Source organism: Bacteroidota bacterium (genome assembly GCA_016722565.1).
Classification (GTDB): Bacteria; Bacteroidota; Bacteroidia; order 2-12-FULL-35-15; family 2-12-FULL-35-15; genus 2-12-FULL-35-15.
Genome location: JADKIU010000002.1, coordinates 980,415 through 1,038,085 on the forward strand (window position 1 = coordinate 980,415; position 57,671 = coordinate 1,038,085).

Sequence of the window (57,671 nt, forward strand, 5' to 3'; positions counted from 1 at the left end):
CATTTAAAGACTTTAACTCACAAAAAGCCGCGGACATTGTTTCATCGATGACAGAAGAGTACACCAACTTTGATTTGGAAAGAAAAGGAGAAAGTTCAAAAAGTGTTATCCGATTTATTGATGTGCAGTTGGATGCGGTATACGAACAATTAAAAAGCTCTGAAAATTCCATACAAGATTTCAAGAAAGTAAACAACGTAACGGAAGACATAGATGTAAAAAACACCAATACTACTCGACTAAACGGATTAGAAGATCAGATTATTAATCTTGAGTTGGAAGAAAACGTACTAAATAAAATTGGAGTTGAAATTAACAATTCGAAAGCCATTGACTCCTACAGCTTATTGGCAATGTTGGCGGGCACAGAAACTGAAGCTAACATTAGCAAGTCCGTATCAGAATTACACCGACTATTAATTCAAAAGAAGAAATGCTTTATGAAGTTACGCCAGGTAGCGAAGCCATTAAAGCAATCGATTTTCAGATTGATATTCAGAAAAAATTATTAAAAGAAAGTATTAAATCCGTTCGTGCGAATATTGCATTGCGAAAAAACGAACTTCAGAAAAAAGCCGATTTATTTGCAGGTACATTTAAACTTCCTGTGAATGAAGTTGAGTATGCACGCCTTCAGCGATTATTTAACATCAACGAAAAGTATTACACCCTTTTGTTGGAAAAAAGAACAGAGTTCTCCATCTCAAAAGCAGGTTTTGTTTCACAAAATGTGATTCTCGAAAAAGCAGAAGTTCCTACCAGCCCGGTTTCACCCAATTCAAAAATTACATACATCGCCTATTTACTTGTAGCCGGACTTTTAGGTCTGTTTTTAATTTTATTCCGCTACTTATCACACAACCAGATTAATTCTTTAAATGAAATTAGTAAATACACCAATTCATCCATCAGCATTTTAGGTATCGTACCAAAATGTAAACAAGACATTCCTGTTTCTCAATTGCTAGTTGATAAAAGCCCTAAATCATTGATAGCAGAAGCGTTTCGTTCAATCAGAACCAACTTGCAATTTATTTCAAATGAACCGGGACCTAAAACCATTGCTTTAACATCTACCATTTCAGGTGAAGGAAAAACATTTGTTGCAATCAACCTTGCCGGAATCATTGCCTTTTCAGGAAAAAAAGTGGTCATCATCGATTTGGATATGCGGAAACCGAAAATTCATATTGGATTTAATGCACAAAACACAAAAGGGATGAGCACCTTGCTAATAGGGAAAGGTGAAATTGAAGAAGCAATTCAAAAAAGTAGTTTAGAAAATCTGGATTTTATTACAGCCGGACCTATTCCTCCTAACCCATCTGAATTAATCATCAGCGACAAAATGGATGAAATTCTCAGCCATCTTAAAACAATTTATGACGTAATCATTATAGACAATCCGCCTGTTGGTTTAGTAAGTGATGGTATCTCCATGATTCAAAAAGCGGATTACCCTATTTATATCTTCAGAGCAGAATATTCTAAGAGAAATTTCATTCAAAATGTTGATCGTTTGTTTAACGAAGCAAATATCAAACGCTTATCTGTTATATTAAATGGTGTGGACATTGAACGAAAAAGCTATGGATATAACTATGGATATGGTTATGGATATGGATACGGATATGGTTATGGATATTACGATGAAGGAACTAAGTCCAGTGTAAAAAAGTCGTTTTTTAAAAAATAATCCGAACGCGAATTTATGGAAGTAATAGCTACCCCTATTAAAGATTTATTTATTATTCAGCCAAAAGTTTTTGAAGATCCTAGAGGCTACTTTTATGAGTCGTATAATAAAAGTGCTTTCGAAAAAGCCGGTATCACAGTCGAATTTGTTCAAGACAATCAATCTCTTTCTCAAAAAGGTGTTTTACGCGGACTACATTTTCAGAATCCACCTTATGCTCAGGGTAAATTGGTGCGTACTATTAAAGGTAGTGTTTTAGATGTGGCAGTAGATATCCGAAAAAACTCTGAAACGTATGGTCAGCATTTTGATATTATTTTAAATGAAACAAATAAAACAATGTTATGGATTCCACCTGGCTTTGCGCATGGTTTTTTGACATTAGAAAACGACACCATTTTTTCCTATAAATGCACCAACTTATTTAATAAACCTTCTGAAGACTGTATCCTTTGGAATGACGCAGATATAGCAATACAATGGGGAATAAAAAAACCACTTTTATCGGACAAAGACAAAGAAGGAAAGCAATTTAAAGACTTTAAGAGTCAATTTTAATACAACAGTCCACAAATTACATTATGGAACACAGTACATACCTATTGATTATTTACTCCGGCTTTTTTATAGGTGCCGCTGTATTGTCGTTTTTGATTAATGGTCTGTTTTTGAAATTTGCGTCAAACTTAGGTATTCGAAATACTTCAGAAACGGTTATAAGATGGAGCCCTGCGGCAAAACCTTCATTAGGTGGGATTTCATTTTATTTACTTTTTTTACTTTCTATTGCCAGCTATTCAATCTTTTTTGAGCACACCCAAGTACTTGTAAACAAACAAATACTCGGCTTATTAGCAGCAGGGACACTCGCATTCTTATTAGGACTTTCTGATGATGCTTACAATACAAAACCTTTGCTTAAACTCATCATCCAAATATGTTGTGCATTGATTTTGGTTTCAACAGGCACATACATCACATTATTTAATCAACATTATGTAAATATTGCATTGTCTATGTTTTGGATTGTAGCACTCATGAATTCAATCAATATGCTTGATAATATGGATGCCATAACAACGATTGTTTCAATAACAGTTATTATCAGTGCATTATTCGTTATTTACTTAAACAAAGGCGGACACACCATACATACCATTATCCTTATTGGTGTATTGTCAGCTTTGATTGGCTTTTTATTTTACAATTGGCATCCTGCAAAAATATTTATGGGAGATACCGGCAGTCAGTTTTTAGGAGTATTTCTTGCTGCTATCGGAATAAAATATTTTTGGACACCACTCGACACCACCATCATTCATGAAAACATCAACGACACCAAACAATTTTTTATATCCATTTTAACGTTTGCTATTCCCATTATTGACACAACCACCGTTGTGATTAATCGACTAAGAAAAGGCAAATCTCCTTTTGTCGGAGGCAAAGATCATACAACGCACAACTTCTTTTTTATGGGCTTGACAGAAAAACGAATTGCATTGATGTATGCAGGCATTTGTTTTCTAAATATGTTTTTATGTTATCTCATTATCAATCACATTAAAGAATGGGGATACATTCACATAATTTTGTTTTCTGTATATTTTATTCTTCTATTCTTTTTCTTTTATGCACCCACTCGAAAGTTTTCTAAATAATGCAACGAAAAGAGAAAGTCATTATCATTTTAAAGTCAGCAAAAAAGTACATTATCGCTTTTGCACTTGTTGTTGTATTGATTAGTATCGTAAAACTATTTTCTTACTCAATAAACGACAACTTATCAGATAATGAATATCAAGACTATTTTAATGCCAGTTATAAAACCTTCAGCATTCGCGTACCCAAAAATTTAAATTTTGCCGGTGAAAAAACACCCATTACTGATTTTAGTGTTCGAGAAGCTGCAGAGCGGGAACTGGTTGTAAATACGTATTGGCAATCACAATCACTTTTGCTGCACAAAAGAGCCAATCGGTGGTTTCCAATTATAGAACCCATCCTTGAAAAAAATGGAATTCCTGAAGATTTTAAATACATCGCTTTAATTGAAAGTCAACTTACAAATGCGGTTTCACCTCAAGGAGCAACCGGATTTTGGCAAATCATAGAATCAACAGGAACAAGCTACGGGATGGAAATAACAGAAGAAGTAGATGAACGATACCATGTTGCTAAATCCACTGAAGTTGCTTGTAAATATTTTAAAGAAGCATATAAAATTTTCAACAATTGGACATTGGTTGCTGCCTCCTATAATTTAGGAATGGGTGGAGTTCAAGGACAAATTGAAAAACAAAAAGTCAATAGTTATTATGATTTAGCATTAACTGAAGAAACAGCCAGATATGTTTATCGAATTTTAGCAATGAAGGAAATCATTTCACGACCTAAAGTTTATGGATATATGTTGCGTAAAAAAGATTTATATCCACCTGTAGCAACAAAAAAAATAACTGTGGATACAACCATACATAATCTGGCCGACTTTTCTATCAGTCAAGGAGTAAATTATAAAATATTAAAATTATTTAATCCTTGGTTGCGGACAAATTCACTTACAAATACCAACCGTAAAAAATACATTATAGAAATCCCAAAAGGCACTATGAATATTTATGATTTGGATGGCAATTATGATGGAAGTAATCAATTAACACCGACTGATTCGGTGAATTTAATTACAGTATCACCTTTGCAAAACGACACACTAAAAACAATCGAAAAACCCAAAGAGTAAGCGCATGTTTTACAAAACAATTTGTTTATTCATCGCCCTTTCAATCGCACACGCCTCCCCTTTTTCAATACCAATAAATACCTCAAACAGAAAAGATATTTCTAGTATTCAGCTCACAGAAATTGGGGAATTTGGACTCATCCGCAAAGCAAGAAAAACGGTTCCGGCACATTTTCATACAGGAATAGATATTAAGCGTCCGAATATGAATTACAACAATGAACCCATTTTTTCTATTGCGCAAGGAAAAATCATTAGTAAACGAACAGATGGCCCCTATGCTCAATTAATCATTGAGCATCATGTTGGCAACACTGTTTTCTGGACCGTATATGAGCACATAGCAGGTATAACAGTTAATTTGCATCAAACCGTTACGCCAGACAAACCTATTGCTCGATTTATGAATAAAATAGAGCTCAATAAATACGGTTGGCAATTTGACCATGTCCATCTTGAAATTTTAAAAACAAAACCCATTTCCATTGAGCCGAGTAAAAATACTCCTGAACGATTATACAACTCCTACTCCTTAATTTGTTTCAAAAAAGACGAGTTAGAAAAACACTTCTACAACCCCTTGCTGTTTTTATCTAAAAACCTTGATTAAATTAGGGCAAAGACCTTGTTCATAATTGTTTGTTCCGTACCTTTGCAAAAAAGAAAAACACTTACCTTTTAAAGGATTTTATCCAATAACAAATAAGAAAATGGCAAATGAAAACATCAGTGAAATAGATTTTCTGGAAGTTGTTGGTGCACGTGCTCACAATCTTAAAAACATTGATGTAACAATTCCAAGAAATAAGCTCGTTGTAATAACCGGTTTAAGCGGAAGTGGAAAGTCGTCACTCGCCTTTGATACCATTTATGCTGAAGGTCAAAGACGTTACATTGAAAGTTTTTCTGCTTATGCGCGCCAATTTCTTGGTAACATGGAGCGTCCCGATGTAGATAAAATAACCGGTTTAAGTCCAGTTATCTCTATCGAACAAAAAACCGTTAACAAAAATCCGCGTTCTACAGTTGGTACCATCACTGAAATCTATGATTTTTTAAGATTACTTTATGCCAGAGCATCTGATGCATACTCCTATGTAACTGGTGAAAAGATGGTTCGCTATTCTGACGATCAAATCATTCAACTTATCCTGGAAAAATTTCAAGATCAGAAAATATTAATTCTTGCTCCCGTTGTAAAAGGCAGAAAAGGGCATTACCGCGAACTGTTCGAACAAATTAAAAAATGGGGGTATCTGCGCGTTCGCATTGATGGAGAAGTTGTTGAATTAACCAAACGAATTCAACTTGACAGATACAAAGTACACGACATTGAAATTGTAATTGACCGATTGGAAGTAAACAACGAAGCGCGTCCACGTATTTCCGAATCGATGCAGCTGGCTATGAAACAAGGCAAGGGCATCATCATGGTTCAGCCCTTCAAAACCGGAAAAATTGAAGAAGAATACGGGAAAGTTGAGTTTTACAGTCGACACCTCATGTGCCCCACATCCGGCATTTCTTACGATGAGCCACAGCCAAATTTATTTTCATTCAACTCACCCTATGGAGCCTGCCCTCAATGTAACGGCTTAGGAATGATTTCCGAAGTTGATATCGACAAAATCATTCCCAATAAGAAATTGTCTATCCGAAAGGGAGCAATTGCACCCATTGGTCCGCACAAAGGCACTTGGATTTTCAAACAACTGGAAGCGATTGGCGACAAATACGGGTTTACACTAGACACACCAGTTGAAGACATTTCAGATGAAGCCATCAACACCATTTTATTTGGTTCGGATGAAGTATTTAAAATAAAGCAATTTACTGATAGTGCCGCAACAAGTTATAGCATTGCATTTGAAGGAATCGCCAATTTCATCATCAAGCAAAATGACGAACAAAGCTCACCTACTATTGAAAAATGGATCCAAGGCTTCATGAATAAAGTACCTTGCGCCAAATGTGATGGAACAAAGTTGAAGAAAGAATCATTGCATTTTAAAATCGACAAAAAAAATATTGCAGAACTTTCCGAGATGGGAATTCTCGAATTGAATGAATGGTTTAAAGATATTGAAAAACGATTAAGCTCAAAACAGAATACAATTGCCAAAGAGGTTTTAAAAGAAATCCGAACACGTATTTCATTTTTATTGGATGTCGGATTGGATTATCTTTCACTGAACAGAAGCTCCAGAACACTATCTGGTGGGGAAGCTCAACGTATTCGATTAGCAACACAAATTGGCTCACAGCTTGTTGGGGTATTGTACATTTTGGATGAACCGAGTATTGGTTTGCATCAACGAGACAATGTTCGCTTGATAAATGCACTCAAAAATTTGCGTGACATCGGCAACTCGGTTATTGTTGTTGAACACGACAAAGAAATGATACTCGCTGCTGATCATGTGATTGATATAGGACCGGCTGCAGGAATACATGGAGGCAAAATTATTGCACAAGGAACTCCAAAAGAAATTTTAAAATTTCACACACTTACCTCCGATTATATTAACGGGGTAAAAGAAATTGCAATCCCAAAAGAAACCAGAAAAGGAAGCGGAAAATCTTTGGTGTTAAAAGGTGCAAAAGGGAATAACTTAAAAGATGTTTCTGTAGAATTTCCGTTAGGAAAACTCATCTGTGTAACGGGTGTTTCCGGAAGCGGAAAATCAACCCTCATCAACGAAACCCTTTATCCCATTCTGAATAAACATTTTTATCGTGCTGAAAAAAAACCGATGCCTTTTAAATCCATCACTGGTTTAGAACACATCGATAAGGTAATTGATATTGACCAATCTCCGATTGGTAGAACACCCAGAAGTAATCCGGCAACATATACCAATGTTTTTTCCGACATCAGAACACTGTTTGCTGAAATTCCTGAAGCAAAAATCAGAGGTTATAAACCTGGAAGATTTTCTTTTAATGTAAAAGGTGGAAGATGCGAAACGTGCCAGGGTGCAGGATTAAGAACTATTGAAATGAATTTTTTACCGGATGTGTACGTCAACTGTGAAACATGCAATGGCAAACGATATAACAAAGAAACACTGGAAATTCGATTTAAAGGAAAATCAATCAGCGATGTCTTAAACATGACGATCGATAATGCAGTTGAGTTTTTCTCCAGCATTCCTTCTATTATTCAAAAAATTAAAACATTACAAAATGTAGGGTTAGGATACATCACATTAGGACAACAAAGCACAACACTCTCCGGTGGTGAAGCGCAACGAGTAAAATTGGCTACAGAATTATCCAAACGAGATACAGGAAGCACATTTTATATTTTGGATGAACCGACTACCGGATTGCATTTTGAAGACATTCGAATTTTACTGGAAGTACTGAACAAATTGGTAGATAGTGGCAACACGGTTCTTGTCATCGAGCACAATATGGATATTATAAAAGTAGCCGATCATATTATTGATCTAGGAATTGAAGGCGGAAATGCCGGTGGTCAAATCTTATGCACGGGAACTCCAAAAGAGATTATAAAAAATAAAATTAGCTATACGGCACAATTTCTGAAGGAAGAAATGAAATAGTTTGACTGAAATTCCGTTTCATGTTAGATTCGTATATTCGTAACACACTAAAAAGCAAACATGACCAATCAAGACGAAGACAAAATCAGAAAAGCATTTGCAGCCAAAGACTGGAATGATATAAAAGCAGCAGACTCCTGGCAGATTTTCAAAATCATGAGTGAATTTGTAGAAGGCTTCGAAAAAATGAGCCGAATTGGCCCCTGCGTTTCTATTTTTGGGTCAGCACGAACAAAAACAACCAATCCATACTATAAACTCGCAGAAGAAATTGCTTTCAAATTGACACGTGAAGGTTATGGAGTTATCAGCGGTGGTGGTCCCGGAATTATGGAAGCAGCCAATAAAGGTGCGAAAGCCGGTGGCGGGAAATCTGTTGGACTGAACATTGTTTTGCCATTTGAGCAAACATCCAATACATTTATAGACAATGACAAAAGCATCAACTTTGATTATTTCTTTGTAAGAAAAACCATCTTCCTAAAATATTCACAAGGATTTATAGCAATGCCGGGAGGATTTGGAACATTGGATGAATTGTTCGAAGCCATCACACTCATCCAAACAAATAAAGTGGCTCACTTCCCAATCGTTTTAGTTGGTAAAAAATATTGGGAAGGCTTATTAAGCTGGGTAAAAGAAACGATGTTGAATGAAGAACACAACATTAGTGAAAAAGATTTAGAGCTGTTTAAGATTGTAGACACCGCGGATGATGCGGTTGTTATCATCAATGAATTTTACTCTAAATATTTATTAAAACCAAATTTCTAGTAAATGAAGTACTGGATTTCATTCTTTTTTGTTTCAATTTCATTTTGGCTTTCGCTCAAAATGGACAAGGTTATTACCATGATTACACAAATGCATTTCATGTATTCGATAAAGGAATAGAAAGACAAGCAGAAGTAAACAAAGTAACCGGAATTTATTCCGGGAATGATTATGTAGCTTATACAGATTCAAAATTAAGTTTTGTATATTATTATAATGGCTACAATCAATTACTTGAAGAAAACTTTCCAAACAAAATTGTTGCTACGCCTACCTCATTGGTATATATGATGCAAGAACGACTGATGATTTGTGAAAAAGGCGACAACAAACAACTTGCTCGTAGAGCTAGCTCCTTTTATGCCAGCGATTCAATTGTCATCTGGCAAGCATTGCCAAGCTTAGATTATATGGCTTATGAAAACGGAAAAATCAGTACAATTATAAAGGCAACCAACTCAAGTGTTATAAATGATTACAAAATCAATAACAACATTATGGCCTTTAATGATTTGAACTATGACTTAAAAATATATTATAAAGGAAAAGTGTATGAAACAGAAAACAATCGCGTTACAAATTATGCTTGTGGCCACAATATTGTTGCATACATGGATGAGTATAAAAATACGTTCAATGTTTTTTACGATGGTACATTTAAAATCGTGAGTAAAGAAATTATAAAAGAATACATTGTTATTAATGATATGGTGGCATACATTGATGCAAACGATAATTTTTACATTTTTTATGACGGAGCAATTACGAAAGTGGATTCACGAAGACCTGACTACTTTTCAGGAAAAGGTAACATACTTTACTATTCCTACAACTCTGAATTAAAAATCGTGTATCAAGGTGAGATTTTTTCCGAACCATTGGTAAATCAACAAAGTATCTTAGTTGGAGAGAACTCAATGCTCTTTTATAATAACATTAACCGACCTAAATATTTTTTTAAAGGAAAAATCTATGAAGATTTTTATGTTCAGAAACCCTATACAATGGAATTAAAAAATGATTTACCCGTTTTTAAATACAATAACACTATTGGATTTTGGTACAACAACAAAATTCATGAATTTCCTACCCGTTCAAATTAGCGACAGCTAAAAGAAAGCAACTTCTTTTATTAAAAATCAATTGTTAATAACTACACTCCATTTCTCTATCTAATCAAACAGTTATCCTCCAAAACACTTGATTTTAAAGAAACAAAAGCCCAAACATTCATCAGAAACACCTTCAAATAAATTATCTCCAAAATTTCGGTTATTAACAAACTCATGTTTGTAATTACAACCACCACTCCTTAAAAGGCGAATCAAACTACAATAGTTTTGTTCAAATTCAATATCTAATACATTCTTTTACAACGCTTATAAACTACAATTTCATTAGAAAACGTTTTGGTATGCATTACTAAACACACTAATATGAAAAACAAAAAATTACTACTAGGCATTTTTTTACTATCAATGTACAGTAGTATTAGCGCTCAAAAAACTGCAAAAGCAAAGCAACTACCTTCGGTAGCTGTTGGTGCTGGGATATTATCATTTAATGGTGATGTAGGAAATGGAGCCAGCTTAAGTTCTTTTAGCAGAATAAGAGCCGGATATAATCTAACCATTGAGCAACGTTTCGGAAAATATGTAGGTGTTTCATTAAATGGTATCTATGGCAAGTTATCAGATAGCGAAAGAAGTAAAGAAAGAAATCTGAATTTCGAATCTAAAATTATGCAAGGGGATTTGAACCTTGTTCTGCATTTTGATAATGATTTAATTTTTAAAAGAAATAGTGTTTTTGCTCCTTATGTCTTTGTTGGTATAGGATATTTAAAGTTTGACGCCTATGGCGATTTAAAAGACAAAAATGATTCATCCTACAACTATTGGAGTGATGGGACCATTCGAAACATTGCAGAAACGGATCCATTAGCACCTTCATCAATGATTATTCAACGTGATTATACTTACGAGACACAATTAACTGATTCTGCTAACAATTACCCTCGAAACACACTTGCTTTGCCAATTGGAGGAGGATTTAACTTAAAAGTACTTCGTAATCTTTCTGTGAATGTGGGTGCAACTTATTATTTAACGTTCTCCGACTGGATTGATAATTTCAAAGATGGAGCGAATGATAAATACATCTTCGCAAATGTTTCTCTTCAATACACCTTTGGAAAAGAAAGTGACGATAGTGATCCAATTTATAACAGTGTCGATTTTTCTGCTTTGGATAAATTAGACTCCGATGAAGATGGCGTAAATGATGGAGATGACCGCTGCCCGGCTACCCCAAAAGGCGTTAAAGTAAATGGCAAAGGTTGCCCTGATGATAATGATGAAGATGGTGTTCCTGATTACAAAGACAAAGAGTTAATGACAAAAAAAGATGCTGTTGTTGACGTAAACGGGATTACACTTACCGACAAAATGTTGGCCGAGCAACAAAGTAAATTCGACTCATTGGCGACAGAAAGAAGTCAGTTATTTAATGAAAACCCTAGCCTTTCCTACTTGAAGGATGTGGAAGCAAAATCAACTGAAGCCAGAAAAGCTAACCCAAATGCAACAAATAACATTCCGTATGCTTTAAAACCTGCGGATAAAAATAATGATGGATTTATATCCGCGGATGAAATTGCAAGTGCTATTGATATGTTTTTTGAAGGGGATAGCGATTTTACAGTTGAAAAACTGAACAACTTAATTGACTTTTTCTTTGAACAGTAACAAACTAATTAAAACCTAATACAATCTATATGTTAAAATACGCAGCTCTCTTATTCAACACAATCGCCTTGTTGATATATCAGTTTTTCTTTGCTGAAGGTATTACTGTTACTCAAAACCTTCCTTCCTCTGCAAAACCGGATAGTGAATTCACTGTAGAACTAGTCATTAACAAAGGTAGCGTTGGAGGTTTCGCAAAACTTCAACAAGATCTTCCTGAAGGATTTACTGCTGTTCAAGACGATAACAATGGTGCTTCTTTTACATTTACCAATCAGGCTGTTAAATTCATTTGGATGTCATTACCATCTGATAAAGAATTTAAAGTAAAATATAAAATAAAAGTAGCTGCCGGAATCAGTGGTGATAAAATAGTGGCAGGTAAATTTTCTTATGTTTCAGACAATGTTAAACAATCGATTGATATAGCGCCTGCTACAATCACAATTGGTGATAAATCATCGCAACCCATCGCAGCAACAACAACCAGCACACCGGAACCAACTACAACTCCTGAACCTGTAAAAACAGTTACAGAGCCAACAACAACAACAACTACTACTACTACTACTACACAACCTGTAGCAACCAATAATACTCCACCGGTAACAACAGAACCTGTAAAAACGATGGAGCCTGTTACAACTCCTGTAACTACAACTCCAGATCCGGTTGTAACAACAACAACAACATCTAATCCAAGCTCTGATCCTACATCTGTTGTTTGTAAAAGAACTGTTCCTGCTAGTGCAACAGAGAGTTTTACTGTAGAAATAGCTGTTAATAAAGGAAACGTAACGGGTTTTGCAAAACTAATGGAAACCTTACCTGCAGGGTTTACTGCCACAGCAGGAGATTTACAGGGAGCATCATTCAGTTTTGATGCACAAACACAAAAAGTAAAATTTGTTTGGGTTTCAATGCCAACACAAACTGAATTCAGAATTTCATACAAAGTAGCTGTCCCTTCCGGAATGAGTGGAAGTCAAAATATTGATGGCGTATTTTCTTACATTGAAAATGATGAAACTAAAAAATATGTCTTACCTACTAGCGCTGTAGCTATTGGTAGTGGTGGTGCAGTTGTAAATAATACAACAAACACGACAAGCACAAACACCACTTCTGATCCGGTGAATACAACAAATACAACAACTTCAAATACCAATACAAATAATACAGCTACTAATAATACAACAGCGAATACAAATACAACAAACACAGCAACAACTAACAATACAACAGCGAGCAACACAACAGCGAACAATACGACCACTTCTAATACTTCAAATTCTTTGGCTGTAACGAATACAATTCCTGCACCACAGGGAAATGTAAATTACCGTGTTCAAATTGCAGCTTTACGAAATGCCGTATCAGCAAGTACATTAGGTGGACGATACAATATTAACTCAACTGTTAATACAGAGATGGCAGACGGACTTACAAAATACACTGTAGGGTCTCATTCTGACTATAAAGATGCAAGAGATGCAAGAGAAACAATTAGAAACAAAGGTGTTGTAGGGCCATTTGTTACAGCCTATAACAGTGGGAAACGCATTACTGTTCAAGAAGCATTGATGATTACCAGCCAAAAATGGTATAGATAATTTATTCAATTTCCTTAAAAACTCAATCAAACCGCGGTTTGATTGAGTTTTTTATATTATATTTGTGATTATGATTAAAGGAATAAAAACTACCCTATTATTCTTGTTTTTAACATCTGTTTTGTTTTCCCAAACAGATGAAAATACGCTTTCTGACTCCTCTGCAACCAATTCAGCTAAAAAAACTGACAAAGAATTTATTTTCAAACCTTCTATTGGGTTAGGTACTGGAATGTTTTCCTTTTATGGTGATCTATATGAAAAGAATTTTCAGGCACCAATGGTGAGTAGAATCGGCTATGATTTAAATGTTTCTCAGCGATTTAACGACTACCTCCAATTTAACTTTTATGTTTTATTTGGAAAGCTAGGCGCCAATGAAAGAAGAGCTCCCAACAACAGAAACCTGAACTTTGAGTCACAAATACGTGCCGGTGGCCTTAATTTGACCTATAATTTTGATCACTTTCTCCCTAAAAATCGGGATGCAAGCCCATATATTTCTCTTGGTATTGAATCATTGGAATTTCTTTCAAAAACGGATTTATATGACCAATACGGTAATAAATATTATTACTGGTCTGATGGTTCCACACGTAACATTGATGAAAATGCGCCTAACGCCTTTATGGCCGTTGAAATCAAAAAGAGATTATACCTATGAGTCGGATATTCGTGAATTAAACCTGGATGGTTTTGGGAAATATGCAGAACGTACTTGGGCACTTCCTGTTGGTGCCGGAGTGATGTTTAAAATTAATGATTTCTGGACTTTCAAAGTAGGTGCTACCATGCACTTCACGTTAACCGATTACATCGATGGTGTGTCAAACGAAAGCACTGGTAACCGTGTAGGCAAAAAAAGTAATGATAAATTTATGATGAGCTCCTTTTCGCTTCATTACAATTTTGGTATGAAAGAGAAAAAAGAAGGGGAAATGGATGAAGACACATTTAAGGATGTTGATTTCTTCGCTTTAGATTTATCGGATTTAGATAAAGATGGTGTCAGTGACGCCAAAGATTCTTGTCAAGGCACCCCTGAGGGTGTACCCGTTGATGCAAAAGGATGCCCACTGGATGATGATAATGATAATGTTCCAAATTATAAAGATGATGAAATCGAATCGCCTAAAGATGCCTTCGTTGATATCAAAGGAGTTCAATTAAACGATTCTATTATTGATTATCAATATCGTTTTTACATGGATTCGACCGGTGCATTTGCACAAGTTGTAAGACATGATCATAATGGGAAAGAACTTTATAATAGCCTTTACCAAAAAGAATATACAGTCGAATTAGGAACATTTAAAAAAGGACTTCCACCAGAACTCATGACAAAATTCTTGAGTATTGGAGATATATCCAGTACCAACATTGATGATTCTACAACGGTGTATACAGCAGGTAAATTCAACAGTTTATTAGATGCCGAATTGCGTAAAAAACAACTTATTGCCGAAGGATTAACGGATGCAAAAGTGGTGTATAAGCAGAATGGGAAGTTTTTTAATGCTCCGGCTTACACTTCAACTAACAACAATACAGTAGCCAATACCAATTCAGGTAACACATCCTCTAATACCAATTCAACCAATACGAACAATACAACCAACAACGGTAATACAAACAATAACACTACTGCTACAAATTCAACAACCAACAATAATACAACAAACACCAATTCAGGAAATAATACGAATAATACAAACACCAATGGAAATACGAACAGTAATTCCACGAATAATACAGCGAACAATAACACCTCAAACACAAATACTACAGCAAACAATACAACATCGTCCACTTCATCTAGTGGTAGCAAAGCTGTAATCCGTGTTCAGTTAGGTGCTTATAAAAATCGCCTATCTAAAAATGTATTTAAAGATGTTCCGGATTTGATTGAAATAAAAACGGATGATGGATTATACAAATACATGAGTGGTTCCTTCTCCACAGTTGAAGATGCTGCTAAACACAAAGTAAATCTATTAATGAAAGGCTATCAAGGTGCATTTATTACGGCTTATAAAGACGGAAAACGAGTATCGTTAAAAGATGCCGGAGCGACTCCTCAAAAACAAGAAGACCTTGAAGAAGCTGGTTCTGATAATACAGAAGTAAATACTGTAAATAAAAAATTAGTAACCTTCAAAGTGCAAGTGGGGGTATTTAAAGCAGAACCGCCTGCAGACAAACTTGCTAAATATGAAAAAGTAAAAGGGGTTTCAAAGGAAACAACTCCAACGGGTTTAAATCGATATACGGTTGGTCCATTTACTGATTATGCATCCGCACAAGCTGCAAAAGATAATTTAATCAAGAATATTGGTATTGAAGATGCTTTTATCCTTGCTTTCTTTAATGGTGAATACATCACGATACAAGAAGCATTGGAATTATTAAAAAACTAACGAATAAATAAAATGGCATTATAATTGCCTATCTCTATTATCTAAACGAAAAAAAATGAAAACACTACTAAAAATCAGCCTTTTAGCTACAGGAATTACTTTCGGAACGTCTTTGTTTGCTCAAGAAGATATCAAAAAAGAAGCAGCGACTACCGCAGATAAATTAGAATCACCAAAGCCTGCTGAAACAAAAACGGGAAAACAAGAGCCTGTTAAATCTGACAAACAAGAACCTGTAAAAGCAACTCCGGCACCAGCAGGAACATCAAAATCTGAATCAAAAGCGGATTCCTCAAAAGGAGGCGGCACGAGAATGGCCATCACTGAACAAGGTATGCCTAAAAAGAATAAGAAGAAAGCGGCTTCCAAAGCAGCTCCACCTGCTGAAGCACCAAAAAAATAAACTAAAACAAAAAAAGAGGTTTTCAAAAACCTCTTTTTTTGTTTTTACGTATCTGATTATATGAACAAACAAATCTTATTCTTGTTATTAGGTTGTCTACTTTTTTCTTGTAAACAAGATGTAAAAGCTGAAAAACAACTTATTATTACTAACCAATCAAACTCAGGTATGGACACAGCAACTTTCGGTGCAGGATGCTTTTGGTGCGTTGAAGCACAATTTCAAATGTTAGATGGAGTGATTTCCGTTTCATCCGGATTCTCTGGCGGAACAGTTAAAAATCCGGCATACCGTGAAGTATGTAATGGAACAACAGGACATGCTGAAGTGTGTCAAATCGTGTATGATCCAAAAAAAATCACCTATGACGAATTATTGGCTGCCTTCTGGCAATCACATGACCCTACGCAATTAAACCGACAAGGCAATGATATTGGCACGCAATATCGTTCAGTAATCTATTACCATAACGATCAGCAAAAACAATTAGCTGAAGACTATAAAAAGCAATTAAATGCATCCGGAGCATGGACAAAACCCATTGTTACTGAAATTAGTCCGATTGGACCTTTTTATAAGGCAGAAGACTATCACCAGAACTACTTCAACCAAAATGGATCCGAATCTTATTGCCAATTTGTGATTCAACCCAAAGTGGAAAAATTCAAAAAAGTATTTAAGGATAAACTGAAAAAGTAATTACTCCTCTTCCATCGCCATTGAAACGGAATAGTTTCTCCATTTATTTATGGCATTTTGCATGTCATCGGGAAGTTCCGAATCGAAATGAATGTATTTTCCGGTAACCGGATGGTTGAATCCTAATGATTTTGCGTGAAGTGCATGACGTGGTAATATCGCAAAACAATTATCTACAAATTGCTTGTACTTTGCAAAAGTGGTTCCTTTCAATATTCTATCTCCGCCATAGGTTTCGTCATTAAACAATGAATGACCAATGTGTTGCATGTGAGCGCGAATTTGATGCGTACGTCCAGTTTCCAATTTACATTCAATCAAGGTAACATAACCGAATCGCTCCAATACTTTGTAATGCGTAACAGCGTGCTTTCCTTCCCCACTATCCGGAGGAAAAACAGCCATCTTTTTTCGATCCCGAAGATGTCGTCCTATATTTCCAACAATCGTTCCTTCATCTTCTTTAAAATCACCCCAAACCAATGCTTGATAAATGCGATCCAAATTTCGATCGTAAAAATCTTTTGCCAGTTTTACCATCGCCAACTCACTTTTGGCAACCACCATAATTCCACTGGTATTTTTATCTAATCGGTGAACAAGTCCTGGACGAAGCACTGCTTGTTCCTTTGAACGAACCGTTGCTTTGGTTGTAGCGGCATAATTACTTACCGGCAATTGCTGAAAGTGATAAACCAAGGCATTCACCAATGTTCCTTTGTAGTTGCCATACCCCGGATGCACTACCATACCCGGATCCTTATTAATAATAATCAAATCATGGTCTTCATAAACAATCTTAATCGGAATATTCTGAGGAATGAGTTCAATCTCACGCGGAGGATGCGCAAAAACAACGGTAATCACATCAAATGGTTTTACCTTGTAATTCGACTTTACTGGTTTTTCATTAACCAGTACATTTCCATTTTCAGCAGCTTGTTGAATTTTTGAACGCGTTGCATTTTCAACACGATTCATGATAAATTTATCGATTCGGAGTAATCCTTGCCCTTTATCTACAACAATACGGAGGTGTTCGTACAATTCCTGATCTTCACTATCTTCAATCGCATCTATTTCTTCATCAACCATCAGGCAATATATTATTGTTTTATTTTTATAAACTTAGCGGTTGAGATTGTAATCCCATTATTCAACTGAATAAAATAAACGCCATTTTCAAGCATTGAAATATCAATATAATCTGTCTCTACTCTACTCGTAACTATGGATTTACCCAATAAGTCAGTAATGGTGCAAGTCAGATCACGCGTATCATTATTTTGATTAAAAAATAAACGATCGTTTGCCGGATTCGGATAAACTAGCAAGTTGTTTTTTACGACTGTTCCTCCATCAGCTACTCCAGAAAATTCAGCAGATGAACCAAAAACAGGATGCAACATCAAGGAACCAACAAATGGGGAAGTATTCCAGCTACCTGTAACGTTGTAAAAAATATTGGTTTGTGTATTCGTGTTTTTATCCACACCAATATTTAAAAATTGATTTGTATTTTGTTTGAATCCGACATAAAAAACTCCAGGATTCAAATATATTGGTGCATCCAATTGATAACGAATAAACTGATTGTGCATCACGTTACTATAAGCCGGGCTTACAGCAGCACCGGAATAAACAATTGCTCCGGGAACACCAGCCAAATCCGACCAAATTTGAATATTAAACGTATAAATAGAGGCATTCGTTAAAAACGGGTTAAAATAAATATCGACATACTGCATGGAATCAGCAACATTCAATATGAATTTTTCAGCTAATTGTGCAGACAATGTACTTAGTCCAAATGAATTCTCTGCAGTACCATCATCGTAGGCAAAATAATTGGTTACATCTTGCACATGACGCACCGTATCATTGCCACGAGCTTTATCCGGAGCGGAGTTCACAATGCTTTCAATTGTAAAACGTTCCACATTCGTTAATGCAGGTATTGTATAATTTAAAGCAGGGTTTGTAAATGGCGCATAATTCAAATAACCGGTTGTAGCATATGGGTCAATATTGATACTTCCACCCGAATAGGTCGTGTTTACTTGTACACCTAAATCATCATACACCTTATAAATAAAACTGCCGTTTTTTGTTGTTGTATGATTATTTCGAATGGTTGTTGAATAAATCGTTTTCATTTCGCTTGCACTATATTGTTTCCAAGGCATGGCAGAATAATTTAACAACAAAGATGGTGTATTGTAAACAAAAGAAACATCTTCAAACGTAGTATCCACGTAATTCCGAATACGATTTAAATACACATAATCAATGTGCCAATGATCTGTATTTCCGCTGAGTGTAGCCCTATTAAAAAAGCGAAACTGAAAATCATCTTTTAAATAGGCCGTATCGATAACAGGAATCATCACCAATTCCCAACTGCTGTCATTCACCGCCAAGGTGGTACCTTTTTTAGCCCAAACATTTCGCCAACCTAATGACGAATGCTTAAACTGAAGCACCAATGAATCCAATGATTCAGGAGCATTTCCAATTCCTTGTGGTTGATAATAAAAACTGAAATAGATTGAATCCGTTGCAGGATAATTTAAATTGATGGGTTTCGATGTTAAGTAATCTGCCACAGCGGATGTAGTTGAGCCGGCAGTAAAATCATAGGGATAGCCATTCGAATTTAAACCATCAAACGTGGCTACACCAAGAGTAATTGGTGATTTTGGAAAAGTACGATTGATAAATACCTTATCATCTATCCAAAGGTTTGTATCGGGATAAACTCCATCTTTTGAAAAATCTTCCAAAAAACCGGTAGTTCCCAAGCTTAATGTATCAATGATGACTGGTGTGCGAAGGGCACCTTTCAGTTCATTAAATTTACTAATTATTGCAGGATTAGTGCTCAGCTCATTTTCTACCAGTCCTTGAGAAAAACCAAGTTTGGCAACGAACAAAAAAACAAGAATAATGTATTGTTTATAAATCGAAATCTTCATCATCATTTTTTACACTCGATGTATCTGGCATCGTAGCGAGTTTATTTTTATCACTTGTAAAATACAAATCAATGGTTCCTCCCATATTAATCATGGACTCTTTCCCGCAGGAAGGAATTTGTCGGTAAACTCTTCCGCTGGAGGAATCTTTTGGAATATCAAAACTAACAGCACCAATACTCAAAGAGGATTCGGCTAATTTTGCCAATGCTTCCTTACGCGACAAACCATATAAACACGGAACACCAACTTCTTCATCGCTTAAACCTTTTCCAACAATTAAATCGACAATCGTACCTTTTTCAATATTCGCACCGGGAGCAATCTTTTTTCCTTTTACCATTTGTTCCAATACACAGTTGGCACATTGGTCGGGAACAAACTTGGTTTTACCCAATCGCAATCCAAAGGTCGTAATCATTGCAGCTGCTTGTCGCAAAGAGCGGTCAATCAACTTAGGCATTTGAATGGTAGGTGGCATAACAGATGTCACATACAAATAAATTGTACGCCCTTCTTTTACTTCTGCATTCGCTTCAGGCTCTTGTCTAACGACCACCCCTTTCTTAGCTTTAATATCGTAAATCGAGTCGATGACGAGGTAACGCAGATTTTTATCGGATACAAATTTATCGAGTTCTTTCAGTCCTAATCCCGAAAAATCGGGCACCACCACTACTTCACCATGGTTGGTGGTGGCTTTTAACCACGAAAACACCAACCAAAAAATCAATGAAATGGACACGATATAAATGGCCAGATGCTTGAGAAATGTCTTACTCTTTAAAAATTGTAATAAACCTTTGAACATAAATGGTGTAAACGAAATTTAGACTACGAATGTACGAATTTTAGGGAAACGAATGGATGTTGATTTAATTGTATTTAAACTACAAAAATCAAAACTAATTTTTTCGAGGGCAACCTTTTAAGATGTTGTACGTCTTAGGATTTCACTAACATTTTCTGTTTTTGAAATGCAAAGTCCAAAATGCGGTCAATAAAATCATACGGTTTATAACCATTGATGGCAGTTTGATGGAAAATGCAGGTAGCAGGAGTCATACCCGGTAAGGAGTTTACTTCCACAAAAACGACTTCTACCCTATTCACATCATAAATACGAACAAACGCATCGATACGTGTATATCCGTTTATATTTAGCAGCTTCGCAGCTGCACCTAATGTAGTTTTCACCTGGTCGGAGATTTTCTGACGTTCAATCGCATCTTTTGCATATCGAGCAGGAGTAATGTTTTGCCCTTGTCCCGCTAAAAATTTTTCTTCTAGCGATAATACTTCTCCTTCACTTAAAGCTTCCGATGCTTCAAACACTTCATAATTCACATTCCCTTGTGCATCGTATTTGGTGAGCATTCCACCCGTTACTTCCAAGAAATGATTGGCATCACGTTTCGATATAAGTTCTTCCACCAGAATCACAGGTTTTTGAGGAAACTCTTCTTTATCTTTTATATGCAATACTTTTGCTGCTGTTTCATCCAACGCCTCGTTTTTGCGGAAAATTAACTTCGCAAATGCTTCAAACTCTTCCGGTGTTTTAATTTTTTTAACAGCAGAAGAACAACCATCATCAACTGGTTTCGCAATAAATGGGTAGTGAATTTTATCTTTTATGGTATTTAAAACCATCGAATGATCTGCGTTCCAATCGTTTTCGCTTACTAACAAATGTTCAGCAACAAGAAATCCATTTTGTTTTAACAATTCATTTGTTCGGTATTTATCAATTGTAATTTGTGAACTTTCTACACCCGATCCATTGTAAGGCAAACCAACCCGTTCCAAATTTGCTTGGACAGCTCCATCTTCACCCGGACGACCATGCAAAGCAATGAACACACAATCAACCATCTTGCTTAAATCCTCATAAGTAATGCGTGTAGGCTTTGCTAAATTATCTTTACTCACATACTTTTTAGTAATGCCTTCACTTTCATTTATTATTTGCTGTACTAATTCATGAATTTTATAATGATCGATTTTATCTTTGATATCATCTGCATTGTCTTTTAACAAGACATTTACAGGAATCTGATACATGATGTGTTCCTCGTTACTGCCTGTAAGAAAAACCGGAATTGGTTCGTATTTAGAGGATGAAGCCAATTTCTCATAAATATTTCTTCCACTTTCAACAGAGATATGTCGCTCGGAAGAATAACCGCCAAGAATCACGGCTACTTTTATTTTTTTTGTGGTTGCATTCTGATCTTCGTGAATGGAAGCATCCAAGCTATCTAACAACCGGTCATAAATTCCGCTATTTTTAGTTGCAACAATTCGTTGCGCCAAAGATGTACGGATGATGTACGTCAAAAACTGTGAAGGATTTAAACCAATCTCTGCCGCCTGATGAAAGAAAAAAGAAGAAGGCATCATTCCCGAGGTTGTATTCGGGTCATTCAAAAATATTTTTCCTTCTTTCGAAATAAATCCATCGATGCGCGCATACACATCAAACTTTAATTCATAAAATAGTCGTTCGCATTCTTTTCGGATGGCTTGAATTTGTTCGTTAGGAATATCAATAGGTGTTATTTTACGGGATAAACCCGGCAAATATTTAGAACGATAATCAAACAATTCTTTTCCTTTTCTGATTTCGGTTGGAGGCAATGCAATTGCTTTTCCTTGCTCATCTTGAGCAACGATGCATGAAAATTCTTTCCCTTCAATAAATCCTTCCACCAGCACCGTGCTTTCACCATCCAACGCAGCGAGAATAACTCCATCTTTTTCTGTTTCAAAAATTTCATCCAAATAAAGAATTAAATCTTGAGGATGGTAAATATTCCGAACTCCTGACTTTGAACCGGTAACGGTTAAAGGCATTCCAATTCCTTCACGAATATCTGCAAGTGTACGAATAAAACTATTTTTCTCTTCCGCGGTTAATTTTTTCCAAGTTGCAGCATCTTGCCATTTGGTAAACAATGCCTTTTCAACCGCTTCCATAAATTTTAAATTGTCATCCTCATGCAAAATGGTGATTCCAATGGACGATCCTTGATTAGCTGGCTTAATCACAAGTGGTAAACCGATTTCCTTTTTAGCTTTTTCAAAGGGTGTTTTTAGTTTTCCCTGTATCCAATCATTTCTATCGATGGTGTAAAATTTCGGACTATTAAATCCGGCATTAACCATTAAACGTTTTTGTACACTTTTATCAATACCAATAGCAGAAGGTAAAATTCCCGAGCCGGAATATGGAATATTCAAATATTCAAACAAGCCTTGTATTTTACCATCTTCTCCAAAAGGGCCGTGCAAGCATAAAAAAGCAAAATCAAAATGTTCTTTTAATTCGTTTGGGTTTAATTTTTTTCCAATCTTATCAATCATTGCTAATTGCTGATCAGCAGACAAAGCACCAATCTGTTCAGCATATATTTGAAAATCGCCTTCTTTGTTAGGAATAAACTCTGCAGGAGGATAAAAATCGCGAATGCTCCCTTTGTAAACGAACTCCCAATTGAGTAAAACAAAATTGCCAAAGCTGTCGACAAAGACCGGAACAGCGTCAAACAATGATTTATTCAAATTATCGTAAACGGTTCTGCCTCCGGCAAATGAAATTTCGCGTTCTTTAGAAAAACCGCCAAAAATGATTCCTATTTTGATTTTCATACCCACAAATTTAACTTTAAGACACGGCTATTTTAAGCAAGCGTCTTCAAGTATTCAACAAGTTTATTAACCGCCAACGCCCGATGTGAAATTTTGTTTTTTTCTGACAAATCCATTTCGGCAAACGACTTGTCACAACCATCCGGTAAAAAAATGGGATCATAACCAAATCCTTGTCCACCTCTTTTTTCATTCAGAATTGTTCCATTTACAACACCTTCAAACTGAACCTCTTTTCCATTGATAACCAATGAGATAACAGTTTTAAAACGTGCCCTTCGGTTCTGGGAACCTGCCATTTCTGCCAGTATTTTATCCATATTCTCATTTGCATTTTTAGCCGGTCCGGCATATCTGGCAGAGAGCACTCCCGGTCGACCATCCAAACTTTCAATTTCCAAACCGGTATCATCTGCAAAACAATTGTGATGATACGTTTCAAATACATAAAATGCTTTTTGAGAAGCATTTCCTTCAATGGTGGCCTGAGTTTCAGGAATATCTTCAGAACAATGTATGTCATTCAGACTAAGAATTTCAATTCGTTCAGGGATTAACGATTGGATTTCCTTGGCTTTATTTTGATTAGCGGTGGCGAATACGAGTTTCATAGCTTGTTATATCTTACAAAAGTAGCTTTAATACGCTTAATTTAATTATTTTTGTGTGAATATAGATGCAAAACATCTTACGATATATAGAAGCACCAAAATGGCCAGGAATAGTTTTTTTTTGTTAGATACTTATAAAAAGATTAAAAACAATTTACCTGATTATGTTTTAAAATCAATTTTCAAATTATTTCCTGCTTACCTTATTGCATCCTTATTTGAAATCTTCGGATTATTTGTACTTTTTCCTGTTATTAAAGTGATTATTGAACCATCCATAATTCAGGAAAACAAATACATCCATTTTCTTTACACCAAATTGCATTTTACATCTAGCATAAGTTTTGTATTGTTCTTATTCAGTTCTGTTACTCTATTATTTGTTTTAAAAAATGTTGTGATTTACCTTATCTCAAAACGACAAATCAATGTATCGTTCAATATGGCGAGTCGTTTATCTTTAGAAAAATACAATTCTTACCTGAATAAGCAATATAGTTTTCATTCCAATAATAATACTGCCGTGCTGTTGCGAAACTTCACACACATGCCATTTGATTTCATACAATATCTTATTTTGCCATTCATAGCAATTATCAATGAAACGTTTATTTTAGTGCTCATTATTACTGCCATTACGATATTTGACCCACTTTTATTTTGGTCGTTAGTTATTTTTATTGCACCTTTTTTGTTGATTTACAGTAAAATTTACAAAAAGAAATTAAAAGAAATCTCAAAAATTCGAGATAAAGAAAGTGCCTACTTATATAAACTCGGGCTTCAGTCGATGGAAGCATTCAGAGAAATTGTTGTTTTCAACAAATTAGAATATTTTAAACCCATTTATAAAAAAACAGTCAATCGTTTTACAAAATCAATCTCCGAAGCGTATACCATTAACTCATTTTCTCCAAAATTTGTGGAAACAGTAGCTGTCTTGGCGATTTTCTCCATATTTATTTCAGGCTATTTTTTCAACAACAACTTGGGCGAGTTAGCACAATTTTTAATCATTTTTGCCATTGCTGCGTTCAGAATAATTCCATCCTTAAATAAAATCATTCTCTATTCCAATTATATCAAATCCAGTTTTTTCATTTTTGACCATTTCAACATTGCAGATGATCATGAACAAAATGGTACAAAAGGCCAAAATAATGAATCAACAGAAGATTTTCAATTTAACCATGAACTGGAATTAAAGAATATCTCTTTTGCATTTGAGAACAAAAATGAAAGGGTTTTAAAAGATTTAAATTTAACGATAAAAAAAGGGGAAACGATTGGCATTATTGGAACCTCTGGCTCCGGTAAAAGTACCTTGCTAAATATTCTGTTGCGCCTTTACGAAGAACAAAGCGGTGGCATATACATCGATGGTAAAAAAATTAAAAAATCCTCATTAGCTGCCTGGTATAAACTGGTAAGCTATGTTCCCCAAAACATTACATTGCTTGACGCATCAATTACTGAGAATATTGCCTTTGGAATTCCCGGAAATGAAATCGACAGCACGCTTCTGAATAAAGTTATTCAGCAAGCCCAGTTAGAAAATTTTATTCATCAATTACCTGAAGGTGCGCTTACACAAATTGGTGAGAAAGGAATTAAAATTTCCGGAGGACAAAGACAACGAATTGGTATTGCACGTGCTTTATACCATGGAGGAAAAATTTTAATTTTTGATGAAGCAACCAGCTCACTCGATACAGAAACGGAAGAAATGCTCACAGAATCCATCAACAACATTTCGCACCAAGAACTTACAATCATCATTGTTGCACATAGAATCCAAACTCTAAAATATTGTGACGTTATTTACAAATTAGAAAAAGGACAAATATGTTCAGATTTTAATACCATCGCATTCAACTAAAGGGAAACGAATGTCAGCAACTAACATATTGTATTCAGAATTTAAAACAATAAGAGACAGATGTCTTGAAGAACATAAGTCAAAAGAGTTATGGCCACATTATTATGAAAGAAGGTTTCAAGAATTTTTAACTTTTTACGATTTTCTACCACACAAGAAAAATTTAAAAGTACTCGAATTAGGCTGTGGAATTGGATATTGCACTGCATTTTTATCAAAAATTTCAGATGAGGTAATTGCAACTGATTTAGAAACAATCGACCCTACAACACATTCTCCCGGACTGGAAATTACACGCAATTTTTTAAAATCATTAGACATTTCAAATGTAACCGTCATGCACGCATCCGCAGAGGATCTACCATTTGAAAACAATACATTTGATTTGGTTTTTTCTTCACATGTTATCGAACATGTTCCAGATATGGAAAAAGCAATTAAGGAAATAAACCGTGTACTCAAACCGGGAGGCATTAATTTTTGTGTTGTACCAACAACAATGGATAGAATCTATGCATTTTTCATTCTGTATATATACCTCTTTCAACGAACGACAGTAAAAATTTACAGGAAAATATTCAAAAAAAATACGATAACGAATTCAGCTCACATTCTTCCCGTGAATGATACCCAAAGTAATGTAAATTATTATCTCAAACACTTACCCTTTCCACCACCTCATGGTGTTTTACCAAGCTATTTGAAAGAAGTAAAAAATTGGACCTTAGGGAATTGGAGAAGTAAAATAACCCAAAACAATCAAATCGAATTACAAGCGCAATATGGTCTGCAATCAAATGCCTTGTTACCGCTTTTGGGAAATACCTTCCCTGCAGTGGGAATAAAAATACATTCAATAACAAGAAAGCTGGAAAACAAAATTGGGAAGATTATCATTTTGAAGCATTTTGGAATAAGCACGCTTCTTATCACTAAAAAAAATAAGATGCATTCAATATATAAAAATACTTTATTTTTAGAGTCACGATCATTTACATTAGCAAGACTATGGCATCAGTAAATTCTCCTATTCGTTCATTACTCAAACCACTCTTTTTTAAACTGATTGGTAAAAAAGGATATTTTTTGATGCAATATTTTGCAAAAAAGAAAGACATTGAACAAAAACTTTTAGAGGAACCGGAGATGAAAATCCTTCATCATTTTGTTTCAAAAAAGAGCAATACAATTGATATTGGTGCTAATTTCGCCTATTACTCACATCGCCTTTCCACTCTAGCACCGCAAGGCATTGTTTATGCATTTGAACCCATTCCCTTTACCTATCAAGTCGCAAAAAAGATTGTCGAAAAATGCAATTTAAAGAACGTGCAATTGTATCAATTAGGAGTTGGCAATGAAAACAAAGAAATTGTATTTGAAGTTCCATTACAAAGTTTTGGTGCCTACAGTGCCGGTCAAGCTCACATGACGGGTAGAAACAATGAATTGGAAGGCAAAAAACAACATTACCAATTTCAATCTCATGAAAAAATAAAGTGCACAACAATTCGAATTGATGATTTTAAAGAAATTAACCGCTCTATCGATTTTATCAAAATTGATATTGAAGGAGCTGAACTATATGCATTAATGGGAATGACAGCTTTAATAAAGAAAGATCTGCCTGTAATTTTGCTCGAAATTAATCCGTTTTTTTTAGAGGGATTTAAAATTCAAGAAAAAGAGTTAACAGATTTTATTCAACAAATCAATTACTCAACCTATGTTTACGATATTAAATTGAGGAAATTGATTCCATATCCATCTAATTTTATTGAAAGTAATTATATCATCCTACCAAATTCAAAACTTGAAATGTATACTACTTTAATATCAAACTAATGGCCGTTCTAAAAGATTATATACAACGCATTAACGATATTTTCAACAAAGAAGGCAGTCGTTATACTGCCCATGAAATGTGTAAGCCCATTCTACTGGAAATGGCAAAAGATCAATCCATACTCTTTGAAATAATAAAAAAAAACATCGAGAAGCCTGATTTTTTTCTTCAAAAAAGAATTAATCCTGTAATTGCCTTTGAAATAGAAACGAATGAAACAGTTTCTTTTGTAGCCCACTGCTGGATGCCATTGCCAACAAAACGAAATGACATCACACATCAAAGCATTCACCATCATGGGAAATTACTTTTAACTTCTATTGCAGCATTTGGTCCTGGATATGAATCTATCCTTTTCAAAAAAGGATATACGATTGATAAAAAATCTGGTGAAACACATATGGAAATTGAAAAAGTATATACAAATCCGCTTTACAATATTGAATTTATTGATGTAAACACACCACATGTAGTTTTTTATCCGTCTCAATTCTCAATTACCTATGCTCTTTGGACCAATCAGGAAGCATCAAATGCCGAGAATCTGAAAAAATATGGATTGGTCAACAAATACAAAAAGCAACTTCGAAAAATGATTGATTTTTTTGGAGCGGCTAATTTATTGGGGTTAAACACGAATGAATACCTTGATTTTTACCCTAAAAACGGTAAAATAATTGCAATGAAATCGCGAGTGATGTACAAACCGGGAAGCAATGGCAGCTTTACTCGAGGATTCTTTTCTCTATTACAAACAATTAACTATACCGATACTAATTCCATTAAAAAGGCATTGAAAATTAATTCCAAATCCAATACTACTGAGTTAGAAAAGTTGGCGAATGACTATTTTTCTAATGTCTTAATAGAAGATGATTTTGAAAAAATCCACTTAAATGTCGAAAAAGTAAATTTTGAAAAAAGTGAACTAAAAAAGGCTTTTTCTTCAATTATTTAATATGAAAAAGAAAATTGTTTATATCATTTCGGATATTGACAGAGCGGTAGGTTTTGAAGACATATATACCTTTCTAAAAGACAAATTCGACTTCACATTTATACTTTTAAATAAAGGTGATTCTTATTTTGAACGCTACTGCCTTTCCAACAAAATTCCTTGTTTCAGAATTAACTATTTAGGCAAAAAAAGCATTCCGAGTGCAATCTTTAAAACATTTTCCTTACTTAAAAAAATCAAGCCTGACATTGTGCACACTCATTTAGTGGATGCATCTATTATTGGTCTAACTGCTGCAAAATTAGCACGCATAAATAATCGAATTCATACCCGTCACCATTCTGATTTTCATCATGTATATTTTCCACACGCCATAAAATATGACAAATACATTAATCGAATGTCATGTAAAATTATTGCAGTTTCATACAGTGTTAAAAAAATATTAACAGAACATGAAAATGTACCTGCCGAAAAAGTAACAACCATTCATCATGGCTTTAAAATAGATGAATTCAGCAACATTCCGCAAGAAAGAATTATCGCATTAAATGAAAAATACAATCCAAAAAAACATTTTCCGGTAGTGGGTGTTATCTCCAGATATACCGAATGGAAAGGGATACAAAACATCATCCCCGCTTTTAAAGAAGTATTAAAAATTCATCCAAATGCATTATTAATTTTAGCAAATGCAAAAGGAACATACAAACCGCAAATTGATAAGTTATTACAGGATTTACCAAAAGAAAACTATCTGGAAATTTCTTTTGAGCACGATTTACATGCCCTCTACAAACTATTTAACGTTTTTGTACATGTGCCCATCACAACAACAGCAGAGGCATTCGGGCAAGTATACATCGAAGCCTTTTTATCAAAAGTGCCAAGCATTTATACCAAATCAGGCATTGCAAACGAATTTGGTAACACAGATAAAATTTGTGCGTTTGTAGAAAACGAGAATAATGTTTCCCTAATCAATAGTGCTATTCTGGAAATTCTTAAAAATGCAAACGAAAGAAGCCACAACAATGAGCAAAAACGCATATCAGTATGCTTGTCAAAATTTCTCATTGGAACTTCAAATGGCAGATTTTGAAAAACTTTATTCTTCTATGTAGCTCAATCGCAAGACCATTTTGATTAAGTGTAAAACATCAAAATTTAATTCTTTATTGCATAAATAAAAGTACATTTGGACCTTATAATTTAGCATTTTTATTAAAGATAAATGTCAGTTGATAAATACAAGGTTAGTATCTGTGTTACAACCTACAACCATGAAAAATTCATACAAAGGGCACTTGATAGTATCTTATCTCAAGAGGTAAATTTCAACTATCAAATTGTTATTTCTGATGATTGCTCAACTGATCGTACAAGAGAAATTATTCTTGAATATAAAAAACTGTACCCTGACAAGATAAAGGCTATTCTAAATGATCCCAATCTTGGAGTTGTTGCTAATTTCTTTTCTGCAATCACTCAATGCGATGGAGAATATATTGCCATTTTAGATGGTGATGACGCTATGTTACCTCAAAAACTTCAAAAACAGGTTGATTATCTAAATCAGAATCTTGATTGCGCCATCGTTTCTCATCAAGTGAGAGTATTTGATTCCGAAACCAATAAAACATTGGATTTCTTTAAGAGTCCAAACAAAAACCAGACAAAATTTACTGTTGAAGATTTAATCAATTATGGAAATTTTATTTCGTCACCTTCCAAAATGTTCAGAAAATCATCCATGCCTAAGAATGGCATTGACCCAAACATTCAATTTGTTGCAGATTGGTATCTAAGTATCGAAAATGCATTAAATGGCAATATTGGATTTATAGATGAATGCCTTGCAGAATATAGGTCACACAATAAAAGTTTTATGAAATCAATTAATGGAAAAAATCATTTTGAAGTGATTTCTTACATTATCAATTCACTTGAAACACGCTTTCCCGGAAGATTTTCAAATTTATTTAATCGAAATTGGGCTTATGCCTATTTGATCTATACCACCTTTCATATTAAAAACAACAATTTTAAAGAAGCCCGAACAACGATCTTTAAAAGTATAAAAAACAAACCATTTTATAGTCTCAGTCAGTACTTCTATCTCACTTGGGCCTACATACCCTTTCTAGGATTTATCTTTAAAAAAATCAGATAGCTGATCGCACATTATATGAATAAAAAAACAGATCTAAAATCGGATCAAAACTCATCCATTATTCTGCGGTCGATTGACAAAAAAGATTTGGAAGACTTGCGTACCTGGAAGAATGCAAATAAAAACAGCTTTTTTCACACATCGGAAATCACTTCTGAGCAGCAAAATAATTGGTATCAAGGCTATCTAAAAAGACCAGAGGATTTTATGTTTATGGTATATGTAAACAATATGAAAATAGGTTGTATGGGGTTTAGAGAACTCTCTACTGAGAATCAGATTGATGTTTATAATATCATTTTAGGAAACGAGGAATATGGCAAAAAAGGATATATGGGAATAGCATTAAAAACAATGTGTAATTTCGCCCATAGTATATATAAAAACGACATAACTGTAAAGGTGCTCAAAACCAACCCTGCATCCAATTGGTATAAAAAAATCAACTTCATTGAATTATCGCCCCAAATTGATTATTTTTACTTCAAATTAAACAAAGAACATTTCGAAAAATATACTTTCGAAACGACTACTTAAAGAAATATTATGGCAAAGATGATTAATGTATTTGGTTCAAAAGTTGGAAAAGAAGAAATAGAAAATGTAGCCGGATGTATGGAAAGCCAATGGATGGGCTTTGGTGGTAAAGTGAAAGAATTTGAAGAAAAATTTGCTGCCTACACAAAACTTAATAATTTTTTGATGGTGGATAGCGGTTCCAATGCACTTTTTATGGCGATCGCACTCTTAAATCTTCCAAAAGGATCTGAAATCATTTTACCTTCATTTACATGGGTATCCTGCGCACAAGCCATTTTAATGAATGGACACATCCCTGTTTTCTGTGATGTAGAAATTGATTCAATGAATGTTTCTCGAGCAACAATCGAACCTCATATTACAAAAAATACAAAAGCAATCATGGTTGTCCACTATGCAGGAAAACCTGTTGCGATGGACGAAATTTTAGAATTAGGATTGCCGGTGATTGAAGATGCCGCTCACGCGGTTGACTCTTATTACAAAGGGAAAATTTGCGGCAGCATTGGTGATGTTGGTATCTATAGCTTTGATGCGGTAAAAAATTTAACTGTTGGTGAAGGTGGTGGTATAACCGCAAAAAAAAACGAACACATTGAAAGAGCAAAGCTTTTACGCTATTGTGGTATTGGGTTTTCAGGATTTGATTCGGCTGCTTCCAACTCAAACGGAAGATGGTGGGAATATAAAATCAATGAACCATTTATAAAAATGCTTCCTACTAACATTGCTGCAAATATTGGCCTGGGACAATTAAATAAATTTAAAGACTTACAAGCCTTTAGAAAAGATGTTTGGGATCTTTATCAAAAAGAATTTTCATCCATAAATTGGATTACCACACCAATTGAAGCAGCAAAGGATGAACAACACTCTTATTTCACATATGCATTGAGAGTACCCGATAGAGATAAATTTGCAAAATATTTATTTGACAAAAACATCTATACAACACTTAGATACCACCCACTTCATTTGAATGCTATTTATAAAAGCAACAAAAAACTTTTAAATACGGAGCAGTTAAATGAAGACTGCTTAAGCATCCCTCTTCATCCGAATCTTTCAGAAAACGATATTGATTATATTATAACAACCATTAAAGCCTTTAAATCATAATTTTTCATCTCTCGACTCTTTTAGTTTCTCTCCTAAATTAAATGTATTTATGTGTGGCATAGCCGGCTATTACTCCTTCACAAATAAATTCTCACAAAAGGATCTTGAAGAGATGACTGCCGCTATTGCACATCGCGGTCCGGATGCTGAAGGATTTTACAAAGATACTGTCTGCGGTTTAGGTCATAGAAGATTAAGCATTATCGATTTATCATCGAATGCGAATCAACCGATGCATTCTGCCGACAACAGATATGTAATGGTTTATAATGGTGAGGTTTATAACTATCGTGAAATTGCAGCAGAACTGAGGCAGAAATTCAAATCTGAATTCATTACCTCATCTGATAGTGAAGTTATTCTGGAAGCATATGTACAATACGGGCCCGAGTTTGTACAAAAACTAAATGGCATGTTTGCCTTTGCCATTTACGACAAACATAAAAATGAACTTTTTGTTTGTCGCGACCGAATTGGAATTAAACCACTTTATTACTTCTGGGATGGAGAAAATTTTGCATTCGCATCTGAACTAAAAGCCTTGACAAAAGTATCCGTTATTCCGCTTGAGCTCAATCGAAATGCCATCTACAAATTTTTACATTTAGGATTTATTCCTGCGCCACAATCGATTTATCAATCTATCAAAAAACTAGACTCCGGCACATGGATCAAGATTTCGAAAAACAATTTTGAATCCGATAAATATTGGTCAATTAACAAACAAGTAACAGAAAAAGTCATTACAAAGGAAAAAGAAGCGATTGTAAAGCTAAGCGATCTTTTAATGAGTTCTGTTCAATATCAAATAAAAAGCGATGTACCCTTTGGTGTTTTTTTAAGCGGTGGTATTGATTCCAGCTTAGTAACTGCAAATGCGGTAAATCTATCGGGAGTAAAGGTTAATACCTTTTCGATTGGTTTTGAAGAAAATAAATACAATGAATCTGTTTATGCAAAAGCAGTAGCCAATCATCTTGGGACAAACCATCACGAATTTATTGTATCTTATAAAGATGCGATTGATTTGATTGATACCATTTTTGATGTATATAGCGAACCTTTTGCCGACTCATCATCCATTCCAACATTACTTGTTTCTAAATTAGCAAAAGGTGAAGTGACTGTCACATTATCGGGTGAAGGTGGCGATGAATTATTCTTGGGTTATGGCGCTTATCAATGGGCTAAAAGATTGAACAACCCTTTCATAAAAACATTTAGAAAACAAATTGGAAAAGTAATAGCGACCAATAAAAATTATACACGACACGAAGCCTATTTTAATTATCCAAGCGAACAATTGCAGTATAGTCATACGCTTTCTCAAGAACTATATTATTTTTCGTTGGATGAGATAAACAATAATACTACCACAGCTTTTAAAAACTACCCAGGAGCAACAAATAAAGATTCACTGAATAGTTTTGGAGTTGAAATAGACCATCTCAAACGCAAGTTAAATCCAATGGAAAAGCAAGCCATTTTTGACCTTCATTTCTACCTTCAAGGGGATTTGCTTACAAAGGTGGACAGAGCCAGCATGTATTATTCATTAGAGACTAGAGTCCCCTACCTTGACCATCGTATTATCGAGTTTTCGTTGAACCTTTCGCATGAATTAAAATACAAAAACAATACATCAAAATATCTTCTGAAAGAAATTTTATATCAGTACGTACCTGAAAAAATATTCAATCGCCCGAAACAAGGATTTGCTATTCCTTTAGAAGGTTGGTTAAAAAAAGAATTGAAATTTTTAATTGATGAATATCTTTCAGAGTCTGTTATAAAAAAATACAATATCCTGGATTATAAAAAAGTAGAAGAGTTAAAACAAAATTTTCTAGTGTATAACCAAAGCTACTTATACAATCGTTTGTGGATTTTAATTGTGTTACACAAATGGCTTGTTAAAAACGTAGCTTAACATTTGCTTTCTTTTCGTAGAAATATTTCAACACAAATAAGCTGGAAACAAAAAATGGGATACAAGGTATTTTTAAACGCACCAATGATCCAAAATTAGAGGTTGCTAAACCTACCGAGAAAGCAAAAAATAAAGCAAAAAGGACCGAAAACAACAAAAGAGGGTTCTCTCCAATCAGCGTAAAAAAGCCAAAAAATTTCAGTCTAATCAGCAAAAACAGCGTTAACAATAAAATATATGTATTCTCTAATGCTGAAATAAACATTACGGGATTGCGCGCATCCCATAAATAAGGTCGAAATAACGTTGCAGCAATTGCCAAATGAGCCTTACTCATTGCCCCCGAAAGAGTTGCATCAAAATCACCAATATCAAAGCTATTCCCCTCATAATATGCTTGTTTTTGATCCATATTAGATTCAACAGCTTTGTCTAATACGTTGTCAATGGAATAAACACCTAAAACATCTCCCATTTGAGACAACACAAAAAAGCCCAACCCAATTCCAATGGATATAAAAAAAGGAGCAGCTAACGACCGCAAAACCTTACTTTGAATTCGTTTTAACCGTTGATTGGAAAGCCAAATTATTGAACCTGGTAACAAGGCAAACAAAATGTATGGTTTAATTGCAATTAATAAATAAGCACTCAAAAATATTGAACATCCACTTAAAAAACTATATTTTTTTCGGATAAAGAAATAATAAAAATGATAGGTATACCACCCTACCGCGGAGAGGGTAATTGTGTCCTTCAGCAAGCCTGACCCCCAAAAAACTACTGATGGTATAAACAAAATAGAAATTGCCAATTGCTTTTCCAACTGAGGAAATTCTTCATTGAACAGCAAGAAAAGCCTCCATATTCCGGTATAACATAACCAAGCCAATAAAATAGCTGTAATTACGAAATTATTAAATGACAAAAAACAAAGTGGAACAAGCAGTCTTGAAACAAAAAGGGCTTTATCATCTTTCCAGTAAACTGGCCAGCCTGTTGAGGGGTCAAAACAAGCATAGTTTTCGGAAGTATTTGCACCAAAAAGCATGTCAAAAAACACATTAATATCTTTGCCAGCCATTTTCAAAATAGCGCTTGATGTTTCAAAATAACAGGTTGTATCCCCTCCGGTATAGTAGAGTTGATAGATCAAGCAAACAGCTATCGCTCCTATCAATTTCACCATCAACCCTTTTGTATACCATTTATACAAAGGTTGTTTCCGTTCATTCTTCTTCTGAATATAATTTGACACAAAATATATCAGTACAAAATAAATAGGAATTAAAAGCCAGTCGAATATTGAAAGTACCATTAAATGGGCTAAATGCGATTCATGTAATTTAAACAAAAATAATACAAAGTTTTATAAATTGCCGTACTTTTGGGAAGTATTCAATCATTATATTCAACAACAGAAAAAATGGAGTCGAACAAAACAATTCTTATTACGGGAGGAGCCGGATATATTGGCTCCCATACAATTATTGAATTACTGGAAACTACACCGTTCAATATTGTATCAATAGATAACTATTCCAATTCTTCCTCTGAAACATTTGCACGAATTGAACGCATCACCGGAAAAAAAATAACGAATTACCCAATTGATATTTGCAACAAAAAAGAATTAGAAACCGTTTTCCTAAATAACACTTCTATTATTGGAATCATTCATTTTGCTGCATTTAAAGCCGTTGGTGAATCAGTTGAAAATCCTCAAAAATATTATCACAATAATATTAACTCATTGTTAAACATTTTAGATTGTGCAGTTAAATACAATGTGAAAAATTTCATTTTCTCCTCCTCTTGCTCCGTTTACGGGAACATCAAAGAACTACCGGTAAAAGAGACAACACCGCTTGGCAAAGCAGAATCTCCATATGCTTATACCAAACAAGTTGGAGAGGAAATTCTTAAAGATTACGCTAAAGCCAATCCAAAACTTCAAACCATCGCTTTGCGTTATTTCAATCCAGTTGGTGCTCACCTATCCGGATTTAATGGTGAATCACCAATCAACAAACCGAATAATCTAGTGCCGATTATAACCAATACAGCCATTGGGAAGTTGGCTCAAATGACTGTTTATGGCAACAATTATCCAACCAGAGATGGAACATGCATCAGAGATTATGTCCATGTTTCTGACATTGCCACCGCTCATATTAAAGCCTTAACCTTACTGATTGAAAATAAAAACGATTTAAATTTTTCAATTTTTAATCTCGGAACAGGAAATGGAGTCAGCGTTCTAGAAGCCATTGCAGCCTTCGAGAAAGTGAGTGGAACAAAATTAAATTATAAAATCGGTCCGATTCGAGAAGGTGATGTAGGTGCCATTTATTCCGACAACTCTTTATCCGAAAAGACATTGAACTGGACCCCAAAATTCAGTTTGGATGATATGATGAGTTCTGCATGGAAATGGGAGCTCGAACAACAAAATGCAAAATAAAATGAACGCTTTAAAGTACCATTTTATTCCTATTTCTAATTGTAATATGTGTGGCTCCCCTTCACACAATCATCGGATATTAGGCAAACGACTAAATGCCTCACAAGGAAAAAAACCGAAATCCAAAACCGGAATCACAACTTCTGTGGTAAAATGTAAAACATGCGGACTTATTTATTCAAATCCTCAGCCAATTCCATTTAACATTCAAGATCACTACGGAATCCCTCCAGAAAACTACTGGAAAAGTGACTACTTTACGATCAACGACACATATTTTAAATATGAAATTGATGTATTGCGAACGTTGATACCGAATTTCAATGGATTAAAAGCACTCGACATTGGAGCTGGATTAGGCAAAAGCATGATTGCACTTGACAAAGTTGGCTTTGAAACATATGGTCTTGAACCTTCCGAACCTTTTTATAAAAAAGCGATTGAAAAAATGAAAATCAATCCGGAACGGTTAAAATTAGGAATGCTTGAAGAAGTAAACTATCCTGAAAACGAATTTGAATTTATAACTTTCGGAGCAGTATTAGAACATTTGTATTCTCCAGGTGAATCCATTGAAAAAGCGCTACATAGTCTTAAACCCAATGGAATTATTCACATTGAAGTTCCTTCTTCCAATTGGCTTGTCAATAAATTAATAAATGCATATTATAGATTAATAGGAACGGACTATGTCGCAAACATCAGCCCAATGCATCCTCCTTATCATTTATATGAATTTAGTCTGGAAGCATTTCAATTACATGGTAAAAAGAATAATTACGAAGTCATACACCACGAATACCATGTGTGTGAAACCTATCTGCCAAAGTTTCTCAACTTTTTTATAAAGCCTTACATGAAAAAAACAAACACTGGTTTGCAATTAGCTGTTTGGCTGAAGAAAATTAAATAGAAAAAATTACTTACGCTTTTTTCGCTCAAACTTATCCCCAGGCATCACATAAAATGTTTTTAACCATTCGATTCCGGCTTCAGCAGAATTAAACATTTTCGTTGGAGTAACTGGTTTTCTGAATTTCAAATAGAAATTAAACCATAGTTTATTAATAAAAGAATTCGTAATGAAGGCTGCTGCAATTCTGTTTTCCGCGCCCTTTTCACTTGCCAGATACTTATTTGCTTCGTCCGTCATAGTAAAGCGAGAAGCGCCTTCAATTAGCGTTAGTGCTTTTCTTCCTTCTAACAGCACTGCTGATGCCAAAAGATGTTCTTTCATTTTTTCGAGCGAAATCACAACACCTTTTTTGATTTTAATACAAAGAATTCCATCATCATCTATATGCATTTCGGATACAGATGTAACTACCTTATTCATTTAAATGTGTATAAAATGCACGGGGATGCGGAGCAAAAATAGACATTTTAGAGCGAAATGATTGTTATTCATCCTATAAAATTAACCATTTAACATTTTTTATTAAACAGCATAAATTGTTAACTTTACAGCTATCTAAACTCTATTTATGCAACAACAGCCTGTTATTAATTTAGAAGCAGAAAAAAAAGAAATTTTAAAACGTTATCGTGCTTTACTGAAAGCATGCAAGAGAACCTTAGAAAAAGGTGATAAAATTCTTATTCGAAAAGCGTTTGATATATCACTGGAAGCGCATAAAAACATGCGCAGAAAAAGCGGTGAACCATACATCTATCATCCAATTGCGGTTGCACACATCTGTGCGGAAGAAATCGGACTTGGAACCACCTCTGTTGTTTGCGCCTTGCTGCATGATGTTGTTGAAGATACCGACCTCACACTTGAAGATATAAAACGACTATTCGGAGAAAAGGAAGCCAAGATTATTGATGGCTTAACTAAAATATCCGGAGTATTTGATCAAGGCTCTTCCCTACAGGCAGAGAATTTCAGAAAGATGCTCCTCACCCTTTCGGATGACGTTCGTGTAATACTTATTAAGCTTGCCGACAGATTGCACAATATGCGCACGTTAGAGAGTATGAAGCGCGATAAACAATTAAAAATTGCTTCTGAAACCTTATACCTCTACGCTCCATTAGCTCACCGCTTGGGTTTAAATGCCATAAAAACGGAATTAGAAGATTTAGGATTAAAATACACTGAACCGGATGTGTTCAATGAAATTGAACAACGTTTGAGAGAATCCGAGCCGGAACGCAAAAAATTCATATCAAAATTCATGGTTCCTATCAAAGAAATTTTAGAGGAACAGGGCTTAAAAGCAAAAATCATCGGGCGTCCAAAATCTATTTATTCAATCAATAATAAGATCAAAAATAAAGGTGTGCCCTTTGAAGAAATTTATGATTTATTTGCCATTCGCATCATCATTGATACTCCACCCGAAAATGAAAAAACAGATTGCTGGCGAGTATATTCCATTGTAACGGACTTCTATCATCCTAGTCCGGATCGCTTGCGTGATTGGATTTCAACGCCCAAGGCCAATGGATATGAAAGTTTGCACACCACTGTAATGGGACCGGAAGGAAAATGGGTAGAAGTGCAAATCCGAACAGTTCGAATGGATGAACTCGCTGAAAAAGGATATGCCGCGCATTGGAAATACAAAGACAGTGCAAATGAAAGTCAGCTGGATGACTGGATTCGCAAAATTCGTGAGATACTTGAAAGTCCGGAAGAAAATGCAATGGAATTTTTGGATGATTTCAAACTCAATTTATTTGCGGAAGAAATTTTTGCCTTTACCCCTAAAGGTGAAATGAAAACCTTACCCATTGGCGCAACTGCTCTTGATTTTGCATTTGACATCCACACCAAAATAGGTGAAAAATGTATTGGCGCGAAAGTGAATCATAAACTTGTTCCGCTCAGCTATAAGTTAAAAAGTGGTGACCAGGTAGAAGTTCTTACCTCTAACAAACAAACACCCAAAGAAGATTGGCTGGGTTACGTTGTAACAGCAAGAGCAAAATCGAAAATTAAAAATGCACTCAAAGAAGTTCGGAGAAAGGTAGCAGAAGAAGGACGAGAAATCTTGCAAAGAAAATTCAACCACTTAAAAATTGATTTTACTGTTAACAATATTAATGAGCTTGCTAACTATTTTAAACTTCAAAGTAGTCAGGAGTTATTTTATAGAATCGCGGTTGGTAATATTAACATCAAACACCTCAAAGATTTCCGACAAGAGCATGGAAAAATCGTTCACAAATCGGGAAGTATTAAAAAAACAGAATCAGCGCAATCGCTGGAACAACTTGTTACTGCAGCACGTGGAAAATCCGACATGCTCGTATTGGGTGAAAACCTGAACAAAATTGATTATAAACTTTCACCTTGCTGTACCCCCATTCCTGGTGACGATGTATTTGGATTTATAACCATCAATGAAGGAATAAAAATTCACCGAGTCAACTGCCCCAATGCGGTTCAACTATTATCCAACTATGCATACCGTGTTGTAAAAGCAAAATGGACGAGTCAAGAGCTGATTTCATTTTTATCTGGGATTAAAATTACCGGAATTGATGAGGTAGGATTAGTGAATAATATCACAAAAATTATTTCAAACGAATTAAACGTAAACATGCGTTCGATTAGTTTTGATACCAATGATGGAACCTTTGAAGGAACTGTAATGGTGTTTGTTCATGACACGAATCACTTAACCGAATTAATGAAAAAATTAAAAACGGTAAATGGTGTTTTAACAGTTACCCGTATTGACAGTAACAACTAACCTTTCACTTTTCACTTAAAGAGCTCATTTGCAATGCATTTGGGCTATATATTTTGTGGATATCTTTCAGGTTCCAAACCAATAATTTTCGTAATTTTATACCTCTATTTTATAAAGCAATGTCGGGAGCCGATACAAAAGAAACCGTAAAACAAATTTTTTCTGAATACCTTGAAAATCATGGTCACAGAAAAACACCTGAGCGTTTTACAATTTTAAGTGAGATTTATTCTCATGGTGGTCATTTTGACATTGAATCGCTGTACATTCACATGAAGAACAAAAAATACCGTGTGAGTAGAGCAACATTATACAATACGATTGAGCTTCTTTTAAATTGCAACCTCGTTACAAAACATCAATTTGGAAAGAATTTAGCTCAATTCGAAAAATCGTATGAATTTAAGCAACATGATCATTTAATTTGTCAAGACTGCGAAAAGGTTTTCGAGTTTTGTGATCCCAGAATTCAGCAAATTCAAAAGATGGCCGAAGATGTATTACAGTTTAGCATCAATCATCATTCTTTAAACTTTTACGGAAGATGTAATAAGCTCAACAAAACTGGCACTTGCGAACATAAAAAAAACAAAGAAAAAAAATCAAAAGCATGATATTCGATTATAAATCAAGTAAATATGGCGACATCAATTCCTACCTTTTTTATGGTGAATTGATTGACCGTGGCCAAGCCACTTTATTATTGGAAGAAATTGAAACAGGCATTTCAAAAAACGAGAACAAAATTCTTTTGAATCTTGTAGATTTAAAATATTTGAACAGCAGCGGATTGAATGTTATTATCAATATTCTTACAAAAGCTCGTAAAGCAGGTGGAGATGTTGCTATTTGTAACGTTAACAAAAAAATAACGGAGCTATTAATTATCACGAAATTAAACAGTGTTTTTAATGTTTGTAATACCGTTGAAGATGCAATTGAAATATTAAATAAATAAACATTTGAAATTAACAGATTAATGAAAGTAGATGTATTATTAGGTCTTCAGTGGGGAGACGAAGGTAAAGGAAAAATTGTTGATGTATTAACACCAAAATACGATATCATCGGTCGTTTTCAAGGTGGCCCAAATGCAGGACATACATTAGAATTCAACGGTATTAAACATGTATTGCGTACCATCCCTTCCGGAATATTTCATGATAAAGCCATCAACATTATTGGGAATGGTGTTGTGATTGACCCGGTTGTGTTAATGTCTGAAATTCAGGCGTTGATAAAAATGGGGGTTGATGTAAAATCAAAACTTTTGCTCTCAACAAAAGCACATCTTATTTTGCCGACACATCGTTTATTGGATGCCGCTTCTGAAGCAGCTAAAGGAAAAGAAAAAATTGGTTCTACACTGAAAGGTATCGGACCAACCTATATGGACAAAACCGGTAGAAATGGAATCCGTGTTGGAGACATTTCATTACCAAATTTCAAAGATAAATATGCTGCTTTAGTTGAAAAACATAAACAAATGTTGGCACACCATAACTTTGAATACGATTTATCTGCAATGGAACCAGAATGGTTTAAAGCAATAGATGAGTTAAAAGCTTTCCAACAAATAGAAAGTGAACATTACATTAATAATGCATTCAAAAACGACAAAGCTATTTTAGCAGAAGGTGCCCAAGGTTCTTTGTTAGATATTGATTTTGGTTCCTACCCTTTTGTAACGTCTTCCAACACCATTTGTGCTGGCGCATGCACCGGTTTAGGAATTGCACCAAATCGTATTGGAAAAGTATTTGGAATCTTTAAAGCGTATTGCACTCGCGTAGGGAGTGGACCGTTTCCTACTGAATTGCACGATGAAGTTGGTGACAAAATCAGAAACAACGGTCGTGAATTTGGCTCTGTTACAGGCCGCCCAAGACGCACAGGTTGGTTGGACTTACCAGCATTAAAATATGCCGTAATGATTAATGGGGTTACCGAACTCATGATGATGAAAGCAGATATTTTAAGTGGCTTTGAAACCATACAAGTATGTACGCATTATAATTATCAAGGTAAAAAAATTGATTATTTGCCTTATGATTGTTCTCCTGAATTGCTTTCTCCTGTATATACACCTTTAAAAGGATGGAATCAGGACTTAACAGGTTTAAATAGTCCGGATCAAATGCCGGAAGCATTGAATGCATACATCTCTTTTATTGAAAAAGAAGTTGGTGTACCGATTTCTATTGTTTCGGTTGGTCCCGATCGTACACAAACATTAATGTGTAAAAAAGAATTGGTATAGTAATTGCCTACCCAAATGACTTAATTCATTCAAGCGACTTTCATAGCAACACCTTTTATACCAAACCAATGACTTCAGCAGAAAATAAAAATTTGATCACAACAAAAATTAGATCGTTTTTATTTCTTGCTTTTTATTTTCTGACTCTTCTTCCACTCCATTCCTATTCCCAAGAGAAAATAAAATCTGAAAGCAAAAAAATAAAAATTGAACATGCCGGCTCCCTTAAATTCGACAATAAATTAGGCAATGGAGCCCAACGTTTAATTGGAGATGTACGTTTTCGTCAGGACAATACACTTATGTTTTGCGATAGCGCCTATTTATACAAAGATAATTCGTTGGATGCTTTTGGTCATATCCATATTCAGCAAGGAGATAGTATCCATTTGTATGGTGAATTATTAAAATACAACGGAAATACAAAAAAAGCGCTTATCTCTAAAAATGTAGTTGTCAACAAAGGAGACATGCAACTAACAACGGATGAATTAAACTATGATGTTTCTACAAGTGTAGGATATTATGTTACTCCGGCACGAATCATCAATAAAGAAAATACACTCACAAGTAATACAGGGTATTTTTTTGCAAAAAGTAACGACCTTACTTTTCGTAAAAATGTTATCCTTACAAACCCGCAGTTTGTGATCAATTGCGATACCATGCGCTACAATACCTCTTCTAAAATGACCTTCTTCATCGGACCTACTACAATCAAAAGTAAAGATAACCTCATTTATGCAGAAGATGGATGGTATGATACATATAATGACCAGTCGCGCTTTAGCAAAAACGCCTATATCTTAACCAAGGAACAAAAGATGTTTGGTGATAGTTTATACTACGACAGAAAAAAAGGAATTGGCCGTGCAATAAAGAATGTACAAATCATTGATACAACACAAAATATCAACATTAAAGGAGCTTATGCGGTTCATAATGAATTTAAAGATCTTTCTATTGTTACCGGAGATGCGCTACTTACACAGATCTATGAGAAAGACACGCTCTACCTTCACGCTGATACGCTAAAAGCAATCGGGTCAAAACAAAAAAGCACAACAAAATCAACCACCAGTAAGGAAAACAAAGTACCCGTTCAAAAGAAAATTAAACAAATTAAAATAATAGGCACCGATACCACTTATATTTATGAAAATGTAAAAGCTGAGAATCAACAGTTATTTGCCTACCACAAAGTGAAATTCTATAAAAAGGACCTACAAGGAAAATGTGATTCACTCTATTACAGTACAATGGATTCATCAATGCGCATGTTCGGGAAGCCGGTTCTGTGGTCCGATGAAAATCAACTCACATCCGATAGCATTAAAGTGGTTATTGGGAACAAATCCATTCGTTCACTTGAGCTAAAAGGCTCCTCATTTATTGTTTCTGAAGAAGATAGTCTTCGCTTCAATCAAATACGGGGTAAAATGATGAACGGCTATTTTCAAAAAAATAAATTGTACCTAGTAAATGTAGAAGGGAACGGTCAAACGCTCTATTTTGTAAAAGAAAAAGAGGAAATAAAAGCTGTAAATAGAGCCGATTGTAGCGATTTGAAAGTATATTTAAAAAACAACAAAGTGGATAAAATTACGTTCATCACCAAACCCGATGCGACCTTATTTCCGCTTGAACAAGTAACAGCCAAAGAATTAAGACTAAAAGATTTTAATTGGCGTAAAAAAGAACGACCTTTGAATGTAAATGACATTTTCAAATGGTAACCCGATAAACTACCGAAACATGAAAAAAACACTCCTTTTACTAAGCATTTTAGTGCTTTCTTTCACTTTTGCGACAGCACAATCAAATCCGCTGGACAAAAAACTCGACAAAGTGAAAGACCTCATCAAAAAAGAAAAATACGAAGATGCAGAAACTTATTTGGTTAAGGTCTTAGATGAGAATCCGGGATTCGGAGATGGCTGGGATTTATTATCTAAACTCAGATACAAGTCCTACAAGGATGCTAAAGCAACTGACAATTTGTTTAATAACATGACCATTACCACCAAAGATAAAGATGGTAATGAAATCAAAGATGACTCGTTGGCGAACTCAGTAATGGAACTAATGAATAAAATCAAGCCTTCCAAAAGAGCTTTTAACAAATACATCTATACGATGAAAAAAGCACTACTTACTTCCACCGATGCCACGGGATGCAGTATCATTTTAAGGAATTATTTTGTGGATGAAGAAATTGATTCGGTTGTTAGCAAAAAAGCGATTAAGTATTTCAATGATGCGGAAGAAGAGTTTGGCAAAAAAAACTATGAAAAGGCTGCAAAAGCCTATAAAAGAGCGATTGAAGAACAACCTAATTTTTACAAAGCTAGCTTATACTTAGGTGATTGCTATTATTTTATGGGGAATTATGTAGAAGCAATTAAATATTTTAAAGAAGCTTCTCAAAAGTTTCCGAATCAATTGGAACCCAGAAAATATTTGGTGGATGCATATGCCAAAGAAGGTTTGTACCCAAACTGCTTAGATGAAGCCATCTTAGTAACTGCTGTTTATCCCGACTTAAACATGTTTGAAAAACTGGATGATGCAGCTTACTTAAACAACAAAAAGATTGACATCAAATGGACTCCCAGAGGTTGCTTCCCCAACAAAATAAAAGACACCACAAACACCGATTTTAATGAGTATGTGGATGACAAAAAACAAGCCACCAAAGAGCCGTGGACACATTATGAAAATGCACTTAACAAAATAAGCAAAGATTGTGATGCAAATGGATTTATTAATAACTCTACACTCACAAAAACAAAATACTTGGAAGTATTCAGCTGGGAAGAAATGTTAAAAAATAGCAATGACAGCTCTTTAGAGGAAGCGAAACGAATGCAAAAAGACGGCTATCTTGATTGTTATGTATTAGTTACTTGCTATCACATCGACTTTTACGAACAGTACAAAGATTTTGCGGCAAAAAATAAGGATAAAATTATTGCCTATTATAACAAATACATAATTGCAAAATAAGATGAAAGTATTATTGTACTCCTTTTTTTTACTGGTAATTGCACCATGCAACAGCACAAAAAAAACGGCTCAAACACCGGAAAAAGATAATAGTAAAGTAACGATTATCTACAAAACAACTCCTTGCTTCGGGCGCTGTCCGATTTATACCCTCACGATAAACGGTGAAACAAAAACAGCAACATTTGTTGGGCAAGAACACACCGAAAAAATTGGAACGTATTCAAAAGCAATCTCAAACGCTGAACTAGATGCATTTGTAAAAGCTTTTGAAGATGCGCAATTTTTCACCCTAAATGATGAATATTTAGGCAACATTACCGATTTCCCAATTAAATACATCACTTATACCAACAATGGGAAAACAAAAAAAATTAAAGAAAGAAGCGGTGCTCCGAAAGCACTAACCGACCTGGAAAACTCATTAAACGCCTATGCAAATAGCGATGGGTGGAAAAAAATGGAAGATGCTTCTAATTCTAAAGACTAAGCCAAAACTCTGTTTTGCCAGCTCTGCTTTAATGGCACTTCCCATTCTGAATCGAATGCAGCTTTAGAAGTAACCATATTATTGAAAACAATCGTTGATTCGTTTACTAAACCTTGGGCTGCCAGTTTTTCAAATTCCGACAGCTTGCATACATTAATTTCATTGGAAGTTCGATATGCCACTTGCATACGATCAAAGAGGTTTAAATTTAATTTCTGTTCCAATTCTTTGATAAAGTGTACGGATTTATCAATACTACAACCGCTTGCCAACGCTTGTTTTTCATCTACAGCTATTACAACAAATAAATGATGTAACACATCAAAACTGGCCTTTAAGCTGGCGCCATGTGCGGCCCAATCTGAAATAAATTTTAATCCTTCTTCTTCAATCGCCTTCACCTCAGCATCCGATAAAATACGATTGCTTTGATACACCCATAAACGGGCATCGGCTGGCATATGTTTGTGGCTCGTCATTCTTATAAGTCTTTTGCCTGAGCGATTAACTCCGCAACATCTAATACTTTAACTGTATTTTCTTTATTAAAGTGCTTCACACCATCCGTCATCATTGTATTGCAAAACGGACAACCTACAGCAATTACATCAGGGTTGAGTGCCAACGCTTCTTCACTGCGTTCAATATTCACTTCTTTGTTTCCTTTTTCCGCTTCTTTAAACATTTGTGCCCCGCCTGCTCCGCAACATAAGCCATTGGCTTTAGAACGTTTCATCTCCAACAACTCTGCATCCAAATTTATCATTACCGAACGCGGTGCTTCATAAACATCGTTCGCGCGACCTAAGTAACAAGGATCGTGGAATGTGATTTTTTTTCCTTTAAAACTTCCGCCTTCAATTTTTATTCTTCCGCTGTTTAATAAGTCTTGCAACAATTGTGTATGATGAATAACCTCATAACTTCCTCCCAAGGCTGGATATTCATTTTTCAACGTATTAAAGCAATGAGGACAACCAGTAACAATCTTTTTCACTTCATACCCATTCAACACCGTAATGTTGTTCATGGCTTGCATTTGAAACAAAAATTCATTGCCAGCACGTTTTGCAGGATCTCCAGTACAACTTTCTTCTGTACCCAAAACTGCAAATTTTACATTCGCATGGTTTAATATCTTAACAATTGCTTTGGTGATTTTTTTTGCTCGGTCGTCAAAACTACCGGCACAACCTACCCAAAATAAAATTTCAGGAGATTCTCCTTTTGCCAAATAATCGGCCATTGTTGGTACACTCAATTGCTCGCTCATGCTAAAATTATTTTTCAAAAACTTCTATAGTAACTTCCTTTTGTATTAAATCTGTAAATCGCCCTTCATATCGAGTTGCTCTCACCATGTGATTATCGATCCAATGATAATTTCCACCTCTCGGTTTTCCCATCAACAATCCATGATATTTAAAACCATTCTCTTTTAACCATTGTTCCGTTACTTCACGATGTGCTTCTGTTCGCGAAGTAAAAAAAGTAATGATATGTCCTTCATCAAACCATTTATTTAACGTAACCAATGCTTCAGGATAGAGCGCAGCAGTTGCCATTCGTTCCGGTTGTTCATTCGGAATATCATCACACACCGTTCCGTCAATATCAATTAAATAATTTTTTACGTTGGATGGCAAAACCGGACTAATCAATTGTCCGTTTTCTTCTTTTTCAATTAATTTCATATTGTTATTCGTTCTTCCAGTTTAATCGATCAGCCTGACTGAATTGCCATGGCGCACCATTATTCTCTATGTTTGTAAACATTCCATTTAACTCGGTTGGTGCCGAACTTTGTTCCATCACCATAAATCGTCTCATATCCATAATAATGCTCAGTGGATCAATATTTACAGGACATTCCTGAACACAAGCATTGCACGAAGTGCATGCCCACAACTCCTCAGGAGTAATGTAATCTCCTAACAATGATTTTCCGTCATCTTTAAACTCCCCTTTATTGGCATCCATATTTTTCCCAACTTCTTCCAAGCGATCACGAGTGCTCATCATAATTTTACGGGGAGACAATAATTCACCGGTAATGTTTGCTGGACAAGAAGAAGTACATCTTCCACACTCTGTACAGGTATACGCATCCAGCAATTGTTTCCAGGTCAAATCCGTTACTTCTTTTGCACCAAATCGCATCGGTGTATTCGGATCCACAACGGGTGGAACAAATGAAGGATCAAAAATGGCTTTCACCTCATTGGTCACCGATTCCATATTGGTAAATTTTCCTTTAGGTTCTAAGTTCGAATAGAACACATTTGGAAATGCTAAAAGAATATGAAAGTGTTTCGAATAAGGTAAGTAATTTAAAAATCCTAAAACCATTACAATATGTCCCCACCAACCTATTCGTTCAATCGTATGTAATGCCTCTGGGGACATTCCACCAAAAAGCATTGGTCCAAGATGACTGCTAATTGAAAATCCCAACGAACCGTCAGCTAAATTTTCAGCATGCGATAATCCTTGTGAATACAACACCTCATCTGCCCCATTCATCATAAAAATGAAACAGATTAAAGTGAGCTCACTAATCAAAATTAAATTCGCATCCAGTTTGGGCCAACCATTCAATTCGTTTTTTACTAAGCGAGGTACTTTTAATAAATTTCTTCTGGATAAAAATGCGATCGTCCCTATAAAAGCAAGAACAGATAGTATCTCAATAAAACTCACCATAAACGTGTAAAACCACCTAATGATGAACGAAACAAGCGATGATGACCTAATGCGCCATCTAGGATAATTTCAATTAATTCGATTTGGGTAATAACAAATGCGGCATAAAGGAATAAATGGAGAATTGCCGGTATCGGTCGCTCAAACATTTTCTTTTGTCCGAGTGCCACCAAACTCATAATTTTTACACGCTCCGAAAATTTATCTTTTCGATTAATGTCTTTTCCTAATAAAATATTTCGTCTGACTTTGCGTGCATTCAAGGTGAAAAAAATCGCACCGCCTAGGAATAATAAAATGAAAATAATGCTTGAGATCATAATAAAAAGTATCATGTAGTGAGTATCAAGTAAAAGACAAGACATTACCTAATCTTTAGGTTTATTCCTATCCTTCCGACCAAATACAGAAATACGAACATAACGTTCAGGATTGATTCTTAAATCTTTTAACAATTTATCTAAATCTTCAGATGATTTATCCAATTTGCGATACAAGCTATCATTGTTGATTAACATCCCCATTGTCCCTTGCCCACTGTTTATTTTCGTCATAATCTGAGAGGCTTGTCCCAAAGCTACATCCGCATTATTGATAGCAGAAGTCAAATTTGATTTCGCAATGGAATCGCTTATGTTTGAAAAATTATTAATCACATTTCCTAACTTATCACTATTGTTTGCAAGTGTAGTAGCCAATGTATTTACTTTCGACAGAATGCTTGAGATTTTGCTTTTCTCACTTTGCACCATTGTATCTAATCGGTATGAAGTTGTTTCCAAGGAAGTAATGGCCAACTTAATGCTCTCAAAACTTTTCGCAAGATTTTGACGTGCACTTTCATTAAAAACTTGTTGTACAACCACCATTACCGAATCAATAGAAGAAATTAAACCTACTGCTTTTTCTTGCAATGGAGCAATGGTTTTATTTACTGCGGTTTTTAAATCGTCTTCCTGAGCGGAAACCAATGTATCACCACTTTCGGCATAAGTGATTCCCTTGCCAAGTATTAATTGAACCGCTTTGGAACCTAAGATGTCGGAGCTAACCACCTTTGCAACAGAATTACGAGGAACTTTTACATCATTATCAAGCAACAGGGTAACAATTACGCTTGTAGAAGTATCATTCGCCAAAACAATTTTCCCTACAATCCCAACTTTAAATCCATTAATCATTAAAGGATTTGCCTCTACCAATCCATCAATATTATTGTAGACTGCATAGAATTTGCGCTGAGAAGAAAACAAATCCCTTCCTTTTAGAAAATTAAAGCCATAAATAAAACATCCAATGGCTAAGGTGGTGACAATTCCGACTTTTACTTCTTTTGATAGTTTCACTTTAAGACGTTAACGTTGTTGTGCAAATTTAATGAAATATTGCGATTATTTAAGCGGAATTCTTTTCCCATCTTGCATTGCTATTACAAATGCATCTTTGAACCCATTTTTTCGCAATAAAGCCTGTAGTTTAGCTGCATCAGCTTGGCTTTTACATTCACCTGAAGTATATTTATAAATCCCTCTATCGATATATTCTCCAGGCTTTTCCACTCCGGCAAATTTTTCAGAATTTAAGGGAATCGGCTTATCGGATGATGTTATCTGCACTTTATAGACAATTGGTGAATCAGATGTGTTTTTTGGCACTTCCGGAGTATCTTTTTTAACAACATCCTCTTCTTTGCCATCTGCTTTCACCGAATCCTTCTCCTCCTTCACAATTGGCGAAAGATTTCTACTAATTTCTTTCAATTCCAAAGAGTCCTCTTTCGTCATTTTATATGCCTCTTGCTTCTCGAAGGAGTCATCGTATTTCCTAGTAACCCCTTCTATTTCATCTTTATATTCTCTAAAAGCTCTAAATAAACCGGATGCGAGGTAGTCTTGACCTTTTGCCGAGCCCAAAAATTGCTCTTCAGAAGGGTTGGTCAAAAAACCAATCTCTGTTAATACACTTGGCATGTAGGATTTCCAAAGTACGAGTAGACTTGCACGTTTAACGCCTTTGTCTTTACGACCCACTTTTTGGCCATATTGTTTTTGCACTTTGGATGCAAAATTTAAACTCTGATCCACATAACTATCATTGAACATACTCATAATAATGTAGGATTCATCTGAATTAGGGTCAAATCCTTCGTAAGTTTTCACATAATCGTCCTCTAATAAAATGGCCGCATTTTCGCGTTGCGACATCCATCTTCCCTTTTTCATTTTTAATACCCATTACGTAGGTTTCCGCACCGTGCGCATCGTTGTTGCAAATGTCTTTTTTTAACTTTTTATCTCTATAACAAGCAGAATTGCAGTGGATACTGATGAATAAGTCGGCTTTCGCACGATTAGCAATATTTGCTCTTTCTTGAAGGGAAGGGAAAATATCTGTTTTACGGGTATAAACGACCTTTACATCTTTCATGTTTTCTTCGATGTATTTACCGAATTTAAGAGCGACAGCCAATGCGATATCCTTCTCCTTGTATTTAACACCATGGCACCCTGGATCTTTTCCGCCATGCCCTGCATCGATAACAATGGTTTTAACCGCAAATATTGGCTTGAATTTTGAAGAGAACGAGCTCACCAAAAAACAGGCGAAAAACAGAAACGATATAGAAAGTAATTTTTTCAATGTTTTTTTGTGTAATTAGCAACAATTTAATGTTGGCAAACGGCTATTGTCCTTTGCCAATTGTTTGTTTTTTTACTTAGTTTTGAACCTGATCAATTGTACTAAAACCAAAATTACTAGTTAAAATTGCGTATTGCTTCGCTAAAATCATTTTTTATCCTCGTTAGTTTGTTAATAACTGCAACGAGCTCGGCATTTGTAATGAATGCTTTGCCTGTTGATACCATTGTAAAAACAATCGATACTGTTCCGCAAAAAAAGGAGGGCAAACCCTTTCTTGAGGAAAAAGTAATCTACAGCGCTACCGATTCTATGCTCATCGACCGAGCTAATCAAAAAGCATACCTTTATAATAATGCGTTAGTAATTTATGATGGATTGAATCTAAAAGCGGGTTATATTGAGATTGATTTCAAAAACAATGTTGTATATGCCACCACGATGAAAGATAGCGCTGGCAAAGACATTCAGAAGCCGGTATTTGAACAGGGAGCTGATAAATTTACAGCCGGAAAAATCACCTATAACTTTAATACGAAGAAAGGAAAGATTGTAGATGTGATTACCCAGCAAGGCGAAGGTTACATCCATGGACGAGATATAAAGAAAGACACCAACAATGTGTATTATGTAGGGCACGGAAAATATACTACCTGCGATTTGGAGCATCCCCATTTTTATATCGGAGCTAAAAAAATAAAAGTAATTCCGGATGATAAAATTGTAACAGGTCCGGCTGTACTTTATTTAGCAGACATCCCTACCCCTTTGGCTATTCCTTTTGGATACTTCCCAAACAAAAAAGGCAGAGCCTCCGGTATATTAATGCCTACCTATGGTGAATCACTCAACTTCGGATTCTTTTTGAAAGACGGAGGATTTTACTTTGGAATGAACGAATATGTTGATTTGGCGCTGAGAGGCGATGTTTATTCCAATGGTGGTTTCGGAGCAAAAGCAGCAAGCAGTTATAAAAAGCGCTATCGCTATAATGGAGGATTAAGTATCAATTATTCTCGCATCATTGAGGGCGACAAAGAATTACCAAATTCCATCACTCGCAACGACTTTTTTGTACGATGGAATCATCAGCAAGATCCAAAATCAAGACCGAACAGTCGTTTTTCCGCCAATGTAAATGCAGGAAGTAGTTCCTATAACAAATACAACGGAAATGTAACAGGCGATTATTTATCCAATACTTTTCAATCGAATATTTCGTATTCCAAATCCTTTTCCGGAACACCCTTTAATTTTTCAGCGAATGCACGACACAGTCAAAATACCATTACAAAAAAGGTTGATGTCAGCTTACCCGAATTGGCTTTAAATATGAATCGTATTTATCCCTTCAAAGGCAAAAATAGTGTAGGTACAAAATGGTATGATAAAATTGGTTTGAGTGCAACCGCCAATGCCAGAAACGATATCAATACCTATGATACGTTGTTGTTTACTGACCGTACCTTGCGACAAATGAAAAACGGTGTTCGATTTACAATGCCCATCAGCACCTCTTTTAATGTGTTGAAGTATTTCACATTAACACCCACCATTAATACCGCTAGCAATATTTATTTTGAAACCATTCAAAAAAGATACGACCCGAATATTAATTATGTTTTTACAGATACAATTGTTGGAGCAAAAATGGCAAATGATTTTAGTGTATCCACCGGATTAAGTACTCGTTTGTATGGCGATTACTTTTTCAGAACCAAACGCCTAAAACAAATACGACACGTTGCTACCCCACATTAAGTGCAAGTTATCGCCCCGACTTTAGTGAAAGCGGATACGGCTATTATAAAAGTGTGCAAACAGATGCATTAGGAACAGAGCAGAAATATTCTATTTTTCAAAATGGAATTTATGGTTCACCACAAGCTGGAAAATCAGGATTAATCGGATTTAATTTAAACAATTCCATTGAAGCCAAAATCCGACAGCATACGGATTCGGGGAACGTAGATAAAAAAATAAGTCTATTGGAAAGTTTCAACATTGGCATGTCGTACAACTTAGCTGCAGAAAATTTCAATTGGTCATCCATCAATATCAATGGGCGTACACGGTTGTTTAATCGTTTGGACATAAACGCAACAGCATTAATTGATCCGTATCAGATTGATTCAATAGGAAACAGAATTGAAAGTTTGAATACAAGAACAATGAAAATCGGTAGAATTACCAATTCCAACGTTTCTTTGAGCAAATTTTAGAAGCAAAGATGGTGATGCAAACAAACCCAAAACCAGCACAGTGGGAACACAAGACGAATTAGATTTTATTAATGCGCACCGCGATGCCTATGTCGACTTTAATGTACCATGGAATTTGAATGTGTATTACAATATCAATTATAGCAAACCCGGCATTACTGAAACGGTTTCACAATCGGTGACTTTTAACGGTGATTTAAGTTTAACAAAAAAATGGAAAATCAGTTTATCCTCCGGTTATGATTTTACACAAAGAAAAATGACGTTAACCTCCGTAAATGTTTACCGAGATTTACATTGCTGGGAAATGCGTTTTAATTGGGTACCTTTCGGTTTCCGTCAAAGTTTTTCCATCGATATCAATGTCAAATCTTCTGTGTTGAGAGATTTGAAATTAAGTAGAAGAAGAGGCTGGCAGGATTATCAATAAGTAACTAGGTGACTAAGTGACTAGGTGACTAGGTGACTAGGTGACTATGGAATTAAGGAGTAAATTTATAGATTCTTAAAAATAATAATACCATGAAAAAAATTATTACATCAAAAAATGCACCGGCACCAATTGGGCCATATAGTCATGCGGTACAATTCGGCAATATGTTATTCGTGAGCGGACAAGTAGGAAAACATCCAGTAACTGGAGAGTTGATGCTTGCGGATATTAAAACAGAAACCACACAAGTAATGGAAAACGTAAAAGGCATTTTAACCGATGCCGGAATGGATTTTACCAATATTGTGAAAACGACCATCTTTTTAACGGACATGAACAATTTTGCTTCAGTAAATGAAGTATACGGTTCTTATTTCAAGGGTGATTATCCTGCGAGAGAAACGGTGCAAGTATCGAAACTTCCGTTGAATGTAAATGTAGAAATTAGTGTAACAGCGATTAAGTAATCGAAAACAGATTTGACAAATAAATAACCCTCTTTGCGTTTTGGAAAGAGGGTTATTTTATTTTTTATATTTTCGTTTGCTGCAATTGCGTTTTATAGCCTGCAATTTTAACCCAATAAATAATCCAGCAGACCAAACCACCTAAAGCGGCCAATCCTCCAAGAAAAGGGATAATACTGCAACAATAAAGAATACAATAGGTAAGTCCGATACTATAACCGGGACGATCTTCCGTTTGTTGAATCCCTCTTGAAATAAATTCGGCTTTTAAAGAATCTGCAATTCGATTTACAACAATAAACGACCATACCAAACCAAACAGCGGTATTAATATCAACCAAACTTGACCGGGAGGTAATTTTTGATTTTGCGGACTCACTTCATTCAACGTTTTTTGCAACGTCAACAAGTAAAAAATTTGAGGGATTAATCCAATTGCAATTCCTACAATAACCAAAAGAATTATAAGGCTCACTGTTGCTGCTTCATCCATGATAAATTGATTTATAAAAATTAATACTTAATGAACTACGACATGTGTTTTAAATTGATGGCATACATCACGATAAAAGCAATTGGAATAGCGGCTCCCAAGAGCATAAAACCACTAAATCCCATTAATATTCCGGGGATTGCAATTCCCAAAATTTGTCCACATACATAGGCATAAAAACCAACTTTACGCAATTTCCACATCATTAATGCACCAAAAAGGCAGAATAGATTTGAACCAATAGCAGTTAAAGCAAGTGGAAGTGCATTCAATGCATTTTGATGCCCCATTTCCATAAGCGAACCCAGAAAACCTTCTGTTGGTAGATTCCCACCCGACATTTCCATCATCGTTTCGTATTCTTCCAAGGCATAAGGTGCTTTTATTAGGCTATACAACCCACTTACAAGGCCCAATCCTACAGCAATAAATGTTAAAATACAAAGTACTTTTAAAAACTGAGGCAACTTTGCGGGCACCATATTCTCATTATTTATATCTTCCATAATAGTTGTTTTTGATACTGGTTACAAACGTAGTAAAATAAAAAACACTCCCGATTAGAGGAGTGTTTTTATTAAAAAGTCGTATTGACTATTTCATTGCTTTTGTATTCAAGAAATACATTACGATGAATGCCGCAGAAATAACGATACCCATGATAGATGCAGCGAAACCTGAATAAACGATTCCCATAATTAAAGAAACTACAGTTGCTCCAGTATATAACATGAAGCCAGATTTTTGCAATTTCCACATTTTGATAACTCCGAAAAGAGCAACAATTGTAGTTAAGAAACCAACAATAATATAAGCCCAAGTTAAACCAACTCCAGGAGTTGCTGCCATAGCTGTATTCATTGCTTCACTCATTTCAGATGACATTTCAGATGACATACCTTCCATTCCAGAAGAAACAGCGGTAGCTGCACCCATTAATCCAATAACTGCAATGTATCCAAGGATTGCGAAACCCGCTGCGATAAAAGATAAGATACACAATACTGTTAAAAATACTGGTCTTTTTGCGGCTTCACCGCCATTGTTTGTTTGTTCCATAGTTTTTTGTTTTTAGTTTTTATTTAGTTTATAGTTGAAATTCTTTAGCTAATAAAAAAAAAGGCCGTTCATCCAAAAGTCGGGTTCAATATGTTATTAACAAGTTATTAGTTAATACATGACAACAATCATAAAAAGTCATCATTTCTAACTGATTATCAAACAATTTGACAATTAATTTAACACATCAATCAAGGAGAAAAAAAGCTGCATTATTTCATAAATTTTAAATAGAATGCATAAAAACTGATGAATGCAAGTGAAAAAAAGATTGCATACCAGCTGATGGTGATGTCCAAAAATAACTTCGGAACAAACATAATCATCAAATTAGAAAAAGCATAAAAGTGAAAACCGAGCTTTTTTAAATTCCACATAAGTATTGCTCCGGTTAAAGAAACGAACGTAAAAAACAACGTAGTTAAATAATACCCCCAACCGGCTTCAATAACACGTAAACTTTCTCTCATTGCCTCTTCGTCATAGCCCGGAGATGACAGCATGAATTCTTTCATCGTTTCCGCAGTAAGAGGAGTGATAATACTCGACAAGATTCCTAAACCGGTAAAAATAAAGGTAAGGATACATAAAATTGTTAACGAGCGGGGACGTTTTATTTCTTCATTATTAGGGGTTTGCTCTTCCATAGTGTCCATATCGATTAATATTTATTGGCACTCCACAATTCAAAATTCTTTTTTTGCTCTTCACTCACGCCATTCGCTTTGCGCATCTTCATCGTTTTGTAAAACGATTTCGGTTGAGGAACTAATTCAGCTGTCTTTACAATTCCATTCGTTGCAAAAACAATTTTTTCGGTTGCATTACCAAAGTAATTGCACCACTCTGTAAAGTTGGTTCCACTTCCATCGGGTTTTATCTGAACATCGTTAATTGAAATCAAATCATCATTGAGTGCAATCCCAGCTTTATCAGCAACCGAATCCATGTAAACTGCAGTCACTTTACAAATACCAGCTACCTCATTTACCTTTATTCCCAAAGCATGTTCATTGAATTTCGAATTGGGTTCTTGTTGTAATTCACAACCAATATAATTCATCGCCTCTTTTAGCAATGGTTCATAATCGTTTTTACCATTGATATAATTAGTATAAATTACATCGTAGGACTGGCCAGCAAACTGCTCTACAGCCATTTTATAGTCGACATCCGAATACCCTTTCCCTTTCAAAGCAAACTGTTCATTCAAATGGCGCATCACATCATCCAACGAATGTTTGTTTTGAGAATTTTTACGAATAAACATATCGGTAACAAAGGCCAATAAATTTCCTTCATCATAAATATTCGTTTTACGGTTTGGAATTCCCGGAGCATATCCATCTAACCATGTATCAAAGGAGGAGTCGGCAACCGACAAATT

The 57,671-nt window shown here is 35.1% G+C and carries 54 protein-coding genes and 2 pseudogenes (3 of these 56 running past the window's edge); 37 read left to right on the forward strand and 19 right to left on the reverse strand.

Going from position 1 to position 57,671, the window contains the following annotated elements:
• The 15 genes from IPP64_09820 to msrA form a co-directional block, all read left to right on the forward strand.
• Nucleotides 1-512: the 3' portion of a hypothetical protein gene (locus IPP64_09820; protein MBL0329693.1), read on the forward strand. It extends 745 nt beyond the left edge of the window; the window shows 512 of its 1,257 coding nt (coding positions 746-1,257); its start codon lies off the left edge, out of view; its stop codon occupies nucleotides 510-512.
• Entirely contained in the window at nucleotides 434-1,696 is a 1,263-nt protein-coding gene (locus IPP64_09825) for a polysaccharide biosynthesis tyrosine autokinase (protein MBL0329694.1), read from the forward strand. Before IPP64_09820 ends, IPP64_09825 begins: the two co-directional genes overlap by 79 nt.
• A gap of 15 nt (nucleotides 1,697-1,711) precedes the next feature.
• Nucleotides 1,712-2,254 carry a dTDP-4-dehydrorhamnose 3,5-epimerase gene (gene rfbC, locus IPP64_09830; protein MBL0329695.1) on the forward strand — a complete coding sequence of 181 codons (543 nt, stop codon included), beginning with the start codon at nucleotides 1,712-1,714 and terminating at the stop codon, nucleotides 2,252-2,254.
• Nucleotides 2,255-2,277: 23 nt separating this feature from the next.
• Nucleotides 2,278-3,357, forward strand: coding sequence for an undecaprenyl/decaprenyl-phosphate alpha-N-acetylglucosaminyl 1-phosphate transferase (locus IPP64_09835; protein ID MBL0329696.1), 1,080 nt, complete (start codon nucleotides 2,278-2,280; stop codon nucleotides 3,355-3,357).
• The gene (locus IPP64_09840; protein MBL0329697.1) at nucleotides 3,357-4,439 is read left to right on the forward strand and encodes a lytic transglycosylase domain-containing protein; all 1,083 of its coding nucleotides are present in this window, start codon (nucleotides 3,357-3,359) and stop codon (nucleotides 4,437-4,439) included. The genes IPP64_09835 and IPP64_09840 overlap by 1 nt, the downstream gene beginning before the upstream one ends.
• Nucleotides 4,440-4,443: 4 nt before the next feature.
• On the forward strand, nucleotides 4,444-5,049 hold the full coding sequence (locus IPP64_09845; GenBank protein MBL0329698.1) for a M23 family metallopeptidase: 606 nt from the start codon (nucleotides 4,444-4,446) through the stop codon (nucleotides 5,047-5,049).
• A gap of 100 nt (nucleotides 5,050-5,149) precedes the next feature.
• Nucleotides 5,150-8,008, forward strand: a complete 2,859-nt coding sequence (gene uvrA, locus IPP64_09850; protein MBL0329699.1) for an excinuclease ABC subunit UvrA — start codon at nucleotides 5,150-5,152, stop codon at nucleotides 8,006-8,008.
• A gap of 60 nt (nucleotides 8,009-8,068) precedes the next feature.
• Nucleotides 8,069-8,782, forward strand: a complete 714-nt coding sequence (locus IPP64_09855; protein ID MBL0329700.1) for a TIGR00730 family Rossman fold protein — start codon at nucleotides 8,069-8,071, stop codon at nucleotides 8,780-8,782.
• A gap of 44 nt (nucleotides 8,783-8,826) precedes the next feature.
• Complete coding sequence (locus IPP64_09860; protein MBL0329701.1) at nucleotides 8,827-9,885, forward strand: hypothetical protein; 1,059 nt, start codon at nucleotides 8,827-8,829, stop codon at nucleotides 9,883-9,885.
• A gap of 333 nt (nucleotides 9,886-10,218) precedes the next feature.
• Entirely contained in the window at nucleotides 10,219-11,529 is a 1,311-nt protein-coding gene (locus IPP64_09865; protein MBL0329702.1) for an outer membrane beta-barrel protein, read from the forward strand.
• Nucleotides 11,530-11,558: 29 nt separating this feature from the next.
• Entirely contained in the window at nucleotides 11,559-13,142 is a 1,584-nt protein-coding gene (locus IPP64_09870; protein MBL0329703.1) for an SPOR domain-containing protein, read from the forward strand.
• 70 nt (nucleotides 13,143-13,212) lie between these two features.
• Entirely contained in the window at nucleotides 13,213-13,806 is a 594-nt protein-coding gene (locus tag IPP64_09875) for a hypothetical protein (protein MBL0329704.1), read from the forward strand.
• A complete protein-coding gene (locus IPP64_09880; GenBank protein ID MBL0329705.1) occupies nucleotides 13,754-15,559 on the forward strand; it encodes an SPOR domain-containing protein in 1,806 nt (601 codons plus the stop codon). Before IPP64_09875 ends, IPP64_09880 begins: the two co-directional genes overlap by 53 nt.
• Nucleotides 15,560-15,614: 55 nt before the next feature.
• Complete coding sequence (locus IPP64_09885; protein MBL0329706.1) at nucleotides 15,615-15,962, forward strand: hypothetical protein; 348 nt, start codon at nucleotides 15,615-15,617, stop codon at nucleotides 15,960-15,962.
• Nucleotides 15,963-16,022: 60 nt separating this feature from the next.
• Nucleotides 16,023-16,661, forward strand: coding sequence for a peptide-methionine (S)-S-oxide reductase MsrA (msrA, locus tag IPP64_09890; protein ID MBL0329707.1), 639 nt, complete (start codon nucleotides 16,023-16,025; stop codon nucleotides 16,659-16,661).
• Here msrA and IPP64_09895 read toward each other — a convergent pair whose 3' ends face one another.
• The 5 genes from IPP64_09895 to IPP64_09915 form a co-directional block, all read right to left on the reverse strand.
• The gene (locus tag IPP64_09895) at nucleotides 16,662-17,756 is read right to left on the reverse strand and encodes an RluA family pseudouridine synthase (protein ID MBL0329708.1); all 1,095 of its coding nucleotides are present in this window, start codon (nucleotides 17,754-17,756) and stop codon (nucleotides 16,662-16,664) included.
• An 11-nt stretch (nucleotides 17,757-17,767) separates the two neighbouring features.
• A complete protein-coding gene (locus tag IPP64_09900) occupies nucleotides 17,768-19,636 on the reverse strand; it encodes a T9SS type A sorting domain-containing protein (GenBank protein ID MBL0329709.1) in 1,869 nt (622 codons plus the stop codon).
• Nucleotides 19,617-20,354, reverse strand: a complete 738-nt coding sequence (locus IPP64_09905; protein ID MBL0329710.1) for a PASTA domain-containing protein — start codon at nucleotides 20,352-20,354, stop codon at nucleotides 19,617-19,619. The genes IPP64_09900 and IPP64_09905 overlap by 20 nt, the downstream gene beginning before the upstream one ends.
• Nucleotides 20,355-20,581: 227 nt before the next feature.
• Nucleotides 20,582-23,281: a D-alanine--D-alanine ligase gene (locus tag IPP64_09910; GenBank protein MBL0329711.1), complete on the reverse strand. Its 2,700-nt coding sequence runs from the start codon at nucleotides 23,279-23,281 to the stop codon at nucleotides 20,582-20,584.
• A gap of 38 nt (nucleotides 23,282-23,319) precedes the next feature.
• Entirely contained in the window at nucleotides 23,320-23,898 is a 579-nt protein-coding gene (locus IPP64_09915) for a non-canonical purine NTP diphosphatase (protein MBL0329712.1), read from the reverse strand.
• 100 nt (nucleotides 23,899-23,998) lie between these two features.
• Between IPP64_09915 and IPP64_09920 the strand changes: the two genes are divergently transcribed.
• The 9 genes from IPP64_09920 (at nucleotide 23,999) to asnB (ending at nucleotide 34,343) form a co-directional block, all read left to right on the forward strand.
• Nucleotides 23,999-25,777, forward strand: coding sequence for an ABC transporter ATP-binding protein (locus IPP64_09920; protein ID MBL0329713.1), 1,779 nt, complete (start codon nucleotides 23,999-24,001; stop codon nucleotides 25,775-25,777).
• A 28-nt stretch (nucleotides 25,778-25,805) separates the two neighbouring features.
• Complete coding sequence (locus tag IPP64_09925; GenBank protein ID MBL0329714.1) at nucleotides 25,806-26,798, forward strand: class I SAM-dependent methyltransferase; 993 nt, start codon at nucleotides 25,806-25,808, stop codon at nucleotides 26,796-26,798.
• On the forward strand, nucleotides 26,786-27,622 hold the full coding sequence (locus IPP64_09930) for an FkbM family methyltransferase (protein ID MBL0329715.1): 837 nt from the start codon (nucleotides 26,786-26,788) through the stop codon (nucleotides 27,620-27,622). Before IPP64_09925 ends, IPP64_09930 begins: the two co-directional genes overlap by 13 nt.
• Complete coding sequence (locus IPP64_09935; protein ID MBL0329716.1) at nucleotides 27,622-28,581, forward strand: hypothetical protein; 960 nt, start codon at nucleotides 27,622-27,624, stop codon at nucleotides 28,579-28,581. The genes IPP64_09930 and IPP64_09935 overlap by 1 nt, the downstream gene beginning before the upstream one ends.
• Nucleotide 28,582: 1 nt before the next feature.
• On the forward strand, nucleotides 28,583-29,683 hold the full coding sequence (locus tag IPP64_09940) for a glycosyltransferase family 4 protein (protein ID MBL0329717.1): 1,101 nt from the start codon (nucleotides 28,583-28,585) through the stop codon (nucleotides 29,681-29,683).
• A gap of 132 nt (nucleotides 29,684-29,815) precedes the next feature.
• Nucleotides 29,816-30,754, forward strand: coding sequence for a glycosyltransferase (locus tag IPP64_09945; GenBank protein MBL0329718.1), 939 nt, complete (start codon nucleotides 29,816-29,818; stop codon nucleotides 30,752-30,754).
• Between the two features lie 15 nt (nucleotides 30,755-30,769).
• Nucleotides 30,770-31,291 carry a GNAT family N-acetyltransferase gene (locus tag IPP64_09950; GenBank protein ID MBL0329719.1) on the forward strand — a complete coding sequence of 174 codons (522 nt, stop codon included), beginning with the start codon at nucleotides 30,770-30,772 and terminating at the stop codon, nucleotides 31,289-31,291.
• A 9-nt stretch (nucleotides 31,292-31,300) separates the two neighbouring features.
• Nucleotides 31,301-32,413, forward strand: coding sequence for a DegT/DnrJ/EryC1/StrS family aminotransferase (locus IPP64_09955; protein MBL0329720.1), 1,113 nt, complete (start codon nucleotides 31,301-31,303; stop codon nucleotides 32,411-32,413).
• 49 nt (nucleotides 32,414-32,462) lie between these two features.
• Nucleotides 32,463-34,343: an asparagine synthase (glutamine-hydrolyzing) gene (gene asnB / locus IPP64_09960; protein ID MBL0329721.1), complete on the forward strand. Its 1,881-nt coding sequence runs from the start codon at nucleotides 32,463-32,465 to the stop codon at nucleotides 34,341-34,343.
• Here the strand turns inward: asnB and IPP64_09965 are convergent.
• Nucleotides 34,327-35,601, reverse strand: coding sequence for a hypothetical protein (locus IPP64_09965; GenBank protein ID MBL0329722.1), 1,275 nt, complete (start codon nucleotides 35,599-35,601; stop codon nucleotides 34,327-34,329). The genes asnB and IPP64_09965 overlap by 17 nt on opposite strands.
• A gap of 168 nt (nucleotides 35,602-35,769) precedes the next feature.
• Here IPP64_09965 and galE point away from each other — a divergent pair, with 168 nt between their 5' ends.
• Nucleotides 35,770-36,807 (forward strand): UDP-glucose 4-epimerase GalE, encoded by a 1,038-nt coding sequence (gene galE / locus IPP64_09970; protein ID MBL0329723.1) that lies wholly within the window; start codon nucleotides 35,770-35,772, stop codon nucleotides 36,805-36,807.
• Nucleotides 36,797-37,720 (forward strand): class I SAM-dependent methyltransferase, encoded by a 924-nt coding sequence (locus tag IPP64_09975; protein ID MBL0329724.1) that lies wholly within the window; start codon nucleotides 36,797-36,799, stop codon nucleotides 37,718-37,720. Before galE ends, IPP64_09975 begins: the two co-directional genes overlap by 11 nt.
• A 6-nt stretch (nucleotides 37,721-37,726) precedes the next feature.
• Here the strand turns inward: IPP64_09975 and IPP64_09980 are convergent, their stop codons facing one another.
• On the reverse strand, nucleotides 37,727-38,143 hold the full coding sequence (locus tag IPP64_09980) for a hypothetical protein (protein ID MBL0329725.1): 417 nt from the start codon (nucleotides 38,141-38,143) through the stop codon (nucleotides 37,727-37,729).
• 148 nt (nucleotides 38,144-38,291) lie between these two features.
• Between IPP64_09980 and IPP64_09985 the strand changes: the two genes are divergently transcribed.
• From IPP64_09985 to IPP64_10015, 7 genes are all read left to right on the forward strand, one after another.
• Entirely contained in the window at nucleotides 38,292-40,511 is a 2,220-nt protein-coding gene (locus IPP64_09985) for a bifunctional (p)ppGpp synthetase/guanosine-3',5'-bis(diphosphate) 3'-pyrophosphohydrolase (protein MBL0329726.1), read from the forward strand.
• Between the two features lie 119 nt (nucleotides 40,512-40,630).
• A complete protein-coding gene (locus IPP64_09990) occupies nucleotides 40,631-41,125 on the forward strand; it encodes a transcriptional repressor (protein ID MBL0329727.1) in 495 nt (164 codons plus the stop codon).
• Nucleotides 41,122-41,469: an STAS domain-containing protein gene (locus tag IPP64_09995; GenBank protein ID MBL0329728.1), complete on the forward strand. Its 348-nt coding sequence runs from the start codon at nucleotides 41,122-41,124 to the stop codon at nucleotides 41,467-41,469. Before IPP64_09990 ends, IPP64_09995 begins: the two co-directional genes overlap by 4 nt.
• Before the next feature lie 21 nt (nucleotides 41,470-41,490).
• A complete protein-coding gene (locus IPP64_10000) occupies nucleotides 41,491-42,771 on the forward strand; it encodes an adenylosuccinate synthase (GenBank protein MBL0329729.1) in 1,281 nt (426 codons plus the stop codon).
• A gap of 68 nt (nucleotides 42,772-42,839) precedes the next feature.
• Nucleotides 42,840-44,507, forward strand: coding sequence for a hypothetical protein (locus tag IPP64_10005; GenBank protein MBL0329730.1), 1,668 nt, complete (start codon nucleotides 42,840-42,842; stop codon nucleotides 44,505-44,507).
• A 19-nt stretch (nucleotides 44,508-44,526) separates the two neighbouring features.
• Nucleotides 44,527-45,777: a tetratricopeptide repeat protein gene (locus IPP64_10010; GenBank protein ID MBL0329731.1), complete on the forward strand. Its 1,251-nt coding sequence runs from the start codon at nucleotides 44,527-44,529 to the stop codon at nucleotides 45,775-45,777.
• A gap of 1 nt (nucleotide 45,778) precedes the next feature.
• Nucleotides 45,779-46,267 (forward strand): hypothetical protein, encoded by a 489-nt coding sequence (locus tag IPP64_10015; protein ID MBL0329732.1) that lies wholly within the window; start codon nucleotides 45,779-45,781, stop codon nucleotides 46,265-46,267.
• Here IPP64_10015 and IPP64_10020 read toward each other — a convergent pair.
• The 6 genes and pseudogenes from IPP64_10020 to IPP64_10045 form a co-directional block, all read right to left on the reverse strand.
• Nucleotides 46,264-46,746 (reverse strand): ABC transporter ATPase, encoded by a 483-nt coding sequence (locus IPP64_10020; GenBank protein MBL0329733.1) that lies wholly within the window; start codon nucleotides 46,744-46,746, stop codon nucleotides 46,264-46,266. The genes IPP64_10015 and IPP64_10020 overlap by 4 nt on opposite strands.
• A gap of 2 nt (nucleotides 46,747-46,748) precedes the next feature.
• Nucleotides 46,749-47,540 (reverse strand): (Fe-S)-binding protein, encoded by a 792-nt coding sequence (locus tag IPP64_10025; GenBank protein ID MBL0329734.1) that lies wholly within the window; start codon nucleotides 47,538-47,540, stop codon nucleotides 46,749-46,751.
• 7 nt (nucleotides 47,541-47,547) lie between these two features.
• On the reverse strand, nucleotides 47,548-47,961 hold the full coding sequence (locus IPP64_10030) for a phosphoheptose isomerase (GenBank protein ID MBL0329735.1): 414 nt from the start codon (nucleotides 47,959-47,961) through the stop codon (nucleotides 47,548-47,550).
• A 4-nt stretch (nucleotides 47,962-47,965) separates the two neighbouring features.
• Nucleotides 47,966-49,290: pseudogene (locus IPP64_10035) on the reverse strand ((Fe-S)-binding protein).
• Nucleotides 49,291-49,338: 48 nt separating this feature from the next.
• Nucleotides 49,339-50,316 carry an MCE family protein gene (locus tag IPP64_10040; protein MBL0329736.1) on the reverse strand — a complete coding sequence of 326 codons (978 nt, stop codon included), beginning with the start codon at nucleotides 50,314-50,316 and terminating at the stop codon, nucleotides 49,339-49,341.
• Between the two features lie 45 nt (nucleotides 50,317-50,361).
• A pseudogene (locus IPP64_10045) lies at nucleotides 50,362-51,610 on the reverse strand (N-acetylmuramoyl-L-alanine amidase).
• Between the two features lie 168 nt (nucleotides 51,611-51,778).
• Here IPP64_10045 and IPP64_10050 point away from each other — a divergent pair.
• From IPP64_10050 to IPP64_10065, 4 genes are all read left to right on the forward strand, one after another.
• Nucleotides 51,779-53,371, forward strand: coding sequence for an LPS-assembly protein LptD (locus tag IPP64_10050; GenBank protein MBL0329737.1), 1,593 nt, complete (start codon nucleotides 51,779-51,781; stop codon nucleotides 53,369-53,371).
• A gap of 53 nt (nucleotides 53,372-53,424) precedes the next feature.
• Nucleotides 53,425-53,832, forward strand: coding sequence for a hypothetical protein (locus IPP64_10055; GenBank protein ID MBL0329738.1), 408 nt, complete (start codon nucleotides 53,425-53,427; stop codon nucleotides 53,830-53,832).
• 40 nt (nucleotides 53,833-53,872) lie between these two features.
• Nucleotides 53,873-54,262 (forward strand): hypothetical protein, encoded by a 390-nt coding sequence (locus IPP64_10060; protein ID MBL0329739.1) that lies wholly within the window; start codon nucleotides 53,873-53,875, stop codon nucleotides 54,260-54,262.
• Between the two features lie 92 nt (nucleotides 54,263-54,354).
• Nucleotides 54,355-54,732: a RidA family protein gene (locus tag IPP64_10065; GenBank protein MBL0329740.1), complete on the forward strand. Its 378-nt coding sequence runs from the start codon at nucleotides 54,355-54,357 to the stop codon at nucleotides 54,730-54,732.
• Between the two features lie 64 nt (nucleotides 54,733-54,796).
• Here IPP64_10065 and IPP64_10070 read toward each other — a convergent pair whose 3' ends face one another.
• Nucleotides 54,797-55,225 carry a hypothetical protein gene (locus IPP64_10070; GenBank protein MBL0329741.1) on the reverse strand — a complete coding sequence of 143 codons (429 nt, stop codon included), beginning with the start codon at nucleotides 55,223-55,225 and terminating at the stop codon, nucleotides 54,797-54,799.
• A gap of 35 nt (nucleotides 55,226-55,260) precedes the next feature.
• On the reverse strand, nucleotides 55,261-55,731 hold the full coding sequence (locus IPP64_10075) for a hypothetical protein (protein MBL0329742.1): 471 nt from the start codon (nucleotides 55,729-55,731) through the stop codon (nucleotides 55,261-55,263).
• A gap of 88 nt (nucleotides 55,732-55,819) precedes the next feature.
• Nucleotides 55,820-56,284 (reverse strand): hypothetical protein, encoded by a 465-nt coding sequence (locus IPP64_10080; protein MBL0329743.1) that lies wholly within the window; start codon nucleotides 56,282-56,284, stop codon nucleotides 55,820-55,822.
• A 212-nt stretch (nucleotides 56,285-56,496) separates the two neighbouring features.
• Nucleotides 56,497-56,940 (reverse strand): hypothetical protein, encoded by a 444-nt coding sequence (locus IPP64_10085; GenBank protein MBL0329744.1) that lies wholly within the window; start codon nucleotides 56,938-56,940, stop codon nucleotides 56,497-56,499.
• A 5-nt stretch (nucleotides 56,941-56,945) separates the two neighbouring features.
• Nucleotides 56,946-57,671: the 3' portion of a hypothetical protein gene (locus IPP64_10090; GenBank protein MBL0329745.1), read on the reverse strand. 33 nt of this gene lie beyond the right edge of the window; the window shows 726 of its 759 coding nt (coding positions 34-759); the start codon falls outside the window, past its right edge; the stop codon is at nucleotides 56,946-56,948.
• Nucleotides 57,632-57,671: the 3' end of a hypothetical protein gene (locus IPP64_10095; GenBank protein MBL0329746.1), read on the reverse strand. Its footprint extends 1,025 nt past the window's final position; the window shows 40 of its 1,065 coding nt (coding positions 1,026-1,065); its start codon lies off the right edge, out of view; its stop codon occupies nucleotides 57,632-57,634. Before IPP64_10095 ends, IPP64_10090 begins: the two co-directional genes overlap by 73 nt.

What these genes read in the sequence shown, in the direction of transcription:
- IPP64_09825 (MBL0329694.1), top strand. Translation starts at nt 434, where the DNA reads ATGCTTTATGAAGTTACGCCAGGTAGCGAAGCCATTAAAGCAATCGAT.
- rfbC (MBL0329695.1), top strand. Translation starts at nt 1,712, where the DNA reads ATGGAAGTAATAGCTACCCCTATTAAAGATTTATTTATTATTCAGCCA.
- IPP64_09835 (MBL0329696.1), top strand. Translation starts at nt 2,278, where the DNA reads ATGGAACACAGTACATACCTATTGATTATTTACTCCGGCTTTTTTATA.
- IPP64_09840 (MBL0329697.1), top strand. Translation starts at nt 3,357, where the DNA reads ATGCAACGAAAAGAGAAAGTCATTATCATTTTAAAGTCAGCAAAAAAG.
- IPP64_09845 (MBL0329698.1), top strand. Translation starts at nt 4,444, where the DNA reads ATGTTTTACAAAACAATTTGTTTATTCATCGCCCTTTCAATCGCACAC.
- uvrA (MBL0329699.1), top strand. Translation starts at nt 5,150, where the DNA reads ATGGCAAATGAAAACATCAGTGAAATAGATTTTCTGGAAGTTGTTGGT.
- IPP64_09855 (MBL0329700.1), top strand. Translation starts at nt 8,069, where the DNA reads ATGACCAATCAAGACGAAGACAAAATCAGAAAAGCATTTGCAGCCAAA.
- IPP64_09865 (MBL0329702.1), top strand. Translation starts at nt 10,219, where the DNA reads ATGAAAAACAAAAAATTACTACTAGGCATTTTTTTACTATCAATGTAC.
- IPP64_09870 (MBL0329703.1), top strand. Translation starts at nt 11,559, where the DNA reads ATGTTAAAATACGCAGCTCTCTTATTCAACACAATCGCCTTGTTGATA.
- IPP64_09875 (MBL0329704.1), top strand. Translation starts at nt 13,213, where the DNA reads ATGATTAAAGGAATAAAAACTACCCTATTATTCTTGTTTTTAACATCT.
- IPP64_09880 (MBL0329705.1), top strand. Translation starts at nt 13,754, where the DNA reads ATGCGCCTAACGCCTTTATGGCCGTTGAAATCAAAAAGAGATTATACC.
- IPP64_09885 (MBL0329706.1), top strand. Translation starts at nt 15,615, where the DNA reads ATGAAAACACTACTAAAAATCAGCCTTTTAGCTACAGGAATTACTTTC.
- msrA (MBL0329707.1), top strand. Translation starts at nt 16,023, where the DNA reads ATGAACAAACAAATCTTATTCTTGTTATTAGGTTGTCTACTTTTTTCT.
- IPP64_09895 (MBL0329708.1), bottom strand. Translation starts at nt 17,756, where the DNA reads ATGGTTGATGAAGAAATAGATGCGATTGAAGATAGTGAAGATCAGGAA.
- IPP64_09900 (MBL0329709.1), bottom strand. Translation starts at nt 19,636, where the DNA reads ATGAAGATTTCGATTTATAAACAATACATTATTCTTGTTTTTTTGTTC.
- IPP64_09915 (MBL0329712.1), bottom strand. Translation starts at nt 23,898, where the DNA reads ATGAAACTCGTATTCGCCACCGCTAATCAAAATAAAGCCAAGGAAATC.
- IPP64_09920 (MBL0329713.1), top strand. Translation starts at nt 23,999, where the DNA reads ATGGCCAGGAATAGTTTTTTTTTGTTAGATACTTATAAAAAGATTAAA.
- IPP64_09930 (MBL0329715.1), top strand. Translation starts at nt 26,786, where the DNA reads ATGGCATCAGTAAATTCTCCTATTCGTTCATTACTCAAACCACTCTTT.
- IPP64_09935 (MBL0329716.1), top strand. Translation starts at nt 27,622, where the DNA reads ATGGCCGTTCTAAAAGATTATATACAACGCATTAACGATATTTTCAAC.
- IPP64_09940 (MBL0329717.1), top strand. Translation starts at nt 28,583, where the DNA reads ATGAAAAAGAAAATTGTTTATATCATTTCGGATATTGACAGAGCGGTA.
- IPP64_09945 (MBL0329718.1), top strand. Translation starts at nt 29,816, where the DNA reads ATGTCAGTTGATAAATACAAGGTTAGTATCTGTGTTACAACCTACAAC.
- IPP64_09950 (MBL0329719.1), top strand. Translation starts at nt 30,770, where the DNA reads ATGAATAAAAAAACAGATCTAAAATCGGATCAAAACTCATCCATTATT.
- IPP64_09955 (MBL0329720.1), top strand. Translation starts at nt 31,301, where the DNA reads ATGGCAAAGATGATTAATGTATTTGGTTCAAAAGTTGGAAAAGAAGAA.
- asnB (MBL0329721.1), top strand. Translation starts at nt 32,463, where the DNA reads ATGTGTGGCATAGCCGGCTATTACTCCTTCACAAATAAATTCTCACAA.
- galE (MBL0329723.1), top strand. Translation starts at nt 35,770, where the DNA reads ATGGAGTCGAACAAAACAATTCTTATTACGGGAGGAGCCGGATATATT.
- IPP64_09975 (MBL0329724.1), top strand. Translation starts at nt 36,797, where the DNA reads ATGCAAAATAAAATGAACGCTTTAAAGTACCATTTTATTCCTATTTCT.
- IPP64_09980 (MBL0329725.1), bottom strand. Translation starts at nt 38,143, where the DNA reads ATGAATAAGGTAGTTACATCTGTATCCGAAATGCATATAGATGATGAT.
- IPP64_09985 (MBL0329726.1), top strand. Translation starts at nt 38,292, where the DNA reads ATGCAACAACAGCCTGTTATTAATTTAGAAGCAGAAAAAAAAGAAATT.
- IPP64_09990 (MBL0329727.1), top strand. Translation starts at nt 40,631, where the DNA reads ATGTCGGGAGCCGATACAAAAGAAACCGTAAAACAAATTTTTTCTGAA.
- IPP64_09995 (MBL0329728.1), top strand. Translation starts at nt 41,122, where the DNA reads ATGATATTCGATTATAAATCAAGTAAATATGGCGACATCAATTCCTAC.
- IPP64_10000 (MBL0329729.1), top strand. Translation starts at nt 41,491, where the DNA reads ATGAAAGTAGATGTATTATTAGGTCTTCAGTGGGGAGACGAAGGTAAA.
- IPP64_10005 (MBL0329730.1), top strand. Translation starts at nt 42,840, where the DNA reads ATGACTTCAGCAGAAAATAAAAATTTGATCACAACAAAAATTAGATCG.
- IPP64_10010 (MBL0329731.1), top strand. Translation starts at nt 44,527, where the DNA reads ATGAAAAAAACACTCCTTTTACTAAGCATTTTAGTGCTTTCTTTCACT.
- IPP64_10015 (MBL0329732.1), top strand. Translation starts at nt 45,779, where the DNA reads ATGAAAGTATTATTGTACTCCTTTTTTTTACTGGTAATTGCACCATGC.
- IPP64_10020 (MBL0329733.1), bottom strand. Translation starts at nt 46,746, where the DNA reads ATGACGAGCCACAAACATATGCCAGCCGATGCCCGTTTATGGGTGTAT.
- IPP64_10025 (MBL0329734.1), bottom strand. Translation starts at nt 47,540, where the DNA reads ATGAGCGAGCAATTGAGTGTACCAACAATGGCCGATTATTTGGCAAAA.
- IPP64_10030 (MBL0329735.1), bottom strand. Translation starts at nt 47,961, where the DNA reads ATGAAATTAATTGAAAAAGAAGAAAACGGACAATTGATTAGTCCGGTT.
- IPP64_10065 (MBL0329740.1), top strand. Translation starts at nt 54,355, where the DNA reads ATGAAAAAAATTATTACATCAAAAAATGCACCGGCACCAATTGGGCCA.
- IPP64_10070 (MBL0329741.1), bottom strand. Translation starts at nt 55,225, where the DNA reads ATGGATGAAGCAGCAACAGTGAGCCTTATAATTCTTTTGGTTATTGTA.
- IPP64_10075 (MBL0329742.1), bottom strand. Translation starts at nt 55,731, where the DNA reads ATGGAAGATATAAATAATGAGAATATGGTGCCCGCAAAGTTGCCTCAG.
- IPP64_10080 (MBL0329743.1), bottom strand. Translation starts at nt 56,284, where the DNA reads ATGGAACAAACAAACAATGGCGGTGAAGCCGCAAAAAGACCAGTATTT.
- IPP64_10085 (MBL0329744.1), bottom strand. Translation starts at nt 56,940, where the DNA reads ATGGACACTATGGAAGAGCAAACCCCTAATAATGAAGAAATAAAACGT.